Genomic DNA, 57671 nt, shown 5'->3' with positions numbered 1-57671 from the left:
ATGCGTGATTACCAGGATGCGGAGTGGCGGGCCAACGTGGGAAGAAGCCTCGGAATCGCCGCCATGACGGAGACCGGTCTTTCGTGGGGCACCATGGCAGCCACCGGCGTTCCGGACCGGCGGGTCACCGAGAACGTCATTGCCATGATGCAGTTGGCGGCGCCCCAGGTGCAGGCAGTGAACGAACATGCCCCCTTGATCCGGGATGCCTTGATGGCTTTGGTGGCAACCTTCATCCCGCGGCAGATCACGCTGCGGAAGCAGGAAACGGTCCAGGTGGACCTTGACACGTCACCTGCAGGCTTGCTGGCGCGGCTTCAGGAAGTGGAGGCCCGCGGCGCCGGAGCCATCGAGGTCCTGGAAGTGGATAACGGCGGCGAAAAGGCCTACGTGGTCATTGTTCCGGGGACCCAGGCTGCCGGAAAGGACGCCGGCGGTGACAACCCCTTTGATGAGGCGGGCATCGTGGAGTCCATGCTGTACAACTCCCGGGAAGTGAACGAGGCTGTCCGCGCGGCGCTCGACGAAGCTGGAGCGGAAAAGGGCGCTTCCGTGGTTGCTGTGGGTTACAGCCAGGGCGGCATCCATGCCATGAACATGGCAGCGGATCCCCGGGTGCTGAAGCAGTACGACGTGAAATATGTCCTCACCGCCGGGTCGCCCGTGGCGGGGATCCAGACCCGTGAGGACGTGGAGTCCCTCCACCTTGAGCACCAGGCGGACTGGGTTCCCGGCAGCGACGGTGCCGCCAACCCCGAAACCCGCAACCGGGTGACAGTATCGGTGGACACGCCGATTGAGTCCGGTGGGGACAAGGGCCTTGGTCCCGGCCACCGCCTGGGCGGGTACCAGGACGCCGCCCGGCTGGTGGCGGCGAGCGATGATCCGTCCCTCGTACACTCCACGGCGGTCCTGGGCGGTGTGCTTGGTGCCGGGGGAGCGGCCACGGCCACGCGCTATTCCCTGACGCGGGCCAAGGGCCCCTCCACTACCCTTGCGCCGCCGGATCCCCGCGCCCACGAGCGCCACCTTGGCGGGCGCTAGCCGGTGTTCAGGCTATCTGGGCGGCGGGTATATCGGCGTAGCGGTTGGAGCGGGTCCTTGCAGGCGTCGGGGCAGGCTCCGGGGCTGCCGGCGGAGCGAGCGCCGGCGGTGGAGCCACCTGCTGCGCCACAGGGCAACGGAAGTTGTAATCGAGGTTGCCGGCGGTGAACTGCGTGAGTGCGACGACGCCGCCGGAGGCGAGGGGAGCAGCCCCGCAAAGATCCGCCGCGCTGGACGTGGATTCAGCGCCTGCCAGCCAGCTCTTCAGGGAGTAGAGGTTGCTGTGCGGGCCCACCTCACCCACAATTTCGCCGAATTGGTAACCGGTGGAATATATGCCCACCTCCACCCCGACGCCCTGCAGGTAGGCGGTCATGCCCTCCAGCTCCGCGGTGTTGGCAGCCTTGTTGGACAGCCAGCTGTTACCGGTCTCCACATCCAGCCACCACATGCGGTGGGCCGCACCGCCTCCTGCCCCGGCGAGGCTTCCGGCGTCGTTGTACGCCATCACATAGCCGTGGACATACGCGCAGGCGGGGGACGCGGTGCCATCGCACATCCCGTAGGGGTTGCCGATGTCCGTGCCCATCACGCTGTTGTTTGCAGGCCACCACAAGGAGCCCACTGCCCCCGTCGCGGCGGTATTGACGTAGATGGCAGACGGAACTCCCGCCGCTGCCTCGGAACTGCCGTCCGCCCAGGCCAGCTGCTCCGCGAGGCAGGGGTTCGCCGTTGTTGGCCGGCCGCCGTTGACGCCCACCACGGCAAACGCCGGCGGCGCCGGGAGTTGGCCGCCGCATTGGGGCCAGGAAACATCGTTGCCAAGAACGGCGGACTCCTGGGGCGACGGCACCGCTCCGGAATCCGCGTGGGCCGGTCCCGCCTGCCACGCCAGCAGCAGGCAGGCCGCAGCCAGAATTGTTCGTGCCTTCATCCTTGCCCCCGTATCCGGAATTGACAGCTACGGGCCTGTCGCCGGCCCCGTTCGCAGCCTAGGAGGGGTGGCCCCGGGCGGTCATGGGTAGCGGGTACTGGAGTTTCGGCCGCCAGCCGGGGCGCGGCACCCGCCGGGTACCTGTTTCAGCCTCTTCCGGTACTTGGGCGGAAGACCACAGTGCGCCGCCCCCACCCACTTTCAGGAAGGCTGCCGGCGCGGGGCCATGGGAACGTCAGCGCCGGCTGCCGGGTACCAGCCCGGCCACCAGCGACACCAGGGAGATGATGATCGCGGCCAGGATGGCCGTCCAGAAGAAGGAATCGATGGTGAGATGCACGGGGGTGTAATTGCTGATCCAGGCGGTCAGGTAGAGCATGGCGGCGTTGATGACGATCGCGAACAGCCCAAGCGTCAGGATGGTGATCGGGAGCGCAAGCAGGCTCACCAGCGGCCGCACCAAGGCGTTGACCACGCCGAAAATGAGGCCGATGAAAAGGTAGGCCAGGACTATCCCGATGGTGTCGGTGTCCTGCGAGATGCCGGTCCGCGCCACGGCATCGGAGGCGGCAGTGCTGGTGATGTCCATGCCCGGCAGGACCCAGCTTGCAACCCACAAGGCGGCTGCGTTGAAGATGACCCGAAGAATGAAGGAACCCATGGCCCCATGCTTCCACAACAGCCTTCGGACATCCTGGCAAATTCTGCTCCGGCGCGCGCTGATGGCCTTCACTGAGGATTCTCCAATTCCGTCAACCCTATTGACAGATCAGAAAGCGGTTTCACAGACTAGAGAAACCGGTTTCTGATGTGCCGCACAGCGACGTCGGCAGCGGAGGCGGTTCATTCCAATGGAGGAAGACAGCACATGCGCATCAAACGTCCCTTGGCAATCGCAGCAACGGCGGCAGCGGCGGCGTTCTGCCTGCCGGTCCAGGCCACGGCCGCGCCACCCCCACCGCAGTCGTCCCCCATCGCGCAGACCGCGCGGCAGCCCCTGGAGCGCCAGGTGCTCGCTGAACGCGACGGCTGGGCGTCCTCCGGCGCCGGAACAACGGGCGGATCCGCAGCGGCACCGGAACGCATCTTCGACGTCCGCAGCAGGGCCGAGCTGGGTTCGGCGCTCGCGGCAACCGGCACTGAACCCCGCATCATCCGCGTCCATGGCGACATCCGGGCAAACACCGGCCCCGCCGGCGAACTGAGCTGCGTCGACTACGCGGCAGGCACGGGGTTCTCCCTCGAGCAGTACCTCTACGACTACGACCCCGCCCGGTACGGAACTGGCCAGGAACCGGCCGGGGAACAGGAAAATGCCCGGCGCAAGGCCGCCGCCAACCAGGCAGCAGTAATCCGGTGGGACATTCCCAGTAACACCACCATTGTTGGCGCCACTGCTGACAGCAGCATCACCGGCGCTGCCCTGCGCATCAACCGGGCCAACAATGTGATCTTCAGGAACCTCACCGTCCGGGACTCGGCTGACTGTTTCCCCGCCTGGGACCCCACCGATGGCGACCACGGCAACTGGAACAGCGAATACGACCTCCTCCAGGTCATCAACGGATCAACGAACGTCTGGGTTGACCACTCACACTTCACTGACGCCCCCAACCTGGACATCAACCAGCCCTCATACTTCGGACGCCCGTACCAGGTCCACGACGGAGCGGTGGACGTCACCAACGGCTCAGACCTGGTCACGCTCTCCTACAACCGCTTCTCCGACCATGACAAGCTCCTCCTGATCGGATCCACCGACTCGACCAGTCGCGGAGACGTCGGCAAGCTGCGCGTCACCATCCATCACAACTCCTTCGAGAACGTTGGCCAGCGCGCCCCGCGGGTCCGCTACGGCCAGGTGGACGTTTACAACAACCACTTCACGACGTCGGCCGCCTCGCCGACGCCCTACACGTACACCTTCGGCGCGGGCGTCGAGTCACACATTTATGCCGAGGCCAACGCCTTCACCCTGCCCGGGGACATTCCAGAGTCCTCGTTGATCAGGCACTTCAAGGGCCAGGCCATCACCACCGTGGACAACACGGTCAACGGAAAACGCGTGGACCTCCTGGCCGCGTACAACTCTGCCGCAACCACCGATAAGCAGCTGGTGGCGGACGGATCCTGGACTCCCGCATTGCGGACCAAGGTCCACCCGGCGCAGGCAGTGCCGGCCCTGCTCAGGAACAACGTGGGTCCCGTCTTTATGGCAGGCGGGGGCCACTGATGGCGGCATTTTCACCCAGCCGGCGCGCTGTCCTGGCAACAGCGGCAGCAGGCGCCGCAACGGTGGCCACTGTCCTGGCGGCCCCGGGGGCAAGCGCCGACACGGCAGGCCGCCCCGCCCGGGCGCAGTCCAGCAGGAAACCGGTGATCTTCGTGGTGGGGGATTCCACCTCGTCCGCCTACCAGCACTCGGAGCGTCCCCGGGCCGGCTGGGGCCAGGCCCTGCCCCTGCTGCTGGGGCCGCAGGCGACGGTGTTCGACTACGCCTGGTCCGGGGCCTCGTCCAAGAGCTATGCCGACGCCGGCTTGCTGGGGGAAGTGGCGGGGGCGCTGCAACCGGGTGACTACCTGCTCATCTCCTTCGGCCACAACGACGAAAAGGCCGAGGACCCTGCCAGGGGAACCGACCCGCAGACAACCTTCAAGGGCTACCTCAGGAAATACCTGGATGCAGCGGCAATCGCGGGCGCCACAGCCGTGCTGGTCACGCCGGTGGAGCGTAGGCGGTTCAGCCCCCTGGGAATCGCCCAGGACACCCACGGCGCTTACCCCCAGGCGGTCAGGGAATTGGCCGCGGCCGCCGGAATTCCCCTGGTGGACCTGACAAGCTCCTCCAAGGAACTGTGGCAGCGGCTCGGGCCGGACGGAACCACGTCCCACTTCCTCCATGCCTCCCCGGGCCGGTACCCCCAATACCCCGACGGAGTCACGGACAACACCCACTTCCAGGCTGCGGGAGCCCTGGCCGTCGCCAAGCTGGTGGCGGCAGCGCTTGCGGGACAACGTGTCATGCCGCCCGGCTGGTTCCAGCATCCCGGCACCCCGCTTGATCCGCTTGCAGGCATCTACTGGCCAAGCGAACGCCCGGTGGACAAGCCGCTGGTCCTCAACGTCGGCAGGGGGCAGGCCTTCGGGACCGTGCAGGCCGCCGTCGATGCTGTGCCGGTGAACAGTAACCGCCGCACCGAGATCCGCATTGATCCCGGCACTTACCGTGAGCTGATCCGGGTACCGGCCAACAAACCGAGGGTCTCGTTCATCGGACGCGGGCAGGCACCGGAGGACGTGGTGCTGGTCGACAACAATGCGTCCGGCACCCCGAAACCCGACGGCACGGGGCCCTATGGAACCGGCGGGAGCACCAGCGTGCGGATCGACGGCCCGGATTTCATGGCAGCGAACCTCACGTTCAGCAACGACTTCGACGAGGCTGCCAACCCCGACATGAAGAACCGGCAGGCCGTGGCACTGTTCCTGGCCGGGGACCGGGCTGTGCTCCGCAATGTCCGCTGCCTGGGCAACCAGGACACGCTGCTGGTGGATTCCCCCGCCCGCGATGTGCAGGCGCGCTCCTACTTCACGGACTCCTGCGTTGAAGGCGACGTGGACTTCATCTTCGGCCGGGGAACTGCCGTGTTCTCCGGCTGCCGGATCCGTTCCCTGGACCGCGGATCCAGCACCAACAACGGATACGTCTCCGCCGGCAGCGTCAATATCGGCATCAAGCACGGGTACCTGTTCACGCAGTGCCGGTTCGTCTCGGAGGCAGCGTCCGGATCCGTCCACCTGGGCCGGCCGTGGCATCCCGGCGGGGATCCGGAGGCCATTGCCCAGGTGCTGGTCCGCGACTCGTGGCTGGGAGCCCACATCGCCGGCGCGCCCTGGACTGACATGGGCGGCTTTTCGTGGCAGGAGGCCCGATTCCACGAGTTCAACAACAACGGCCCCGGATCAAGGACCACCCCGGACCGGCCGCAGCTTGACCCCCGCCTGGCAGGGGAGTTCACTGCCGGAGCGTACCTTCAGGGGGCAGATGCCTGGGCGCCCCAACTGGCTGGAAGCAAGGCCGACAGTGCCGCCCTGAACGTAGGCCCTCCGGCGTAAGGCGCGGTGGAGGGGTGCCGGACCGGGTCCCGTGGATCTCGCGGCCCGGCCGGCACCCCGGGTTCCAGCTCTGAATCCGTGAACCCCCGCAGCAGTAGGCTAGTTTTCATGACCTCCTCTGAAACCCTGGCCGGCGGCATCGCTCCGCGCCCGGTGGTGGGCCGGTTGCCCCGTTACGCCGCCGGAAAGCCGCCCGCCGCCGTCGACGGACTGGCCAGTTACAAACTGTCCTCGAATGAGAATCCCTTCCCGCCGCTGCCAGCGGTCCTGGAAGCCATCGCACGGCAAACAGACTTCAACCGTTACCCGGACCCGCTCAGCAGCAGGCTCCGGACGGCCCTCGCGGAATTCCTGCAGGTTCCCGCGGAGGACATCGTCACGGGGGCCGGCAGCCTGGGCGCCCTCAACCAGATCCTGGCTGCCTTTGCAGGCCAGAACGACGCCGGCAAGGCCGACGAAGTCATTTACGCCTGGCGTTCCTTCGAGGCCTACCCCATCAGCGTGGGCCTTGCCGGTGCCGAAAGCATCCGCGTCCCGGTCACCGTCGACGGGCGGCATGACCTCGACGCCATGGCGGCGGCGGTCAGCGCGCGGACCAAAGTAATCCTCCTGTGCACCCCCAACAACCCCACCGGGCCCGCCTTGACCACCGCCGAAACCGAAGCGTTCATCCGGACGGTGCCGGCCAACGTGGTGGTGGTCATTGACGAGGCCTACCAGGAGTTCGTCCGGGACGCCGACGCCGTAGACGGCATCGCCCTCTACCGCAAATACCCCAACGTGGTGGTCCTGCGGACTTTCTCCAAGGCGCACGGGCTGGCAGGCCTCCGGGTGGGTTACAGCATTGCCAACCCCGCACTGACGCAGCACCTCCGGGTGGCTGCCACCCCCTTTGCCGTGTCGCAAATAGCCGAATCAGCCGCGATTGTTTCACTGCAGAATTTCGACCAGGTTGTAGGAAGGGTACAAAGCCTGGTGGACGAGCGGGTCCGCGTGGTGAGTGGACTCCGGGACCTTGGCTGGGCTGTCCCCGATGCGCAGGGCAATTTTGTGTGGCTGGACCTGGGTGAGGCCAGCGCTGACTTTGCAGAGCAGGCAGGAGTCCGTGCCTTGTCGGTCCGGGCATTCCCCGGGGAGGGCGTCCGGGTCAGTATCGGCGAGCAGGAAGCCAACACCCGGTTCCTGGAGCTGTGTGCGAACTATACAAAGGTGCCCCGGGGTTCCTAGCACTTAACAAGTAGGCCTGCGCCAACCTACTGAAGATAAAGTTAGGATCAGTAAGTCATTGTATATGCCGTTTCGGGAATGTATTCCTTGTGAGGCATATATCCCAGCGACATTGCATTGCATCCGCATGCGGGAAGCAAGGAGACGGTATGGGCACACATCTGCCTTCCACCGAGTTCGACGGAACTGCGGTTGACGACCAGCGGGAAGCTGACGCGGAAGCCGTCATGGGCCAACCCCCGGCAGAGATGGTCCAGTTGCTGGGCCCGGACGGAAACCTCGGTGCCGACCCCGTGTACAGCAGCTACGCGGACAAGCTCACCCCCGAAGACCTGCGTGGACTGTACGCGGATATGGCCAGGATCCGGCGTTTCGACGTTGAGGCAACAGCCCTGCAGCGGCAGGGCCAGCTTGCGCTCTGGGTTCCGCTGACGGGCCAGGAGGCTGCCCAGATCGGTTCGGGCCGGGCCAGCCAGCCGCAGGACTATATCTTCCCCACCTACCGTGAGCACGGCGTGGCGCTGACCCGCGACGTGGACCTCGCCGAACTGCTCCGCCAGTTCCGGGGCGTCTCCAACGGAGGCTGGAACCCCAAGGACACGAACTTCCACCTCTACACGCTGGTCCTTGCCGCGCAGACGCTGCACGCCGTCGGCTATGCGATGGGCATCCAAAGGGACCAGAAGCTCGCTGCCGCCGCGGGCAAGGCCGGAAACGAACCGGACGCTGCTGTCATCGCTTACTTCGGCGACGGTGCCAGCTCGGAAGGCGACGTCCACGAGTCCATGGTCTTCGCCTCCTCGTACAACGCGCCCGTGGTGTTCTTCTGCCAGAACAACCACTGGGCCATCTCGGTCCCCACCAACGTGCAGACCCGGGTACCGCTGTCCAACCGTGCGAAGGGCTACGGCTTTCCTGGCATCCGGGTGGACGGCAACGATGTCATCGCCGTGCACGCCGTCACTGAGTGGGCTCTGGAACATGCCCGCCAAGGCAAGGGCCCGGTCCTCATTGAGGCGTTCACCTACCGGGTGGGGGCCCACACCACTGCTGACGATCCCACGAAGTACCGCGGATCCGAGGAGGAGGAAGCCTGGCGCGCCAAGGACCCGCTGGTGCGCCTGGAGAAGTACCTCCGCGCCGAGGGCCTGGCCGATGACGCCTATTTTGCTCAGGTCAAGGCCGACGGCGACGAGCTCGCCGCGTACGTACGCCGCACCGCCCATGACCTCGAGGACCCGGACATCCGGGCCGCATTCGCCAACGTCTACGCTGAAGCGCACCCCCTGGTGGCTGAGGAACTGGCCTGGTTCGAGGAATACAGCGCAGGATTCGCCGGCGGCGAGGAGCCGTCCGCCCAGCACGGCGCAGCAGCAAAGGCAGGCCACTGATGACCACCATGACCATTGCCAAGGCCATCAACGAAGGCCTTCGAGCCACGCTGGCAGCCAACCCCAAGTCGCTGCTGATGGGCGAGGACATCGGCCCCCTGGGCGGCGTCTACCGGGTCACCGACGGGCTCATCGGCGAATTTGGACCCGACCGCGTGGTGGACACCCCGCTGGCCGAGTCCGGCATCATCGGCACCGCCATCGGGCTGGCGCTGCGAGGGTACAGCCCGGTCTGCGAAATCCAGTTCGACGGCTTTGTGTTCCCCGGCTTCAACCAGATCACCACCCAGCTGGCCAAGATGCACGCCCGCAGCCACGGCAACCTCACCGTTCCGGTGGTCATCCGCATCCCTTACGGCGGCGGCATCGGCTCTGTGGAACACCACTCCGAATCACCCGAGGCCCTGTTTGCCCACACCGCCGGGCTGCGCATCATCACCCCGTCCAACCCCCACGACGCCTACTGGATGGTCCAGCAGGCCGTGCAGTGCCAGGATCCGGTGATCATCTTCGAACCCAAGCGCCGGTACTGGCTCAAGGGCGAAGTGGACACCGCAGCTCCCGGCCCCTCAGGCGACCCCTTCAAGGCCCACATCCTGCGCGAGGGCACCGATGCCACCATCGTGGCCTACGGTCCCCTGGTTCCCGTGGCCCTTGCGGCCGCCAACGCCGCCCGCGACGACGGCCACAGCGTGGAAGTCATCGACCTCCGCTCCATTTCACCGCTGGACTTCGACACTGTCACCGCATCCGTGGAAAAGACCGGCCGGCTGATCGTGGCCCACGAAGCCCCCACCTTTGGCGGCATTGGCGGCGAAATCGCGGCCCGCATCAGCGAGCGTGCCTTCCACTCCCTCGAAGCCCCCGTCATCCGGGTGGGCGGCTTCCACATGCCCTACCCCGTTGCCAAGGTGGAGGAAGACTATCTTCCGGACATCGACCGCATCCTGGAGGCGCTGGACCGCGCCCTCTCCTACTGAGGACACCATGACGCTGAATAAATTCAACCTGCCGGACGTCGGCGAAGGCCTCACGGAGGCGGAAGTCGTTTCCTGGAAGGTCAAGCCGGGGGACGCCGTCGCCATCAACGACGTCCTTTGCGAGATCGAAACCGCAAAGTCGATCGTCGAACTGCCGTCCCCCTTCGCCGGGACCGTCACCGAACTCCTCGTACCGGAAGGGGTGACCATCGACGTCGGGACGGCCATCATCAGCGTCAGCGACGACGTCGCCGGCGACCCCACGCCGGCTGACGTTCGGGCGCCCGAAGCCCCGGCGCAGGCCGAGGCGCCTGCGCAGCCGCTGTACGGCAAGCTTCCTGACGATGCCCAGGACAACGGCGTGAACGACGCCGGCGCGCAGGGCGGTGCCCCGGCGGGTGGCCCCCTGGTGGGTTCGGGACCGAAGGCGGACGCCGTCAAACGGCGTCCCCGCACCACGCGGACCGCGCCGGCTGCCAAGCCCGCCGACGCGCTGACGGTCAACGCTCCCGAAGTGGAGCCGGTCCAGCCGCATACCCTGGCAGAGGTCACCGGACGCCCGGCAGCCGCCGCAACCCAGGCTGGCCACGCCGCCGTCGTGGATACCCGGCCCACGCTGGGTGGCACCATCACCGGGCTGGTCAACCGCGTCCTCGCCAAACCGCCCGTCCGCAAGATCGCCCGGGACCTCGGGATCGACCTCGCCGACGTCGTGGCCACCGGCTCCCGCGGCGAGGTGACCCGTGAGGACCTGGTCAGCTACCAGGCGCAGCGCGACGCCGAACTGGACAAGGCGGACGGCTTCTGGGGCAAGGCCGGAAAACCGCAGGACCAGCGGATCGAGACTATCCCGGTCAAGGGCGTGCGCAAGGCAACCGCCAAAGCCATGGTGGAATCGGCCTTCGCCGCCCCGCACGTCAGCATCTTCGTGGATGTGGACGCCAGCCGGACCATGGAATTCGTCAAACGCCTCAAGGCCTCACGGGACTTCGAGGGCATCAGGGTCTCGCCGCTCCTCATCCTGGCGAAGGCCGTCATCTGGGCTGCCGCCCGGAACCCCAGCGTCAACGCCTCATGGGTTGAGAGCGGCGACGGCAGCGGGGCTGCCGAGATCCAGGTCAAGCACTTCATGAACCTGGGCATTGCCGCGGCAACGCCCAGGGGCCTAATGGTTCCCAACATCAAGGACGCGCAGGACCTGTCCCTGAAGGAGCTGGCGCTGGCCCTGAATAATCTGGCCACCACAGCGCGTGCGGGAAAGACTCAGCCGGCCGAGATGCAGGGCGGCACGCTGACCATCACCAACATCGGCGCCCTGGGCATCGATACCGGCACGCCCATCATCAACCCGGGCGAGGTGGCCATCGTCGCCTTCGGCACCATCAAGCAGAAGCCGTGGGTCCTGGACGGGGAGGTCATTCCGCGCTGGATCACCACCCTGGGCGGCTCCTTCGACCACCGCGTGGTGGACGGCGACCTGTCCGCCCGGTTCATGGCCGACGTCGCGGCCATCCTGGAAGAACCCGCGCTGCTCCTTGACTGAGGCGGGGGCAGGGACTGGCGTGGCCGCGTCGGACCGGGCCATCCGGGTGAGAAACAAAACCGCCCGGTGGCTGACAGAGGCGTTCCAGCCGCCGGTGGTGGTGACCATCCAGCTGCTGATCAGCCCGCTGGTCCAGGACGGTTTCCCCGCCACGATGGCTTATGGGGCGCTGGCGGCCCTGTTCGTCTGCGTGCTGCCGCTGCTCCTGCTGCTGGTCCTTGTCCGGCTGGGAAAGGTCACGGACCACCACGTCAGTGACCGCCGGCAACGTCTTCCCGTGCTGCTCATCGCTTTGGCGTCCATCCTTGCGGGATTGCTGGTCCTATCGGCAGCAGGTGCGCCGGCCAGCGTCATCGCCATGGTGCTGGCCGTGGTGGGGGGAGTGGTGGTGCTGGCAGCCGTCAGCCCGTTTTGGAAGATCAGCGGGCACGCCGCCGCCATCTCCTGTTCGGCCGTTGTCGCGGTCCTGATGCTCGGCCCCGCGTGGACACCGTTGCTGCTGCTCATCCCGGCGGTCGGCTGGTCGCGGGTGGTCCTGCGCGCCCACACGCTTGCACAGGTGGTGGCAGGCACGCTCTTCGGCGGTGTGGTGATGGCCGGGATCTGGTGGCTGCTGAGGCTCTGGCTGGTGCCGTAGGCGGCAGTGCCGCCGGAGCTGCTAGTAGGCCGGGTAGGCGTACATCATCTCCACGGCGGCAGGATCGCCCATGGAGGATGCGATGACGACGGCGGCGCCCACCATGAGTGCGGCCCAGGCCGTGGCGGCGCCGGTCATGATGGAGAGCAGCTTCCAGTCCTCGCGCATGACGCTGCGGACGGTGCGGGGGAGGTTGAGGTCCGGGGAGATCATGTTCGGCGCCGAGTCGGTGGTGCCGTCATCCAGCAGCGCAACCACCGTACCGTTGCCGCGGTCCACGCGCATGGAGCAGATGTGGTTTCCGTGGCGGGCCAGAAGGATGTCGTGGCCTACGAGCTGGCGGCGCTGAAGAGTGATCAAGGGGTCCCCTCTAGTGGTGGGTTGTTGTCGTCCGCACCGTTGGGGGCTCCCTCAATTTTATCGTTTCGCCCGTAGCTGAACGGGCGTTTTGGGCGTGAGAACGCCCACCCCCCGCGGCGATCTGTGCCACCACGGGGAGTGTCGGGCGTAACTCCTAGTCGGCGTCGTACGTGTTCGCGATGTACACGTCGCACGGGGCGTTGTGCGCGACGCTGTTGGCCACGCTGCCCAGAACCCTGCCGATGCCCTGCATGCGGCGGTTTCCCACCACGATGATCCTTGCGTCCATGCGGAGGGCTTCCTTGATCAGGGCGTCTGCCGGACGGCCGCGCGCCGCCGAGTAGGTCACCTTGATCTGCCCGCCCAGGGACTCGGCCACCGTCCGGGCCACGTGCTCGGCGCCGTCCGCGTCGGACACGATCCACTGGTCACTGCCACTGCCAAAGACTTCCGTGCGGTCGCTGTCAAAGGCCGAGACAACGTGGAGCGTGGCGCCCAGCGCTGCTGCCAGGTCCCGGGCCGACTCTGCGGCCTTCTTGGCTGTACCGCTCCCGTCGACGCCTACAACGATGGTTCCGCTCATGAAATGCTCCTTTGCTTGGTTCCTGACGGCACTAATGAGGCCAACGCTACCGCGCGGCCAGCGCTTCCTGCAGTACCGGCGCCAGGCGGCGCACCCCTTCACGGATGGCATCCGGCGGAACGGCGCTGAACGCGAGGCGCAGTTTGTTGGACGGCTCGTCCGACGGCGTGAAGGCGGCTCCCGGAATGAAGACCACTCCGGCGTCGATCGCCTTGTGCAGGAGGGGGTAGGTGTCCACGCCTTCAGGCAGCGTCACCCAGACGAAGAAACCACCGTCCGGGCTGGTCCAGGAGGCCCCCTCCGGCATGTACTCGGACAGCGCCGCCAGCATGGCACGGCAGCGTTCGGCGTACAGGCCGCGGTAGGTGGAGATCTGGCCCTTCCAGTCGTAGTCACGCAGGTAAGCCGAGACGAGCATTTGGTTCAGGGCCGGCGGGCAGAGGGTGACGGCCTCCGCGGCGAGGTAATACCGCCGCTGCAGGTGCTCCGGCACCAGCGCCCAGCCGATCCGCAGGCCGGGCGCGAAGATCTTCGAGAACGAGCCCATGTAGATGACGTCGTCCGGGTTGGCGGCGCGCAGCGGGGCCAGCGGTTCGCCGTCGAACCGCAGCAGGCCGTACGGGTTGTCCTCAATGATCAGAATATTTGCGTTGCGGCATATATCCACGATCTCCTGGCGCCGTTCCGCGGCAAGGGTGATGCCAGAGGGGTTGTTGAAGCTGGGAATGGTGTAGAGGAACTTGATGCTCTTTCCGGCCAGCTGGAGGGCTGCGATGCGGGCTTCAAGGAGCTCCGGGACCAGGCCGTCCTGGTCCATGGCCACGGTTTCCACCTGCACCTGGTACGCCTCAAACGTATTCAGGGCGCCGACGTAGGTGGGATCCTCCACCAGGACAACGTCCCCGGGGTTGCAGAACAGCTTGGTGGCGACGTCCTGGGCTGACTGGGAGCCGGCCGTGACCACCACGTTCTGTGGAAGCGCATCCATGATCCCTTCGGCCGCCATGACCTCGCAGATCTGCGTGCGGAGCTCCTCGGTGCCTTGGCCGGCGCCGTACTGAAGGGCGGTGAGCCCTTCCTCGGCGATGATCCGGGCAGCTGTTTCCGCCAGGCGGTCAAGGGGGAGCGACTGCAGGTAGGGGCTTCCGCCGGCCAGCGACACCAGGCCGGGGCGCAGCGAGATGTCGAAGACGTCACGCACCGCCGACTGCCTGATGTTCGCGGCACGCTCGGAAAACAGCTCGTCGTGGCGGTGGGCCGAGGTGGCCGCCCGCTCGATGGCGTCAATGGCTTCGGCTGGAAGGGACGCGGCTGCGGCGTCGAGTGTCTCGTGGCTCACACGCTCAGGATACAGCTGCGCGTTGCCTGAAAAGCAACACTTGTTGTTCCAGGAATTACTGGGCGCAGCCTCATTCCGTGCCGGTGCCTTCCAGCCGCAGCACCTCTGCCAGCGGCCGCCCGTTCAGATAGACCTGCGCCCTGACGGCACCTACGGCGGCCAGCGCCGTCTGGGTGAGCTGGGCTTCCAGCCGCGGAATGTCGCAGACGCCGCCCAGGCTCAGTGCCCCTGAAAGGTAGACGGTCACGGCGGTGCCGTCGAAGCTGCCGGACAGGAACTTGAGCCGCGATCCCGCCAGCGCGTTGTAGATTTCGCGCCCGGACGGGACATCCGATGCCGGAAGGCTGGCGCCACTGCCTGCCGCCAAAAGGGCATTCATGGCGGCCGGCAGCGGATCCTTGCCCGCCGGCCGTGTCCGGTCCACGCCAACCAGGCTGTCATTGCACCCGAACCGCACTCCGTTGTTGCCGCCGTCGTCCAGCAGGACGAAGTAGGCCGTGACGGTCCCCTGGGCTGCGGGCACGCTTTCCGGGGCAGCCGCGGGGGACGGCGACGTGGAGGGCTGCGGTTCAACTGACGGCGTTGGCCCCGGCTCCCCGCTGACCGTGGCGGCGGAACCGTCCCGGCCCGTCCCCGCCGGTCCCGGCGCGGTAACGGACTCCGGCCCGGCACCGGACGGCTGCTGCGGGGACGTCCCGCCTGATGGAGTGCTGGAACCGGAAGGGATGGCGGCCGTTCCGGCAGGCGGGGGCGCTTGCGGCTGCGGAGCCGGCACGGCGGCGCCAGGAGCCGCCGCGGGGCTGGCAGCGGTACCGTTCCGCGGTGACGCCGGGAGGCCGTCGCAGGCGGCGAGCCACAGCGGCAGCGCCAGGGCGGCCACGATTGCCACCCGCGCACTCCGCGGCCTCACAGTTCCCGCTTCTCTTGGCATGCTGCACCGCAATTCCATCCGGTTTTTCCAGTGGATTAACGTTACGGCGGGGCCAGCCGCCGGAGATGTCCGTGCGGTACCGGTTGGGACAAGAGTTGGTCACGGCGGACCGCGGCGGCGTGGTTGGGGTGGTAGCGGTTCGGGCCTGGCAGGTGCGCCCGCATATAGCTGCGCCCGGCACGCGAGGTGGCGTGCCGGGCGCGGCAGGAACTGCGCGAATGGTCCGCTCGGGAGGTTAGGCTGCCGGGGCGGTTGCGGCCAGTGCGTCGAAGACGCCCTTGATCTGCTCTACAACCTCGGCGTCGTCCTTGGGGTGGATCTCGGCGAAGCGCACCATGGAGCCGGGGACGGCGAGCTTGACACCCTCAATGACCTGGGCGCCGGCAATGCCGGCGGCCTTGCGGGCCTCGTCCTGGGCCCAGACCCCACCGAACTGGCCAAAGGCGGTGCCGACGACGGCGGTGGGCTTGCCGGCGAGGGCGCCGGCGCCGAAGGGGCGGGACAGCCAGTCGATGGCGTTCTTCAGGGGAGCGGGGACGGTGCCGTTGTACTCCGGGGTGACCAGCAGGATGGTGTCGGCTTCGTTGGCCGCGGCGCGCAGAGCGGCGGCGGCGGCGGGAACCTGGCCCTCGACGTCGATGTCTTCGTTGTAGAACGGGATGTTGCCCAGGCTCTCGTGGATGACAACGTCAACCTGCTCGGGGGCGTTGGCCTGGATGGCTTCGGCCAGCTGCTGGTTCGTGGACCCGGCGCGCAGGCTGCCAACAAGGGTAAGGATGGTGCTCTTCGTCATGGGAACTCCTTGGTAGGGGCCGCGGGAGGGCCGTCGGCCTTTTCAAAGCTGAGGCATGTGATGCCTTCACCAGACTAAACGGACTATGGTCCGTTTATTATTCCCGGGGTCTAAACTGGATTCTGTGACCTCCATCCCACTGCGCCCCGAGCCGACTCCGGCAGCGGCCGAACGCAGCGATGCCGCGCGGAACCGGGAGCGCCTCCTGCTCGCCGCGAGGGAGCTGATTGCGGACTGCGGCACCGAGGGCCTCACCATGGACCGTCTCGCCGAGCGTGCCGGGGTGGGCAAGGGGACGGTATTCCGCCGCTTCGGCAGCCGGGCCGGCCTGATGCTGACACTGCTCAACGACTCCGAGGCAGATTTCCAGGCTCGGTTCATGTTCGGCCCGCCGCCGCTTGGTCCCGGAGCTCCGGGTCTGGACCGGCTTATCGCCTTCGGGGCTGAACGCATTGCCTACGTGGTGGAGTTCGGCGACCTGGTCCTCGCCGCCGAAAATGCCTCGCGGGGGCGGTTTGAGGTGCCCGCCGCGGCGCTCTGGCTCCGGCATATCGAGGTGCTGCTGCGGGATGAAGGGTTCGACGCCGACCCCTGGCTCATGGCGGGGTCGCTCAGCGCGGCCCTGGACCCCGAGCGCTTGCTCGACCTGGTCCGCCGGCACGGCGTTCCGCCGGAGCGGCTGGTGGATTCCTGGCGGGATCTTGTCACACGCGTGGTGAGAGCCGCGTAGGTTAGCCCCATGGGCGGGATCAGTCCAGTCAAATCAACTCCACAGAGTTATTCATAACGATCTGATACGGGCGTGTGCTTTTCCGGGCATTGGCGGGCATCTTGCGTTTACGGCTGTGATAGTTTCCTCTGGAATGTGACCCGCAACATAGTCCATCAGGACCAGCCCGCAAGGGCTGCGGGAGCCAGCTATCCGCTGGCAACGAACTCCGGCGAAGCGGTACAACCCCCGCCCAGCCGGGGAAGACGGAAGGACCATCGCGTGATTGTTGTTTTGCCCCGCATTGCGGCACACCTGCGGGCCTGGCTGTGTCCGCCGCAGCAGCACGTGGCGGCGAAGCAAAAGTAGCCGTCCCATGCTCAAGTACCTTGCCAAGCGCGGCATCACGTATGTGGTGATGATCTTCCTGACCACCTCCGCCGGATATTTCCTGGCGGTCAGCTCCCTCAAACCGGCGCTGCTGGAGCAGGAACGCATTCCCCGGCCCACCCCCGAACAGGTGGCCAACTCGATGCGCCTGAAGGGCCTCGACCCGGACATGAGCGCCTGGGACCGCTACGTCCAGTGGCTCACCGGCGTCGTCACCCGCTGGGACTGGGGCAGGAGCCCCAACGGCGCCTTCATCAATGCCGAGTTCGGTGACCGCGTGTGGATCTCCACCCGGCTGTTCCTGGCCTCGATCATCCTCACCCTCATCATCGGCGTGGCCCTTGGCGTGTATTCGGCAGCCCGGCAGTACAAGTTCCAGGACCGGGTCATCACGTCCTACAGCTACCTGGCCTACATCGTCCCGGCGCCCATCGCCTACTTCCTGGTGCAGCTGGGAGCCATTAACATCAACGAGACGGTGGGCCAGCGCATCTTCTTCGTCACCGGCATCTCCACCCCGGGGATGGAAGCCGGCTGGCCCCAAATAGTGGACATGGCGGCGCACTACGCCGTGCCCACCGTCGCCATCACCCTGGTGGGCTGGGGCGCCTACCAGATCGCCCAGCGCCAATACCTGCTGGACAACGTCAACGCCGACTTTGTCCGGACCGCCCGCGCCAAAGGGCTCAGCAGGAACCAGGCCATTGCCCGGCACGCCCTCCGGGTGTCCTTCATCCCGGTGGCCCAGAGCATCGCCTTCACCATCCCGGCCATCTTCGCCGGCGGTTTCTTTGCCGAAAAGATCTTCGCCTGGCCCGGCGTCGGTTCCTGGAGCATCGACGCCATTTCCCTTCAGGACGTCAATGCCGCCACCGCCACCCTGGCGTACGGCTCGGTTATTTTCGCCCTGGGTGCCATCCTGGCTGACTTCGCAACCACCCTGGTTGACCCGAGAGTGCGGGTGCAGTAACCATGACCAACCTGAACGCAGTGGACCCCGCAGCCGTGGCGCAGGACGCGCACCTGGAAAGCGCCGACGTCGTCATCGGCAAGTCCACCATCATCTTCCGGCGCTTCATGCGGAACAAGACCGCCGTGGCCGGCCTGGTCATCTTCCTCGCGCTCACCGTTTTCTCCTTCGTGGGAGGCTTCCTCACCACCTGGGACAAGGAGACCATCGACCCCTTCAACATCGGCATGCCGCCATCGGCCGAGCACTACCTGGGCACCTCCCAGGCAGGAATCGATCTCTACGCGATGACCGTTGAAGGCACCCGCATCTCCATCCTGATCGGCCTGATCGTGGGACTGGTCTCGGTGCTGATCGCTGCGGTCTACGGCTGCACCATGGCCTACTTCGGGGGCAAGGTGGACAAGGTGATGCTCTTCGTCCTCGAAGCGCTCATTATGATGCCCGCGCTCCTGGTGGTGGCGGTGGCCACCAGCGGTGGCGGCGCCGGCCTCAAGCGCGACCTTCCGTCCTGGCTGCTGCTGATCATCGTCCTGCTCGTCTTCAGCTGGATGGGCACCGCCAGGCTGATCCGCTCCCTGTCCATGTCCCTGATGCAGCGCGACTTCGTGAAAGCGGCCCAGTACATGGGCGTCCCGCCGCGTCGGATCGTCTGGCGGCACCTGGTCCCGAACATCGGGTCCCTGCTGGTACTGGACATCACCCGCGGCGTCACCGGCGCCATCCTCGCCGAGGTGGCGTTCTCCTTCATCGGCATCGGCATCAAGGTTCCGGACGTCAGCTTGGGCGTCCTCATCGGCGGTGCCACCTCACAGGTACAGACCTTCCCGTGGATGTTCTGGGTGCCGCTGACGGTGATGTTCCTGCTCACCGGCTCCCTGGCCATGATGAACGACGGCCTGCGGGACGCGTTCGACCCCAGTTCCAGTTCCACGGGCAAGGCCCGAAAAGCCAGGAAAATCCGGGCGGAGAAGAGCAAATGAGCAGCGAAACCACTATCGGGTCCGGCACCACGGCGTCGGTCAATTCCACCGCCGACGCCGTTGAGCGGCTGCACATAGCGGGGCTCCACGCGCCCAATGACGCTGTGCTCTCCGTACGGGACCTCAACGTCCGGTTCAACTCGGAGAACGGGGTGGTCCACGCCGTGCGTGGCGTGGACTTCGACCTGCTGCCGGGCAAGACGCTGGGCATCGTGGGCGAATCAGGCTCCGGGAAGTCCGTGACCTCGCTGGCCATCATGGGCCTGCTTCCGGAAGCCGCCGAGGTCACCGGTTCGGTCCGGCTGAAGGGCCGCGAACTGCTGGGGCTCAGTGACAAGGCCATGTGCGAATACCGCGGCAATGAGCTGGCCATGGTTTTCCAGGACCCGCTGTCCTCCCTCACGCCCGTGTATACCGTGGGCACCCAGATCATCGAAGCGCTGACCATCCACAACCCCACCATGAGCAAGCAGGCCAAGGAAGCCCGCGCCGTCGAGCTCCTGGCCATGGTGGGAATCCCCAGCCCGAAGGACCGGCTGAGGGCCTTCCCGCACGAATTCTCCGGCGGCATGCGCCAGCGCGTGATGATCGCCATCGCCATCGCCAACAACCCCCGGGTGCTCATCGCCGATGAGCCGACGACGGCCCTGGACGTCACCATCCAGGCCCAGGTCCTCGAGGTGCTGCACACCGCGCAGGAGGAAACCGGCGCCGCCGTCGTCATGATCACGCACGACCTTGGCGTGGTGGCGGGCATGGCCGACGACATCATGGTGATGTACGCCGGAAAGCCCGTGGAAACCGGCGCGGTGGACGATATCTACTACAACCCCCGGATGCCGTACACGCTGGGCCTGCTCGGAGCCGTCCCCCGCGTGGACGTATCCGAAAAATCCTCGCTGGTACCCATCGACGGCATACCGCCAAACCTCCTGCACACCCCCACCGGATGCTCCTTCGCGCCGCGCTGTCCGCTGGCCACCGATGCCTGCCTCGATGGGGAACCTGCGCTGGCACCGGTCTCCGGCGGCGCCCTGCACCACGCCGCCTGCATCAAGTCGGCGGCCCTCGGCGGTGATGTGGACGTCCACGATATCTTCGCGGCCCCGCCGGTACCGGAGTCACGCTTCGACGCCATTCCGCGGGAAAACCGCTCCACTGTCCTCCAGCTCAAGGACGTGCGCAAGCACTTCCCGCTGACCAAGGGTGCGCTGCTTAAGAAGCGAATCGGTACGGTCAAGGCGGTGGACGGACTGAGCTTCGATGTCCGCGAGGGTGAATGCTTCTCCATCGTGGGCGAATCGGGTTCCGGAAAAACCACCACCCTGCTGGAAATCATGGAGTTCCACAAGGACCAGGACGGCGAGGTGGTGATTGGCGGCATCAGCAACAAGCAGGCCGCTGACGCCAAGGCCAAGAACGCCATGCGGCGCGAACTGCAGATGGTGTTCCAGGACCCCACCGGCGCCCTGGACCCGCGGTTCACCGTCTACGAGGTTCTCGCGGAACCGCTGCAGAACGCCGGCCTGGACCGCCCGGCCATCCGGAAACGGATCATGGAGCTGATGAAGCTCGTGGGCCTGCAGCCGGACCACGTGAACCGATTTCCCAACCAGTTCTCCGGCGGCCAGCGCCAGCGCATCGGCATCGCCCGCGCGCTGGCGGTGAACCCCAAGCTCGTGGTCCTGGACGAGCCCGTCTCGGCGCTGGACGTTTCGGTGCAGGCCGGGGTCATCAACCTTCTGGACAAGCTCCGCGCAGAGCTGGGCCTGAGCTACCTCCTGGTGGCCCACGACCTCTCCGTTGTCCGGCACATCTCCAACCGCGTGGCGGTGATGTATCTGGGCAAGATCGTGGAGATCGGCGAGGTGGACCGCGTATTCGACAACCCGCGCCACCCCTACACCCGCGCCCTGCTCTCCGCCATCCCGGTGCCGGACCCGCACGTGGAACGCACCCGGGAACGCATCATCCTCAAGGGCGACCTCCCGTCGCCGCTGGATGCCCCCAAGGGCTGCAACTTTGCCACCCGCTGCCCGGTGTTTGCCGCCCTGCCTGCCGCGAAACAGGAAAAGTGCCTCACCCTGGAACCGCCCCTGGAAGCCGTGGCTCCGTCGTCGGCGGCCCAGGCGCTGGAACCCGCGGCGCCCGCACTGGATCAGCGTTTCGCCTGCTTCTTCCCTGACGGGGAACTGGACGAAGACATGCTGGTGACCCACGACCAGGCGGAACACCATGCACCCTAGATTTAGCCGACCCACCCGCACCATTCGCATCAATGAAGGGAAAACCATGAGGAATCTGAACAGGATCGGCGGAGCTGCGGCCATTGCTGCGGCTCTGGCGCTGACCGCCTGCGGCAGTGGCGGCTCCACGGGGCCGGAGACAGCCAAGGGGCAGGAGGCAGGCAGCGACCTGTCCAAGCTGATCAGCGTCAACGAGAAGCCGGCAGCCGATCTTGAGCAGGGCGGCAAGGTCACCCTTCCGCTGGGCAACATCGGCCCGGACTTCAATGGCTTCTCCAACAACGGCAACAGCGCGGACAACACGGCCTTGCACCGTCCCATTGATCAGGCAGCAACGTGGGGCTGCTGGGACATAGCCTTCGATGGAAAGGTCACACCCAACAAGGACTTCTGCGAATCTGTCGAGAACGAGGTAAAGGACGGCAAGCAGACCATCACCATCAAGGTCAATGACAAGGCCACCTACAACGACGGCACCCCCATCGACGTGAAGGCCTTCCAGAACACCTGGAACATCCTCAAGAGCCCGGACAACGGCTACGACATCGTGAGCTCAGGAAACTACGGCTTCGTCGAGTCAGTTGAGGCAGGAAGCAGTGACAAAGAGGTCATCGTCAAGACGAGCCAGCCCGTCTACCCCTTGGACTCACTCTTTACCGGCCTGATCCACCCGGCCGTAAACAGCCCGGAGGTGTTCAACGACGGCTTCAATGGCGATCTCCACCCCGAGTGGATGGCCGGGCCGTTTAAGGTGAACCAGTACGACCCCGCGGCAAAGACTGTTTCTCTGGTCCCGAACGACAAGTGGTGGGGCAAGAAGCCGGTCCTGGAGAGTGTGGTCTTCCGTCAGCTCGAAACCAGTGCTCAGATCGCCGCTTTCAAGAACGGTGAGATTGATGGCGTCTCTGCCAACACAGTCTCGCTCTACAAGCAGCTGGACGGCACGAAAAACTCAGAAGTCCGCCGTGGCCAGCGACTCTTTGCCGGCGGCCTGAACCTCAATGCGCAGCGCATCACCGACGTTGCTGTCCGCGAAGCCATCTTCGCCGCAGTGGACCGTGAAGCCCTCCGCAAGGTCCGTTTCAATGGCCTGAACTGGGAGGAGCCGAGCTCCGGCTCCATGATGCTCCTGCCGTTCTCCGAGTACTACCAGGACAACTACCCCGTGGAGGAATCCGGTCCGGACGCTGCCAAGAAGGTGCTGACGGACGCCGGTTACACGGCCAATGCAGCTGGGGTCATGGAGAAGGACGGCAAGCCCGCCGCCTTCAAGATCAGCAACTTCGGAGATGATCAGACAACGCTCGCGGTGGCGCAGACGTTGCAGAAGCAGCTTCAGGCAGCGGGTATGGAAGTCGGCATCGACCAGCGCGCTTCCGCCGATTTCGGCAAGGTCATCGGCAGCCGCGAATTCGACCTGAGCATCTCCGGGTACACCGTGGGTGCGGATGCCACCGAAGCCGTGAAGCAGTACTACGACTCCAAGACCAACGAGAACCAGCTGGGTGACGCCGAGCTGGACAAGAAGATCGCGGACCTCGCCTCCATTGAGGACAACGCGGAGCGAAACAAGGCGGCTATGGAGGTCGAAAAGGAACACATGGCGAAGTACTTCTCCATGGGCGTGGTCTTTAACGGCCCGCAGATCTCCTTCGTCCGCACGGGACTCGCAAACTACGGGCCGTCCCTGTTCCGCAGCCTGTCACAGGTTCCGGACTGGACCACCCTCGGCTGGGAAAAGAAGTAAGCCCACCCGCCGCTTTAGCCGCAGCCGGGGCCGGCGCCTCCCGAAAGGGGACGCCGGCTCCGGCCGTTTAACTGATTGCCTGATTGCCGGTAAGCGGCGGTGTAGGACCGCGCAGCGGTGGCACACGCGCCGGAGTAGCGTTGGTTGCATGACCGGAACTGAAGCTGAGCCACGCACCATCCGTACCGCCGTCGTCGGCTTTGGACTCTCCGGCAGCGTCTTCCACGCGCCCTTGCTGGACGCGGACAGCAGGTATTCGCTGGACATCGTGGCCACCTCAAACCCAGACCGGCAGGCGGCGGCGACGGGCCGCTACCCGGGCGTGCGGACCGTGCCGGACGGGCGCGCCGTCCTCGAGCGGGCGGACAGCCTGGACCTCGTGGTATTGGGCACGCCGCCGGCAACCCACTATCCGCTGGCGAAGGCGGCCCTGGAGGCCGGGCTGGACGTGGTGGTGGACAAGCCGTTCGTCATCTCCAGCGAAGAAGGGGAGGAGCTGGTCTCGCTGGCCCGGGACCTCGGCCGGACCCTGACGGTGTTCCACAACCGGCGCTGGGACGGCGACTATCTCACCCTGCAAAAGCTGCTGGCCGCCGAGGCACTGGGCACGGTGCTGCGCTTCGAGTCCCGCTTCGAGCGCTGGACGCCGTCGATCGCCAAGGCCTGGAAGGCCAGGGCAACAGCGTCCGACGGCGGGGGCGCACTTTTCGACCTCGGCAGCCACCTGATCGACCAGGCACTGCAGCTCTTCGGCCCGGCCGACGTAGCCCACGCCGAGCTGCATGCCCGCCGCTCCGACGAGCGGGCCGACGACGACGTCTTCCTGGTGCTCCGCCACCACTCGGGGGTGCTTAGCCACCTCAGCATGAACATGCTGTGCGCGCAGCAGGCCCCGCGGTTCCGCGTCCTGGGCTCCGTGGGCGGCTTCACCAAGCACGGAGTGGACCCGCAGGAACCGTTCATCGTGGCTGGCGGCAGCCCCCTTGACCAGGAGTACGGCGTGGAGGCACCCGATTGGGCAGGCCTCCTGGGGCGCGACGGCCACCTGGACAGGCTTCCCACCGAACGGGGCAACTACCCCGGCTTTTACCGCCTCCTGGCAGACAAGATCCTCGACGGCGGAACAGCGTCACCCCTGCCCCTCCCGGTAGACCCCGAGGACGCGGTGGAGGTCCTCAAAATCATAGAAAAAGCGCGGGAACTCGCTTCGTAGGTGCCCGGAAGCCGAACGCCGAACGACCTGTGTAGGGACCTAAGCCGAAACGAGCTCGTGCCAGTCGGAAACCAGGGGCAGGTTGTGTGCCTCGGACACGGAGTGGTGTGCCACGTGGCCGGCGGCGATGTTGAGTCCGGCAGCGAGGGCAGGATCCCGGTCGAAAGCAGCCTTGACGCCCAGGTTCGCGAGGGACACGGCGTAGCGCAGGGTGACGTTGGTCAGGGCGTACGTGGAGGTGTTCGGTACCGCACCCGGCATGTTGGCCACGCAGTAGAAGATGGTGTTGTGCACCTTGTAGGTGGGCTCCTGGTGCGTGGTGGGGTGGGTGTCCTCGAAGCAGCCGCCCTGGTCCACGGCAATGTCCACCAGTACCGAACCGGGCTTCATGCGGGCCACCAGGTCATTGGTGACCAGCTTGGGGGCCTTGGCGCCGGGGATGAGGACCGAACCAATCACCAGGTCAGCGTCCACTACGGACTTTTCGATTTCGTAGGCGTTGGAGGCCACGGTCTTCAGCCGGCCCTGGTACTGGGCGTCCAGTTCGCGAAGGCGGTTGATGTTGATGTCCAGGATGGTGACATCGGCGCCCAGGCCCAGGGCCATGGCGGCGGCATTGGTGCCGGCTACGCCCGCGCCGAGGACAACAACCTTGGCGGGGCGGACGCCGGGAACGCCGCCCAGCAGGACGCCTTTGCCGCCGGCAGGGGCCATCAGGGAGGACGCGCCCACCTGGACGGACAGCCGGCCGGCGACCTCTGACATGGGGGCGAGCAGCGGGAGGGTGCGGCCCTCCTGCACGGTCTCGTAGGCAATGGCGGTGACGCCGGAGTTGATCAGTTCCTGGGTCAGTTCGGGCTCGGCGGCCAGGTGCAGGTACGTGAAGAGGATCAGGCCTTTGCGGAACCGGTGGTACTCGGCCTTGACGGGCTCCTTGACCTTCATGACCATGTCCGCGCGGGACCAGACGTCATCGGCTTCGGTAACGATCTCGGCGCCGGCAATGGCGTATTCCTCATCGGTGATGCCGGAGCCCAGGCCCGCTCCGCGCTCCACCAGCACCGAGTGGCCGTGGGTGCGGAATTCGTGCACGCCAGCGGCGGTGATGGCGACGCGGAACTCGTTGTTCTTGATTTCTTTCGGGACACCGATGATCATCGTGGGCTCCAGGTTCTCGGCGGGTAAGCCGGAAAGTGCGGAAGGATTTCGTGTTTCCACGATAAATCCGCTGTGAGCCAGCCGACATTGACCTCGGCAGTGACTGCCGGCGGAATCCCCGGAATTCCGGGAAATTTGTGCGCCTCGGGTAGACATTTGTCGAGGGTGGGGGCGTCAGGTGTCGCCTGTTGTCCGTTCGTGCCCACGGGCTGCCGGGCAGTAATGTTGGCGCATGCAGCAGCAGGGTGTGGAACAGCTCGTGGAGCAGGTGGCGCAGAAGCTGGGCCGCGGCCTTTCGCTGGAGGACCTGGACGGCCTGCTCCTTGCCTACAGCTCCAACCAGTCCCATGCGGACCGTGTGCGCGTGAACTTCCTGCTCAGCAAGAAGGTGCCGGCCGACGTGAGCGCGTGGCAGCTCTCGCAGGGCATCGCCACTGCCGTGCGGCCCGTGGTGGTGCCGGCCAATCCGGACCTGGGCATGCTGGGCCGGGTCTGTGTTCCGCTGATGGTGCGCGGCTTCCGCGTGGGCTACCTGTGGGTGCAGCAGGACTCGGCGGAGGAGAGCCCGACGGCGATCCTCACCCAGTTGCCGGCGGTGAACCATGAGCTGGAGCTGCTGTCCGGGCTGCTGCTGGATTCCAATACGGCCGAGTCCGAGTTCCGGCGCAGCCGTGAACGTGAGTTCCTGTCCGCCTGTGCCGGCGAGCCGAACGCCGTGGCCGCAGTTGCCGGCTGGAAGGAAGTCCAGGGCCGCGGCCCGTGGCAGATGGTCACCGTGCTGGATGCCGACGGCTGGGCCAGCGGTCCGGACCCCATCGCATCCACCCTGATCCACCGGTCCACCGCGCTGCAGGCCACCGTGGGCGTTGACGCGGCGCTGTTCAGTGCCGGTACGGAGACCCACTCGGTGGTGCTGTTCCGCGAGCTGTCCGGCCGGGCCAACCATGCGCAGGTCCTGGTGCACTACCAGCTGGAGCTGGCCAAGCGGTCCGGCCGGCCGGTGCACCGCATCATCCTCGGCATCAGCGAAGGGTTCACCCGCACCCGCCAGCTGGGCGAGGCGTACCGGCAGTCGAAACTCGCAGCCCAGGCGGCCGCCGTGGACTCCCAACTGGGTGAGCTGGTGGACTGCAGGTCCACCGGCATGTACCAGCTGCTGGCATCCGCCGGAGGGGGCGTGGGGGCCTGGGCCGATTCGGGGTCGGTGTACTTCCGGATGCTCGAAGACCATGACCGGAACGGCGAACTCATTCCGGTGCTGGAACTCCTCTACGACAATGACGGTTCCGTCCAGGACGTGGCCACGAAGCTCCATCTGCACCGGAGCAGCATCTACAACCGGCTGGGCAGGATCCGCCAGCTGCTGGGCGTGGACCCGCTAAAGGGGTTGCCCCGCCTGGAGCTGCACGCCGCCCTGAAGATGCGCCGGTGGGCTGGCCGGCCGAGGATCTAGCGGCGGGCCCGCCCGGATGTTGCCGCCACGAAGGACCTGATCGCCTCGGCCACCTGCTGCGGCCGGAGGTGCTGGGCCACATGTCCGGCGCCCGGGATTTCCGCAAAGTGCCCGTGCCGTGCCGTGGCAGCCAGGCGCCGGGACCACTCGGGGCCCGCAACCTGGTCCTGGCCACCGCGCAGCACCAGGACGGGCAGGTCGATTCCGGCCAGCTGTTCCTCGGTGCGGTAGTTCATCATGACGGGCAATTCGGTGAAGTACCAGCGCGGGCCGCAGCGGAAATAGTCGCTGAGGACGGCCCAGTTGGACGACGCACTCTCCCGCAGGAGGGCATCCAGGAACAGGGCGACACTTTGGCGGCGCACCGTCCGGTGCCGTTCGTCAACCACGGGGCCCATCAGCACCAGCTGCCGCACCCGGTCCGGCGCGTGATGGGCTGCCTCAATGGTGAACTGAACGCCCATCGAATGGCCCACCAAAATATAGGATTCGATGCCGCTGGACGCCAGGGCCTCACCGATGAAGGCGCCGTAGTCCTCCGCGGACACCTGCTGGCCGGGCCGGGGTGTTCCGCCGAACCCGGGCAGGTCCAGTGAATACGTGGGCGCGGTGGTGGCCAGCACCTGGTGCAGCCGCCGGAGGTAGCGGTGCGAGACGCCGATTCCGTGGATCAGGACATATGCCGGCCCCGCATCGCCCGGCACTGCGCCCGGCGAGGGCGGCGGGGTGCCGTCCGCCCAGAGGATTCGGCCGGACAGGCCGCGGGCTTCCACCGCCGAGGACCGCAGGGGGACCGTCATTGGGGCCCCGCGCCGCCGTCGGCAGCACCGGAACCGCCGGGGCTTTCCCTCACCGAGCCGTCTGAACCCACACTGTTCGTGCCGGCGGCATTTGTGCCGCCGTCCGCCGCAGCCTCGCGTTCCTTCCGCCGCTGGGTCTCCAGCCAGGCCAGGATGGCGCTCTGCCGGATCCGCCGGTGCGTGCCCCGGTATTCCACCGGGATTTCGCCGCGGTCCGTCATGTTGCGCAGGTACGTGTGGGAAATGCCGGCCAGTTCAGCGGCCCGGGAGGTGGTCAGCATTTCCTCGACGCTGCTCACGGTCACCGCCTCGCCGCGGCTGAGCCGGGCCAGGAGGTCCACGACGGCGTCCCTCGCCTGGGCGGGCAGCCGGTGGACAGTACCGTCCACGAAAACGGTGATGTCGTCGCTGTCCCGGAGGACGCGGGCGAGGCCGCCGGCATCATCGGCGGGCAGTCCGGCTGTCACGCGGGGGGCTATCAGTGCCATACAGGAAGCCTAACCCTCTGTTTCGACGGTTCCCTGCGGCCACGATGTCCGCGCACGTCTCCTGGGTGGGGAACCGTCGAAACGGGAAGTGTGGGGCAACCAAAAGAAGCCGTTGACAGGGAGTTAGTAACGCGCGTAACCTCAATCACACGATCCAAGTAACGCGCGTTACCCACAAGGCGGCCGCGGTACAGGAAAAACCTCACCACGCAGAAGCTGGCATGGCCCAGTCGACGAAGACCCGGAGCATTCAATGGCGAAAAGCACCACACCCCACCAGGCCGCTGTGCGACAGCGGGGCGTCACCATGAATGACGTCGCCAAGCACGCCGGCGTTTCCCGGACCGCAGTTTCGTTCGTCCTGAGCAATCGCGAAAACGCGAGCATCTCCGAGGAAACCCGCACCCGGATCAACGAGGCCGTCCAGGAGCTGGGCTACCGGCCCAACGCCGGCGCCCGTGCACTGGCATCCCAGCGCAGTGGCTGGTACGGCATTGTCACCGAGATCGTCACGGCCCCGTTCGCCGTCGACATCATCAAAGGTGCCCAGGACCAGGCCTGGCTTGACCGCCGGTTCCTGCTCATCGCGCCCTCCGACCAGGCCGATGCCGTGGGACCCAACCAAGGCCTTGAAGATGCTGCAACGGAGAAGCTGTTGGAACAACGCGTGGAAGGACTCCTGTACGCAGCCACCTTCCACCGGGGCGTCCACGTTCCGGAGAGCGCCAATGAAGTACCCACTGTCCTGATCAACTGCTTCGACGCTGACGGAAAGTTGCCCTCGATCGTCCCCGACGAGCGTGCGGGTGGCCGGGTTGCCGTCGAACGATTGCTCCAGGCCGGCCACACCCGGATAGGAGTCATCAACCTTGACCCGGTGATCCCTGCTGCAGTGGGGCGGTTGGAAGGTGCACGCGAAGCACTGGCCAACGCCGGACTGGACCTGGACCCGGAACTGGTGGTGTCCGGATACGCGACGGCCGACGGCGGCTACGAGGCCGCCGGCCGGATCCTGGACAGGTACGAGGGGGAGCGCAGGCCAACGGCACTGTTCTGCCTCAATGACCGCATGGCGATGGGTGCCTATGACGCCATCAAGGAACGGGGCCTGACCATCCCCGGAGACATCGCCGTGATCGGCTTCGACAACCAGGAACTGATTGCGGCCTACCTGCGGCCCAAACTGACCACCGTTGCATTGCCGTTCGAAAAAATGGGCGCCCTGGGAGTCCAGACGCTCGCCGCTCTTACAGCAGGACAGCCGATCAATGCCGACCAGCAACTGGTCGACTGTCCGCTGCTAGAACGCTCTTCGGTCTGACCGCGAAATCAAGTTCCGAAGAGCAAAACCCCTAACCCACCCTTCACCTCGCTGATGAAGACAGGAAAGAGATAACCATCATGACACAACCCCGATTCTTCAGGGCTGCCCGGATTACCGCCGCGGGCCTGGCCGTGGGAGCGATGCTGCTGACCGGCTGCGCGGCCAACGTCAACAAGGCAAACAGCAACGACGCCGACTCCAACGCGAGTGCGCTGCTCACCATCCCGCGGGAGGACATGGGCACGTTCGTGCAGAACTTCAACCCGTTCGCCCCCACCGTGAACCCCATGGTCCAGCAGGCCATTTACGAATCGCTGCTGATCTTCAACCCGGCCAAGGGGGACACGGTGCCGTGGCTCGCCACCGAGTGGAAGGCCGCCGACGACGGCAAGTCCGTCACGTTCACGCTGCGCGACGGCGTGAAGTGGTCCGACGGGCAGCCGCTGGTTGCCGACGACGTGGCCTACACCTTCGAGCTGCAGAAGAAGATCAAGGGCGGCTTCGAGTACCTCGACGGCGTCACCGCCGAAGGCAACAAGGTCACCTTCAATTTCAACAAGCCATGGTCCCCGGCGCTGTACGACGTCGGCCAGCTCACCATCCTGCCCAAGCACATCTGGTCCACGCTCGCCGACCCCGAAAAGGAAGCGAACGCCAAGCCCGTCGGAACCGGGCCCTACACCGAGGTGGACAGCTTCCAGGCGCAGTCCTTCGTGCTGAAGAAGAACCCCAACTACTGGCAGCCGGAGAAACAGAAGATCGCCGGCATCAAGATGCTCGCCTTCGCCGGCAACGACGGCGCCAACCTCGCGGCGGCCAACGGTGATGTGGACTGGGCGCCGCAGTACATCCCGAACATCGAAAAGACGTTCGTCTCCAAGGACAAGGACCACCGCCAGTACTGGTTCCCGCCCACGGGGGCCATGATCAACTGGCAGCTCAACACCACCAAGGCGCCGTTCAACGACGTTGACGTCCGCAAGGCACTGAGCATGGCCGTTGACCGGGACCAGGTCACCAAGATCGGCATGAGCGGCTACGCCCAGCCGGGTGACTGCACAGGCCTGTCCGGCAACTACGAAACCTGGAAGAACAGCGCCGTCAAGGACAGTTGCACCTGGACCAACCACGATGTGCAGAAGGCCAACGAGCTCCTGGACAAGGCCGGCTACGCCAAGGGTGCGGACGGCAAGCGCACCCTCAGGGACGGCTCCCCGTTCGAGTTCAAGATTTCCGTGGGAGCCTCTTCCTCCGACTGGCTGTCCGTAGCCAACGTGATCGCCCAGAACCTGGCCGAGGTGGGCGTGACCGCCAAGGTGGATTCGCCGGACTGGGCCGCCGTGGTGGCCGGCTACGAAACCGGCACCTTCGATTCCGGCATCGTCTGGAGCGCCAACGACCCCAGCCCGTACAAGTACTTCAACACCGCCATGGGCTCAGCAACGGTGAAGCCGGTGGGCACCAAGACGTTCGACAACTACCACCGCTTTGGCGACACGAAGGCCGACGCCCTGCTGGCCCAGTTCGCCGCGGAATCGGACCAGTCCAAGCAGAAGGAAATCGCCAACAAGCTCCAGGAGGAGTACAGCGATGCCGCGCCGCTGGTGCCGCTCTTCTCCGGCCCGGAATGGGGCGCCTTCAGTGACACCCGCTTCACCGGCTGGCCCACCCAGGACAACCCTTACGCCACCCTGTCGGTCCGCGCACCCACCACGGTGCTGGTGCTGACCTCCCTGGAACCGCGCAAGTAAATCCCTTAGCTGGCCGCCGGGATCCCCGGCGGCCAGCCCCACACTCTTCCACCACTCCCGAATTGGAGGGAACCCGTGCGCTTCATCCTGCGCCGGCTGGGTTTCTACCTGGTCGCCTTCTGGGCATCCATCACCCTGAATTTCCTGCTCCCGCGCTTCATGCCGGGGGACCCCGTTTCCCGCATGTTCGCCCGCTCCCAGGACAGGATGCAGCCCGAACAGATCGAGGCGCTGCGCAGGCTCCTGGGTGTGGATGACCGGCCCCTGTGGGAGCAGTACGCCGGCTACCTGCAGAACATCTTCACCGGCCAGATGGGAGTCTCCATCTCGCGCTTCCCGGCGCCGGTCACGGAGGTCATTTCGTCCCAGATCGGCTGGACCCTCCTGCTGGGCGGAACCGCCCTGGTGATTGCCGCCGTCGTGGGTAACCTGCTGGGCATCCTGGCGGCGTGGCGGCGCGGCGGCGCGATCGATTCCGCGCTGCCTCCCTTGCTGGTGTTCATCGGATCATTCCCCTACTTCTGGCTGGCCATGGGCGCCCTGTACCTGTTCGGCGTGGTGCTGGGCTGGTTCCCCATCCGGCACGCGTTCACTGACGGGCTGGAGCCCGCGTTCACCTGGGAGTTCATCGGCGACGTCGGCGCACACCTGGTGCTCCCGGCGCTGACCATTGTGCTGGTGTCCATCGGCGGCTGGATGCTGGGCATGCGGAACACCATGATCGCCACCAACTCGGAGGACTACATCACCATGGCCGAGGCCAAGGGCCTGCGCCCGGGCCGCATCATGCTCCGTTACGCGGCCCGCAACGCCATGCTGCCGTCCGTGACCAGCTTCGGCATGGGACTGGGCTTCGTGGTGGGAGGGGCGCTGCTGACCGAAGTGGTGTTCGCCTACCCCGGTGTGGGCTACCAGCTCCTCAACGCCGTCCAGGGCCTGGACTACCCGCTCATGCAGGGCCTGTTCCTGACCATCACCGCCGCCGTGCTGCTGGCGAACTTCCTGGTGGACATCCTGTACGTCCGCCTCGACCCGCGCGTGCGCAGCAACTAGGAGGACCCACCATGGCAACCGCAATCCTGCAGCAGCCCGCGAAGGCTGCCGCCAAACCCAAACCCAACCGGAGCTTCCTTCACGGGCTGGCCACCAACAAGAAAGCCCTCGTGGGCATGGCCGTGATGGCCGTCTTCATCGGGCTGGCGCTGCTGGCTCCCGTGCTGTTCCCCGGCGATCCCTCCCGGATCACCGCCATGGCGTCCCTGGAACCGGACGCCGAGCACTGGCTGGGCACCACGGCCAAAGGCCAGGACGTGCTGGCGCTGACCGTGCACGGCGCCCGGAGTTCGCTGCTGGTGGGCCTCACCGTCGGCTTCGCCTCCACACTGATCGGCATCATCGTAGGCTTGGCCTCGGCGTACTTCGGCAGGTTCATCGATGAGGCGCTGTCCCTGGTAACCAACGTCTTCCTCCTCCTTCCCGGGCTGCCGCTCCTGGTCATCCTCGCCGCGTTCCTTCCGCCGGGGCTGGGAACCGTCATCCTGGTGCTCGTGGTTACCGGCTGGGCCGGCTCCGCCCGTGTCCTGCGCTCGCAGGCCCTCTCCATCCGGTCCAAGGACTTCGTGGCCGCGGCGGTGGTGTCCGGCGAACGGGCGGGCCGGATCATGTTCCGGGAAATCCTGCCCAACATGGCCTCGATCGTGATGGGCACGCTGCTGGCCTGCGTGATCTACGGGATCGGCGCCCAGGCGGGCCTGGAGTTCCTGGGCCTGGGCGATGTCAGCACCGTCTCGTGGGGCAACAACCTCTTCTGGGCCGGCAACGAGGGCGCGCTTCTCACCGGAAGCTGGTGGGTCTTTGTGCCGTCGGGCGTGTGCATTGCCCTGGTGGCCTTCGCGCTGGCCCTCATCAACTACGCCGTGGACGAGGTCACCAACCCCCGCCTGCGGAAAATCAAGACCCCCCGGCCCACCACGGCCGACACCCCGGCACCCATCGAAAGGAGCGCCGCGAAATGACCGTCTCCCAGACCTCCTTCGGGTCCCACGAACCTGTCCTGGACGTGCAGGACCTCACCGTGAAGTACATCGGCGATACCCGCTCCACCACCGCCGTCGACCGTGTTTCCTTCAGCATCGGCACCGGCGAGGTCTTCGGCCTTGCAGGGGAGTCCGGCTGCGGCAAGTCCACCATCGCCAACTCGATCATGCGCCTGCTCAAGGACCCCGCGAAGATCGCCGGCGGCAGCATCTCCTTCGGCGGCAGGGATGTCCTGGCCATGAGCCCGGAGGAACTGCGGCGCTTCCGCTGGCAGGACGTGGCCATGGTGTTCCAGTCGGCCATGAACTCGCTCAACCCGGTGCTGACCATCGGCGAGCAGATTGTGGACATCTTCACCACCCACGCCGGGCTGTCCCGCAGGGAATCGCTGCGGCGGGCGGGGGAGCTGCTGGAGCTGGTCCGGATCGACCCCGCACGGCTGAAGTCCTACCCGCACCAGCTCTCCGGCGGGATGCGGCAACGCGCCGTCATCGCCATGGCCGTGGCGCTTAAGCCTTCCCTCCTGATCCTGGATGAGCCCACCACCGCCCTGGACGTGGTGGTGCAGCAGGAGATCATGGCCCAGATCAAGGAACTCCAGCGCGAGCTCGGCTTCTCCGTCCTGTTCATCACGCACGACATGTCCCTCATGGTGGAACTGTCCCACCGGATGGCAGTGATGTACGGCGGGCGCATCGTGGAAACCGCCAGGGCCCACGACGTCTACGCCGATCCCCGGCACCCCTATACGCAGGCGCTGATGGGCGCGTTTCCGCCGCTCACCGGTCCGCGGGTTCCGCTTTCGGGATTGCCCGACGGCGTGAAGTTCCGGAACATTCCGGATCTCGCCGAGGTGGCGCCCGGCCACCTCGTGGCGCCGTTCGGTGCCGACGACCTGTCCATCGCCCACGGATCCCACGCCACCGGGGACGCGGCCCATGCGCTGCAAGGAGCCATCCGATGAGCCATTCAACACTTTCCACCACCACCGGTTCGGGCCCCACCAGCTCAGGCCCTGCCCGGGTGGACACCCCTGCCCTCGAGGTCCGCGGCCTGGGCAAATCGTTCCCCATCGGCGGACTGTTCTCGAGGGACTCGGTGCGGGCCCTCCACGGTGTGGACCTGGCCATCGGCCGCGGCGAAATCGTTGCGCTGGTGGGCGAATCCGGTTCCGGCAAGAGCACCCTGGCCCGCTGTGTTGCCCGGCTCGAACGGCCCAGCGAAGGCTCCATCCTGCTGGATGGCACCGACGTCCTCAAACGGGACCGCTTCCAGGCCTCGCGGGCGTTCCGCTCCCAGCTGCAGATGGTGTTCCAGGACCCCTTCGGGTCGCTGAACCCGGCACACAGGATCGGCCATTTCCTGCGGCGTTCCCTGGCGATCCACGGGAAGGGCGGACGTTCGGAAACAGAAACCCAGGCCCGTCTCGAACAGCTCATGGACACCGTGGGTCTGCAGGCGGACATGCTGGATTCCTACCCGCATGAGCTCTCCGGCGGCCAGCGCCAGCGCGTCGCCATCGCCCGGGCGCTCGCCGTGGAACCGCAGGTCATCCTTGCCGACGAACCAACCTCCATGCTGGACGTCTCCGTCCGGATCGGCGTGCTCAACCTGATGCGCAGGCTCCGCGACGAGCAGGGCATCTCGATGCTCTACATCACCCACGACCTCGCCTCGGCCCGCTACCTCGCGGACCGCACGGCCGTGATGTTCGCCGGCGAACTCGTGGAGGAGGGCGAGTCCCTGGACCTGCTGGCCAATCCGGCCCACCCCTACACGCGGCTCCTGGTCTCCGCCGTTCCGGATCCGGCCCGCGCCGGTTCCTACGATCCCGTCCGGCGGGCCGAACTGCGGCAGGCCGTCATGGCCTCCACAAGCTGCGCGTTCGACGGCGACCCGGACCAGCCCTGCTCCGCCGAGCACCCCGTCCGGCACCAGGTGGGCGAGCCGGGCAACCGGCACTGGGTCCGCTGCCACCTCTACCGTCCTCGTGCCGGCGCCGGCGGCCACGCCCTCGCTGCGGACCCGGCAGCTGCCCAACCCGCACCAGCCGGCCCGCCGGCGTCGGCCCATCCCCGGAAGGCTTCGGCATGACTGAACTGACCCACCCGTTGGCCACCGTCCCGCGCGGCGAGCTGGTGGCCCGCGCCGAGGCCGATCCGCTGCGGCCCCGCTTCCATTTCGTCTCCCCCGCCGGCTGGCTCAACGATCCCAACGGCGTGGCCCAGTGGGACGGCATTTACCACCTTTTCTACCAGTACAACCCTGAGGGTGCCTTCCACCACCGCATCCAGTGGGGCCACGCCACCAGTACGGACCTCGTCAACTGGACGGACCGGCCGGTGGCCCTGGAACCCTCGGCAGGTCCGGACGCCGACGGGTGCTGGTCCGGCGTGTTGGTCAACGACGGCGGCACGCCCACCCTGGTCTACTCGGGCCGCCTCGGGGAGCGTGAACTTCCCTGCGTCGCCGTGGGCTCCCCGGACCTGTCCACCTGGACCAAAGCCCCGGAGAACCCCGTCATCGCAGCCCCGCCGGCCGGCGTCGACATCACCGCCTACCGTGACCACTGCGTGTGGCGCGAAGGCAACAGGTGGCGGCAGCTGGTGGGCTCGGGCGTGCGCGGCCGCGGCGGAACGGCGTTCCTGTACGAGTCGCCCGACCTGCGCTCCTGGGACTACGTGGGTCCGCTCTTCATTGGCGACGCCTCGCAGGGGGATCCCGGAGCTACGGACTGGACCGGCACCATGTGGGAATGCGTGGACCTGTTCCGCGCCGGCACCGGGTCCCTGGGTACCGAACCCGCGGACGGCTCGCCTGACGTGTTGGTCTTCTCCGCATGGAACGACGGCGACACGCGCCACCCGCTGTACTGGACCGGCCGGTACTCCGGGGACACCTTCGAACCGGCCGCGCTGCACCGCCTGGACTACGGCGGCCGGTACTTCTACGCGCCGCAGTCCTTCCTGGACGACGCCGGCCGGCGCATCATGTTCGGCTGGCTGCAGGAAGGCCGCACGGACGCCGCGATGGTGGAAGCCGGCTGGTCCGGCGTAATGAGCCTGCCGCGGGTCACCAGCCTGGCGGAGGACGGGACGCTGCGGTTCGCGCCGGTCCCCGAACTGGAAAAGCTTCGAGGCAATCACGTGAGCCTGCCGGGACGGGAGCTGGCGGCACCGGTGGATACCGGCGTCCGCGGCAACCAGCTGGATCTCGAACTGGACATCCACCTGGCGCCGGGTGCCATGCTGCGGCTGGGCGTGCTGGGATCAGGCGACGGCGTGGAGGACACCGTCATCGAAGTGTCCCGTCCTGCACGCACCGCCGGTGGCGCCGAAGGCACCCTCCGCCTCGACCGCACCCGCAGTTCCCTGGATTTGTCCGTGGATGTGGAGGACAGGTCCGGGCCCCTCCCGATGGCTGGCGGGCACGTGCACCTGCGCGTCCTGGTGGACCGGTCCGCCGTCGAGGTCTTCGCCAACGGCAAGCCGCTCACTGCCCGGGTGTACCCCACCCGCGGCGGCGGCCACGTCACCCTCTCCACGGCGGGAGCCGTGCACCTGAACGCCTTCGATGCCTGGACTATGGCGGACATCCGGGGAGGTGGCCGCACCCTCTTCCCGTAGCCCCAACCCAACCTTCCGAGATCAAAGGCGATCTGCATGCACAAGAGACTAGCCGCGGGCCTCACGGCAGCGGTCCTTGGTGCCGGCCTCGCGGGAACGGGGGCCGCTGCTCCGGCGGCGGCCCTCGGCACCGCACCCGTCACCCTCAACAGCACCACCAGCCCCATCCCGGACGTCGCCGGTACCAGCGGCACCTGGACCCGGACTGCCCAGGGCGGGTACACCGCCGTCGCGCTCCCAGGCCAGAACGCGGCTGCCACCAGCGAACAGGTCATTGCGGGAACTGCCCGCTACACGGCCAGCGTGACGGTCGATTCCGGAAGCCCCTACGGTGTGGGTGCCCTGGTGTTCCGGGCAACCCCGGACGCCGGCGCCGGCTACGCAGCCACCATCGATCCCAACCTGGACCGGGTGCGGCTGTTTGACCTCGCCACCGGCCAGGACGTGGTGGCCCCGGTGGCCCTCGCGTTGAACACGGGACAGCCCTACAACGTGGACGTCCACGTGGACGGGCCACGAATCTACGTCGCTGTGGACGGCGCCCCGCGGATCGACGCCACGGACTACCGGTATGAGTCCGGCCGCGTGGGGCTCCATGTGTTCAACGGAACCGTTGCCTTTGGAACCCCCGGGGTCCGGACCGTCGACGCGAATGTCTCCGGCTGGACTGCCGGCGGCGGCTGGTCCGCAACGGCCACCGGATTCCGCGGCACCGCCCCGGCAAACGCCAACATCCGCGCCATCGCCACCGGACAGTCACCCGCCGATGTCGACTTCTCCACCGACGTCCAGGTGGCGTCCCCTTACGGCGTGGGAACGGTCCTCTTCCGGACCAATGCCGCAGGGACCACCGGGTACGCCGCCGAAGTGGACCCCAACGCGGGCAGGCTGCGCCTCTACCGGGTCTCGGACAACGCCACGCTCGGCACCTTTCCCGCAGCCATCACGGTCAACCAGGTCTACCGCCTCCGGGTCACCGCCCTTGGCAGCGCGCTGGCGGTCTACTGGCAAACGGACTTCCTGGACCCCAACGGTGCCACGCCTGCCATGACGGCCACGGACTCCACGGCCGCCGCGGGCCACGTGGGCCTGGGGTCCTACAACGGCGCCGCGGTGTTCCAAAGCATGACCCTCCGCGGTCTGGAGAGTTCCCTCCAGGGCTGGCGCACGGTGTCCGGCTCCTGGGAACCCGACGCCGCCGGTCTCCGTGCCGCACCGGCCGGCGGCACCGCGGCGAGGTTCATCCCGGCGGTGGCGTCCGACGTCGTTGCCGCCCTGGACCTGACCGCCGCCTCCCCGGCAACAGCCTCGGTGGTGGTCCGCAGCGGTGCAGACGGTTCCGGCGGCCTCGAACTGCGGATCGATCCGGGCGCCGGCACGGCAAAGCTGTTCAACCGGGCAGGGTCAACGCTCCTGCACAGCGGCACCCTGCCCGCCACCAGCTTCAAGGCCGGGCAGCTCAACCGTGTCCAGTTCACGGCCCGGGGAACGGAAGCATCCGTCCTGATCAACGGCACCTCCGTCCTGAACGGTGCAGTTCCTGCCGCATCCGGATCCGGGTTTGCCCTCCTTGCCACCGGCACCGCCTGGTTCCAGAATGTCCGCGCGGATCCCGTGGACCAGTACATGAACGGGCTCTACCAGCCGGGCTACCACTACACGCAGAACTCCGGAAACAGCTCCGACCCCAACGGCCTGGTGTTCTTCGACGGCGAGTACCACCTCTTCCACCAGGACCGCGGCCGCTGGGCGCACGCGGTCAGTACGGACCTGCTGCACTGGAAGCAACTGCCCATCGCCCTGCCGCACATGGCCGCGGGGGAGTCATGGTCCGGCTCGGCGGTGGTGGATGCCACCGACGCCAGCGGTCTCTTTGACGGGGGTTCCGGGCTGATCGCGTACTACACGAGCTTCAACCATGACGCCCCGAACGGAAACCAGTCGGTCCGCGCCGCGTACAGCAAGGACAAGGGCCGCAGCTGGCAGACCGTCCAGGCCGCGCCGGTGGTGGAGAACCCGGGCGGCCCTGACGGCGGCTGGGACTTCCGCGACCCCAAAGTCACCCGCGATGAAGCGACCGGTAAATGGATCATGGTGGTGGCGGGCGGGGACCACCTCCGCTTCTATTCCTCCACAGACCTGCTCCACTGGACCTTCTCTAGCACCTTCGGCTACGGCAGCTGGGTCCGCGGCGGGGTGTGGGAATGCCCGGACTTCTTTGAACTGCCCGTGGAGGGGCAGCCCGGCACCAAGCGCTGGGTGCTGTGGTGGAGCACCGGGGCCGTCCGGGCAACCAACGGCTCGGCGGCGCAGTACGTGACAGGAACGTGGAACGGAACAACCTTCACCCCCGACACACCCGCCTCCACGGTGCTGCAGGCGGACCATGGTCGCGACTACTACGCGGCCATGAGCTTCTACGGCACCCCGGATGGCCGGCGGATCATGATCGGCTGGATGAGCAACTGGGATTACGCCTTCAGCCCGCCCACGGGCCGGTGGAACGGGCAGTTGTCAGTACCCCGCGAGGTCAGGCTGGTGGACGTGCCCGGCGCGGGACTCCGGCTGGCGCAGGCCCCGGTGGCGGAGGCGGTATCGCTGCGGACCTCCACGTGGCAGGCCTCGGACGTGGCGGTCCCGCCAACCTCCGGCAACCCGCTGGCCGCTGCCTCCGGGCGCTCTTTCGAGCTGGAAGCCGAGGTGGGGATCCCGTCGTCGGGCGGCGCCACCTCCTTCGCGTTCGGGGTCCGTAAAGGAAGCGGCTCCACCGGCGCGCAGCAGACACTGGTGACCTACGACGCCGGTGCTGCCGCCCTCACGGTGGACCGCGGCGCCGCCGGGCGCAGGGACTTCACCCGCTACTTCGCAGGTTCGGCCGCGGACAATGCCACGGCCCCGTGGAGTTCCACCGTGGTGGGCACGGAGCGTCGCGTGAATGTCCGGATCCTGGTGGACGCGTCCTCAGTAGAGGTCTTCGGCGGTGACGGCACGGCTGCCATCACCTCGTTGGTCTTTCCGGACCCGTCTTCCACAGGGCTGTCCTTCACGGCTGCCGGAGGCACCGCCCGGCTGGTGTCCGTCAAAGTACACCAGCTCGGCGACACCGCACGCCTCACCGGTGCTCCGCCGTCGGCCGTCCTTCGGCCAGGTGCAGGCAGCGCCCGGCACAACCTGGGCGCCTACGCGGTGGTTCCGGGCGGACGCTGGGAGGGCACGGGCGCAGGCCTGGCCGGCACGTTTGACAAGGACTCCACCGCCATGGGCCCAGCCACCTACGGCAACGTCCGGGTGCAGGCCACCGTGAGGTTCGGCGGCGAGCCCTTCACGGGTGAGCTCCTGAACCGGGACCTGGCGCCCGAAAAGGGGTATGGCGGTGCCGGCTCGGTGCTGCTGCGGTCCTCGGCCGACGGTTCCACCGCCTACTACGTGAACCTGGACCCGAACCTGCGCCTGGTGCGGGTGTTCAAGTTGTCCGGCGGCGTGTTCACCGTCCTGGCCAGTGTTCCCTCGAACCTGGGCCACGGAGTCAGCTACGCCCTGGACGCCGCCGTCAGCGGCAGCCGGATCACGGTGGCAGTGGACGGGACGCAACTGATCGACGCGGCAGACACCGCGCCCCTGCCCGCCGGGCGGGTGGGCGTCAACGTGTTCGACGGCAGGGCCGCGTACCAGGATGTGCTGGTGACGGCCCTGCCGTAGGGCAGGTTCGCCGGGCTGGCGGGGCTGGTTACAGGCCCAGTTCCGCCAGGACGGGCAGCTTCTCCCGCACCCGGTCGCGGGCCTCGGAGGCGCTCGGGGCAGAGAGCGCCAGCTTCGCCAGTTCCTGGGCTTCCTGGAGGGTCACGGTCTTCAGGACCGCGGCGACGGCGGCGAGGGAGCGGGCGGTCATGGACAGCGTGTTCACGCCCAGGCCGGTCAGGACGACGGCGAGGGCGGGGTCCGCCGCCGCCTCGCCGCAGACGCCCACGGGCTTGCTGTTGCCTTCGGCCCGTGAACCCTCCACCGTCAGGCCCACCAGGCGCAGGACGGCCGGCTGCCACGGGGTGTTCAGGTTCGCCAGGGGACCGAGCTGGCGGTCCGCCGCCATGGCGTACTGGGTGAGGTCGTTGGTGCCCAGGCTGGCAAAGCCCACCTCGCGGAGGATGGCCTCGGCGGTCAGGGCAGCCGAGGGCACCTCCACCATCACGCCGGGGGTCTGCAGGCCGGCGTCCGCGCACATCGAGGCGAAGCGGGCGGCCTCTTCGGCAGTGGAAATCATCGGTGCCATCACCCACACGTCCGCCTCGGACGCGTTGGCGGCCAGGGCGATGGCCTCCAGCTGCCGGTCCAGCACCCCCGGGGTGGTGAAGTCGGTGCGGTAGCCGCGGACGCCGAGGGCGGGGTTGGGCTCCGTGGAGTCAGTCAGGAACGGCAGCGGCTTGTCGGCGCCCGCGTCCAGCGTGCGCAGCACCACCTTCTTGCCGGGGAAAGCATCGAAGACGCTCTTGTACGCTGCAGCCTGTTCTTCCACGGAGGGCTCGGTGTCGCGCTCCAGGAAGCAGAACTCGGTGCGGAACAGCCCAACGCCCTGGGCGCCCAGCTTCGCGGCGGCCACCGCGTCCTTGCCGCCGCCCACGTTGGCGAGCAGCGGGACCTGGTGGCCGTCCGCCGTCGTGCCCGTGCCGGTGAACTCGGCCAGCAGCGACGCCGTTGCGGCCCAGCCTTCAGCGGCTTCGCGCAGGGACCCGTCCGGCTCGGACGTGACGGAGCCGGCGGCGCCATCCACGTAGACCTCGGTTCCGTCAGCGATGTGGTCCACCCCGACGGCAGCCACGACGGCGGGAAGGCCGAGCGAGCGGGCAATGATGGCGGTGTGCGACTGCGGGCCGCCGCCGGACGTCACCAGGGCGAGGACCTTGTTCGGGTCCAGCGTGGCGGTATCGGCAGGGGCGAGGTCGTCTGCCACCAGGACGAAGGGAGTCTCGGACGCGGGGATGCCGGGCGCTGCCACGCCCCGGAGCTCGGCCACGATGCGGGCCCGCACGTCCAGGACGTCGGTGGCGCGCTCAGCCATGTAGCCGCCCAGGTTGTGGAGCATCTCAGAAACGGAGGATCCCGATTCCCAGATGGCCCGCTCGGCGGATGTGCCCCGCGCCACCAGCTTGGCGGCGCCCTTAATCAGCATGGTGTCCTTGGCCATCAGCGCCGTCGCCTCCAGGACGGCCTTGCCGTCGCCGCTGGCATGAGCCGCGCGGGCCTTCAGTTCGTCATGCACGGCCTGCGATGCGGCCTTCAGTGCTGCGGTGGCTTCCTCGGCGGTGGTGCCTGGCGCCAGCTGGTCACCGGCAGGAGGCTCGCTGATCGGTTTGGGCATCTGCCGCACGGTGCCGATGACGCGGCCTGGACTGACGCCTACTCCTGGGAAGTTCTGCACTGAAGGTCCTCATTCTCTGCCGGTAGCCAGGCCCGCCAAGCAGTCCCGGCGCCATGCCGGAACACCTCCGCACCGCCGCAACGCGTCACGTCAGGAGATGGAAACGAGCCTGAAAAAATTGTATGTGATTCAGTTCATATAGCAACGCTATAGGTGCTAGGGTAGCGGTTATGAGTTTGGATGGCCAGCTTCCCCCCAAAATGCGGCTGCTCCGTGCAGCGGCGGAGCTGCTGGCAAAATCCGCGGGAGCGCCGGTCTCCACCCGCCAGATCACGCAGCTGGCAGGGGTATCTGCACCCACCCTGTACCACCACTTCGGCGACAAGGAAGGCCTTTTCGACGCCGTGGTGGCTGCAGGGTTTGAGGAATATGTCGCAGGCGAAAGGGATTTCGCCCCCTCCGGGCAGCCTCTCGAGGACATCCGGAGAATGTGGGACAACCACGTTCAGTTCGGCCTTAACCAGCCCGAGCTCTATCTGGTGATGTTCGGCAACATCCGTCCGGAAAGCCGCCCCGCCATCGTTGCCGATGCCGAGGCACTGATGGAGGAGATGCTGAACAAGGCCGCGGTGGCGGGCCAGCTCAACGTCCAGCCCCGGGAAGCGGCCAGGTCCATCCTGGCAGCCAACGTGGGCGTGACGCTGATGCTGATTGCGGAGCCCGCCCCGGACCGGAACCTTGAACTGTCCACCATGACCCGGGATGCCATGATCTTTGCGGTATCCGCCGAGCCCGCCAGTGGTGCGGCCCCGGGCAACGCCGGAAAGTCCTCGGTGGTGGTGGCAGCGATTGCCCTGAACGCCGCACTTCAGGCCTCGCACTCAGACCAGCTCTCGAGCTCAGAGCTCAAGCTCTTCCTCGAGTGGCTGCACCGGATCTCCACCACTCCCGCCGGATAGGCCGGCACCAACCCGCCCCACCCGGTTCCACCAGCAGTACGTCGTCGTCAGTATCGGACCATCCTGCGGAGCAGCAGGACGAACGGTTAGGAAATCACATGGCAACAGAAACAGTTGCAAAGCCCCGTACCAGCGCTCGGGTACACGTCCAGAAATTCGGGACGTTCCTGTCCGGAATGATCATGCCCAACATCGGCGCCTTCATCGCCTGGGGCATCATCACGGCCCTCTTCATCGAAAAGGGCTGGCTGCCGGTTCCCCAGCTTGGCGGCTTCGGTGAAACCGACGGGAAACCGAACATCGGCCTCGTGGGGCCGATGATCACCTACCTGCTGCCGTTGCTGATCGGTTACACCGGCGGCAAGATGGTCTACGACGTCCGCGGCGGCGTGGTGGGTGCCATCGGCACCATGGGCGTGATTGTTGGCGCCGGCATCCCGATGTTCATCGGCGCCATGATCATGGGCCCCCTGGGGGGCTGGACCATGAAGAAGATCGATTCGCTCTGGGACGGAAAAATCCGCCCGGGCTTTGAGATGCTGGTCAACAATTTCTCCGCGGGTATTTGGGGCGCCCTGCTTGCCATGCTGGGCTTCTACGCGGTCGCTCCGGTGGTTTCAGCGTTCAGCGCCGGTGCCGGAAATGTGGTGCAGTTCCTGGTCAACAATGGCCTGCTGCCGCTCACCAGCATCTTCATTGAGCCCGCCAAGATCCTCTTCCTGAACAACGCCATCAACCACGGGGTGCTCACCCCGCTGGGCGTCCAGCAGTCACTGGAGCAGGGCAAGTCAATCCTCTTCCTGCTCGAGGCCAACCCCGGCCCGGGCCTGGGCATCCTGCTGGCGTACATGTTCTTCGGCAAGGGTGCGGCGAAGGCCTCCGCCCCGGGCGCGGCAATCATCCACTTCCTCGGCGGCATCCACGAGATCTACTTCCCGTACGTCCTGATGCGCCCGCTGCTGGTCCTGGCCGCCATCGCCGGCGGCATGACCGGCATCGCCACCCTGGCGGTCACCGGTGCCGGCCTGGTGGCACCGGCAGCTCCGGGTTCCATCTTCGCCGTACTCGCCCAGACCTCCCGTGACAGCTACCTAGGGGTGATCCTCGCGGTCCTGCTTGCCACGGCCGCGTCCTTCCTGGTGGCCTCGGTGATCATGAAGACCACCAAGCACAGCGACGAAGGCGACCTCAACGCCGCAACCTCACGCATGGAGGAGATGAAGGGCAAGAAGAGCTCTGTCTCCTCCCACCTGACCGGAGCGGGCGCCGGCGTGGGCACCGCCGTCCTGGCCGGTCCCATCCGGAACATCGTGTTCGCGTGCGACGCCGGAATGGGCTCCAGCGCCATGGGCGCGTCAGTGCTCCGCAACAAGATCAAGGCCGCCGGTTTCCCGGATGTCAAGGTCACCAACTCGGCAATCGCCAACCTCAGTGACACGTACGACGTTGTGGTCACGCACCAGGACCTCACCGAGCGTGCCAAGCCCGCTACATCCAGCGCAGCGCACTTCTCGGTGGACAACTTCATGAACAGCCCACGCTACGACGAGATCGTTGACCTGGTCAGGGAGAGCAACACCGACGGCGGAACGTCCGACGCCGGCGCCACGGCCGAACCCGGTGCCGGAACCTCCGCTGCTGCCACTGGAGCAGGCGCAGCAGGAGTTGGCGCCGCGGCTGGCGCAGCCGCAGGCCAGGGTGCGCACGCCGCAGACGCCCCGGCCGCGGGACAGGCGGAGATCCTGGCCCGCGAAAGCGTCATCCTTACCGGCACGGCCACCACCCGCGACGCCGCCATCGACGAAGCCGGCAGGCTCCTGCTGGCCCGCGGCGCCGTGGACCAGGGCTACATCGACGCCATGCACGAGCGCGAGGAATCCGTGTCCACCTACATGGGCAGCTTCCTGGCCATCCCGCACGGCACCAACGCCGCAAAGGACCACATCCGCAAGTCGGCAGTCTCGGTGATCCGCTACCCGCAGGGCATCGACTGGAACGGCAAGGAGGTCAAGTTCGTGGTGGGCGTCGCCGGCGTCAACAACGAACACCTGCACATCCTGTCCTCCATCGCCAAGGTCTTTACCAACAAGGAGCAGGTGGCCCGCCTCGAGGCGGCCAGCTCCGTGGATGAAGTCCTGGAGCTCTTCGGGAAGGTCAACGCATAGTGAAGGCTGTACATTTTGGTGCCGGCAACATCGGCCGCGGCTTCGTCGGGCTGCTCCTGCACAACGCAGGCTACGAGGTGGTCTTCGCCGACGTCGCCGACGCGTTGATCGCCCAGCTGGCGGCCGCGGACAGCTACGCCGTCCATGAAGTGGGGGAGAACCCCGCCGTGCAGACTGTTGACAACTTCCGCGCCCTGAATTCGAACACCCAGGAAGCGGAACTCATCACGGAAATCGCGACGGCGGACATCGTCACCACGGCGGTGGGGCCGCACATCCTGAAGTTCGTGGCACCGGTGATCGCGCGGGGCATTGCCGCACGCGGGGCCGGGATGGCGCCGTTGCAGGTCATGGCCTGCGAGAACGCCATCAACGCCACGGACATCCTGGCCCGGGAGGTGGCCTCCCGTCCGGAGGCCGCAGGCGGGGCGCTGGACGGCCAGGCGGTGTTCGCCAACACCGCCGTGGACCGGATCGTGCCCAACCAGGAGGCCGGGCAGGGCCTGGACGTCACCGTGGAATCCTTCTACGAGTGGGTCATCGACCGGACGGCCTTCGCCGGATCGGAGCCGGAGATCCCCGGTGCCACCTTCGTGGATGAGCTCGCGCCCTACATCGAGCGCAAGCTGTTCACGGTGAATACCGGCCACGCCTCGGCCGCCTACTTCGGGTTCGAGGCGGGACTGGAGAAGATCTCCGACGCCATGGCGGACCAGGACGTGGCGGAAGACGTGCGGGCAGTGCTGGAGGAAACCAAGGAGCTCCTGGTGTCCAAGCACGGGTTCAGCAACGAGGCGCAGGAAGCCTACGTGCAGAAGATCCTGGTCCGGTTCACCAACCCGCACCTGCCGGACACCGTGAACCGGGTGGGGCGCGCCCCGCTGCGCAAGCTCAGCCGGCACGAGCGGTTCATCGGTCCCGCGGCCGAGCTGGCCGAACGCGGCGTTGTGCCGGAGGCTCTGCTTGGAGCCATCTCAGCGGCGCTGCGGTTTACTGATCCCGCCGACTCCGAGGCCACCGAACTGGCCGGCATCCTCGCGTCGGGCAGTGCGGCGGACGCAACCGCCAGGATCACCGGCCTGGACCCGGACCACCCGCTCTTCAGCGCGGTGTCCACCCTTGTGGAGGAGCGGCAGGCAGAGGTGGCCGCCACCTCCGCCTGATGTCCGCAGGCGACCGCGCGCTGCCTTCCGCACCATCCGACGTATGACTGCGACGACGTAATACACAAGGGCGACGCCGGCACTGAACCCCCAGTGCCGGCGTCGTTCTATATGCTCTGTCCGGCATATATAGCACCGACGCGCGCTTACTTCCGGTGGCTATTCCTGCAACGCGCGCTCACCCGTGCAAGGCTGGGCAGGTGAGTGAAACCGCTTGTGCCCCGGAACCTTTGCTGACCGCCGACGTCGAGCGCGGGACTTTCCGCCTCCGCCACGCCACGCGGGCGGACCTGCCCGCCGTCGTGCAGCTCCTCGCTGACGACGCCCTGGGCGCGGGCCGCGAGGCGGGCCAGGATATGGCGCCCTACGAACGCGCCTTTGACGCGATCGACGGCGACCCCCGCCACATGCTCCTTGTGGGCGAGTTGGTGCCGCCCGGGGAAGCCGCTGGGCCGGTGGTTGCCACGTTCCAGTTGAGCTTCCTCCCCGGCATCTCGCGGCAGGGGTCGTGGCGCTCGCAGATCGAGGGCGTGCGGGTGGCTAGCACTCTCCGGGGGCAGGGCATCGGCAACCTGATGATCCAATGGGCCATCGGCGAGTCCAGGCGCCAGGGCTCTTCGCTGGTGCAGCTGACCACGCACAAGACACGGACGGCTGCCCAGCGCTTCTACCAGCGGCTCGGGTTTGAAGGCTCGCACGAGGGCATGAAGCTCACGCTCTGACCACATTTCTTTGACTGTTAGGTACCCTAAATGTTAGGCTACCTAATGATGAACGAGGACAAGCTCCAGGAACTCGCCGCAGGCTTCCGCGAAGCCCTGCGCCACAGCGTCTACCTGGTCCGCCGCCTCGACGCGGACGGAGACCTCAGTGCCGCCCAGCTCAGCACCCTGAAGATGCTGCTGGACGACGGCGTCCGGGTAGGTGAGATCGCCCGCAACCTCGGCGTCAGGGTACCCAGCGCCACCGAGCAGATCATCAAGCTCGAACGCGCCGGGCTGGCCCGCCGCGAACCCGACCCCGCCGACTCCCGCGCCGTCCGCGTCATCCTGACCGCCGAAGGCCGCGCCGCCGTCGAGTCCGCAAACCAGCGGCGCAACGCCGTCATGGCCGAACTCCTCGGCGAGCTCACCGTGCAGGACCGTGAAGCGCTGGCCGCGGCGCTGCCCGTCATCGACAAAATCAACGCGTCCCTCCAGAACTGACGCACCGCACCCCCTTTAGGAGCACCCTCCATGAACCGCCAAGCAGACACCCTGCCGGCACCCGGGAACACCCTGCAGGCCGAAAAGGCCTCCTTCCTTAAACAGCCAAAAGCTGTGTGGGCCACCGCCCTGGCCGCGGTCTTCGCATTCATGGGCATCGGCCTGGTGGACCCCATCCTCCCCGCGATCGCCACCAACCTGGACGCCAGCCCCAGCGAGGTCTCGCTGCTGTTCACCAGCTACTTCCTGGTTACCGCCCTGGCGATGCTGATCACCGGCTTCGTCTCGTCCCGGATCGGCGGCAAGAAAACCCTGCTGATCGGGCTGGCCATCATCGTGGTGTTCTCTTCGCTCTCCGGCCTGTCCGGCAGCGTGGATGAGCTGGTGGGCTTCCGCGCCGGCTGGGGCCTGGGCAACGCCCTCTTCGTCGCCACCGCCCTCGCTGTCATCGTGGGTGTGGCCAGCGGTGGCGCCGGAATCGCCATCATCCTCTACGAGGCCGCACTGGGCCTGGGCATCTCCCTCGGCCCGCTCCTGGGCGCCCTGCTGGGCGGCTGGCAGTGGCGCGCCCCGTTCTTCGGCACGGCTGTCCTGATGGCCGCCGCATTCATCGCCCTGCTGGCGCTGCTTCCCAAGACGCCGCTGCCCGGGCGCAAGGTCCGCCTCCGCGACCCGCTGCTGGCGCTGGGCCACAAGGGATTGCGCACGACGGCGGCGAGCGGCTTGTTCTACAACTACGGCTTCTTCACCATCCTGGCTTTCACCCCCTTCATCCTGGGCATGGACGCGTACGGAATCGGCGCCGTTTTCTTCGGCTGGGGCGTGGCGGTTGCCGTGTTCTCCGTGTTCGTCGCACCGGTCCTGCAGCGCCGCTTCGGTGCCGTCAAGGTGCTGACCGGCACCCTGTTCGTCCTGCTGCTGGACCTGGCCGGGCTGGGACTGGCGGCCGGGCACTCGGTGCCTGCCGTCGTCGTACTGGTCATTGTGGCGGGCGCCCTGCTGGGCATCAACAACACCGTCTACACCGAACTGGCCATGGGCGTCTCCGATTCCCCGCGGCCGGTGGCTTCCTCCGGCTACAACTTCGTCCGCTGGATGGGTGGCGCACTGGCTCCGTTCCTGGCCGCGCAACTGGGTGAGCACTTCGGTCCCCAGGTGCCGTTCTACGCCGGTGCCGTGGCCATGGGAATTGCCATCCTGGTGGCGTTCAGCGGCCGCAAGTACCTCACCGCGCACGAACCGCACCTGGTCTAGGAGCGGCTACTGCCTCCGGACGCAGGGTTGGTGCCGGAAAGCAGGACCACCAGCACCGCAGCCAGGCTCACCGCGGCCTGCACCATGACAAGCACCGGAAGGGCCTGCCCCACGAAGAGGGCGATCCCTGCCGGAAGCATAGACAGGACGGTGACGTCGAGTCCCCGCAGCAGCGAGGACAACTGGGCCCGGGGAACCGGGCCCATTGGCGTATCCACCGGCGGCAGCGTCCAGTCCGCGGGCGGCCGGGTAGCTCCGCGGAGGCAGCCGGCGCCCATGCCGATGCCAGCCAGTGCGCCTATTGCAGGCAACAGCGGCCCGCCTGCCCCCAGCAGGGCCAGTGCGCCCGTGAGCAGTGTCATCCAGGCGGCCAGGGCCAGTGCGGGCATCAACAGCCGGCTCGCCCGGACGGCGGCACGGGGGAGCGGCAGCAGGGCGTCCAGCTCGGGCAACAACGCTGTCCGCCGTGCCACGGTGCCCATCCCGCTGGCCACTCCACAACCAGCCACCAGCAGGAAGATCAGCTGCAGCCAGGCGGGAAGCCCGGCATCGGCCACCACCACGGCCAGGCACGCCGCCAGCCACAGCAGCGGCACAGCCAGGAGGGGCTGCAGGCGAAGGAACGCCGTGACGTCCGCCCTGACGAGGCCGGCAAACGGACCCGGCGTCATGCGGGCATAGAAACGCCGGGCCCGGGAACCGGCTGCGGGACGCGGCGTCCCCGCTATCGAGCGGAGCAGCTCGTTGGTGTCCAGGAAGAACACCGCCGACGCTGCGTGCCCGGACACGTTGCCGCCGCGGACCAGTTCCGTGGCGGTGACCTGGCCCGCGCGGCGCAGGAGCGGAACAAGGACCACGACGCCGGCCAGCACCGCGGCGGCCAGTGGCCACCCGGCGGCGGCCATCCCCGGCAGCAGCGCAAGCGGGGCGAGGGCCAGCAGTGCGGCGGCCCGGCCAGGACGCGGAGCCACCAGGCCGAGCTGGAGCAGGCCCGCAATCCCCAGGACCGCCACGCTCGCGGCCCCGAACGTCGCCGCGGCCAGCGCATGGTCCGCGACGTCCACCGCCAGGTCCGTGACGATGCTGAACGGGACATAGCCGAGAATGGCGCCGAGGCCTACAGAGACCATGCGGCGCCGGAAGGTGGGCAACACCATGGGGCGGCGGTCAAGGGGCAGCGGCAGCCACCACGCACCCTGCGCGCCCGTGACCGCGATGGGACCCAGCCGCCTTGCCACCGTCAGGATGGCCGCCAATCCGCCGTAGGTCAGCAGGGTCCACAGGAGCGGGGCCGGCAGCACCAGCGGGCTCCCCGCCACCAGGCTTGCCGCCATGGCGTTGTCCCGGATCATCTCATCGCGCAGCCCGCCCACGAAGGAAACGGCAATGGCAGCGGCGCAGCACAGGGCCACCAGGGAGGTATAGATATCCGCGAAGGCATCTCCAACGGATGTCTGGGTGCGGTTGTACGCCCGGGAGTGCCGCCTGGTGAAAGTCACCAACTCGCCGGCAAGGGCGGTGCCGGCAGGGGCTCCTGCCACGGGATCAGAGGCCAGCAATGAAGCCTGCCCCTTCCTCGGCGGACACCAGTTCCACATCGTCCTTGATGACCAGTGCAGAGGTTGCCGTGCGGACCAGCAGCCGCGGGTCGTGTGTCACCAGCAGCACGGCGCCACCGCCGTCCGCGTAGGTGGCGATCCGGCCTGCCAAGGCGTCCCGCATGCCGGGGTCCAGGCGCTGCTCCGGCTCGTCCAGGATCAGCAGGGCCGATGGCCGGATGAATCCTGCGGCCAACAGCAGGCGGCGCCGCTGCCCCGAAGACAAGGCATCCGGTATGGCGTCCGCGCGCGTGGACAGGCCAAAGAACTCCAGCTCTGCAGCCACCCGCTCCCCGGGATCCGCCAGCGAGTGGCCGCGGGCCACCAGGAGCAGGTGCTCGGTGACGCTGAGCGACGGAAAGAAGAGGTCGTCGTCGAACACGGCGGCAACTTCACGGCGGAAATGGACGGAATCCGGGTCCACGGGCAGTCCGAGGATCCGGGCGTCGCCGCTGATGGCGGGCTGCCGGCCGGCGATGGTTTGAACCACCGTGGATTTCCCGGCCCCGTTGACGCCCACCACGCCCAGCACCTGGCCGGCGCGCACTTCAGCCGTCACTTCGCCGCAGACGGGCGCGCCGCCATACCCCACTACCAGCTGTCCGGCCTCGAGGACCGCCCCCAGATCAGTCACCCGTCCAATCTAGCGGGTGGTTCCCTGGCGGAGTTCAGCCGGACCTGCGTTCACTCTGAACCGGCGGTCAGCCCTTCGCCGACCCCTTCGCCACGAACAGGGTCTCGGCCTGCTCGAGGGACATGCCGTTGGTCTCCGGCACCTTGAACATCACGAAGAAGAAGGAAGCCGCGGCGAACAGCGCGTACATGGCGTAGGTCAGCGGCAGGGACACGGCGGACATCACCGGGAAGCTGAGGGTGATGGCGAAGTTGGCCACCCATTGTGCCGCCGCTGCGAGTCCCAGGGCGCGGGCACGGATGCGGGACGGGAAAATCTCGCCAAGCAGAACCCACACCAGTGGGCCCCAGGAAGCGCCGAAGCTGACCACGAACACGTTGGCCGCAACCAGGGCCACTGGCCCCCAGGCGCCAGGGAGGGTGATGTCTTCGCCGGATCCGGTTGCTGAGGAGAAGGCCAACGCCATGGCGCCCAGGGATACGGCCATGCCCACGGAGCCAACCAGCAGGATGGGGCGGCGGCCAATCCGGTCCACCAGGGCGATGGCCACCAGGGTGACCAGGATGTTGGTGACGGATGTGGCCACCGAGATGGCCAGGGAATCCTCTTCCCGGAAACCGACGGCCTTCCACAGGGTGGTGGAGTAGTAGAAGATCACGTTGATGCCCACGAACTGCTGCAGCATGGAGAGGATGATGCCCACCCACACCACCGCCTGCAGGCCGAAGGTCTTGCCGCGCAGCGAGCCCTTCTGCCCGGCGATCTTGTCTTCCTCGATGGCGTCCCGGATTTCCCGGATGTGGCGCTCGGTGTCATCGGCCGGGGCGATGCTGTCGAAGATCTTGCGTGCTTCTTCTTCCTTGCCCTGGAACACCAGGAACCGCGGCGACTCCGGGAGCGTGAAGGCAATCCAGCCGTAAACCAGGGCGGGAACGGCGGCGGCCAGGAACATCCAGCGCCACGCCTCGATGCCCAGCCAGAACGACTGGTCCGCGCCGCCGGCGCTGGTGGCCAGGAGGGCGTCCGACAGCAGGGCCGCGAAAATGCCTGTGGTGATGGCCAGCTGCTGCAGGGAGGCGAGCCGCCCGCGGACCTGCCGCGGCGAGATCTCGGAGATATAGGCGGGGGCAATCACGGAGGCCAGGCCAATGCCGAGCCCGCCCACCAGCCGCCAGAAGATGAGGTCCCACACGCTGAACGCGAAGCCGGTGCCGATGGCGCTGACCAGGAAGAGCAGCGCGCCGATCTTCATGGCGGGGATGCGGCCGTATTTGTCGGCCACCTTTCCAGCCAGGTAGGCGCCGGCTGCGCAGCCCAGCAGCGCAACGGCGACGGCGAACCCGGTCACCGCTTCGGAGAGCGCGAACTCGCCCTTCATGGCGTCCACGGCACCGTTCACCACGGACGAGTCGAAGCCGAAGAGGAATCCGCCCACCGCTCCCGCAAGGGCCAGCCAGATCACCCGCTGCGGTATGCGGGTCTTGGTCTGCTCCTGTGCAGTGGGCATGGTTCTCCCTGGGTTTGGGGTGTGGTGGAGTTCGCGCGGACGTCGTCGGCTGCGTACCGGCTAAATGGCCAGTGTACTTACGGTAGTGTTCCATGCCACGGCGAACCGTTCCAGTTAAAGCAGGCCCGCGCCGGCTCCCCTCCCGCGGCGGAAGCGAACGACGACGGTGCGCGCCGCCGTCGTACACCTCCCCCGGGCGCGCAGCACTTAGGGGAGAAACGCCGGAACCCTCCCGCACGATGTGCGAAAGGGTTCCGGGTAATGCCGCCACAAGTGAGCGCGCGTTTAGTGGGCGGGGACCTGCAGGGTGTCGTTGTCCTGCGGGGGAGTGGCGTTGGGGTCCGTCAGCTTCTTCTTCGGCAGCGCGAGGCTGATGAGGAACGCGATTCCGGTCAGCACCGCAGCGGTCAGCATCACGGCGTCGATCGAGCCGGCGAAGCCTTCGGTGATGGGCCGGGTCAGGGTGCTGTTGGCGGTGTGCAGCCAGCTGGTGTCGTTGAGCGAATCGTTGGATGCGCCGTTCTTGAAGAAGTCGTACAGCTTGGCGTTGGCCGGGTCCGCCGCCACCGCCGGGTCCTTCAGGACGGCAAGGTATGCGGCATCGGTGGTGGCTGCCTTCATGCCGTCGGCGATCTTGTCGGCGGCCAGGCTGAACAGCATGGAGATGAAAACAGCGGTTCCCACGGCGCCGCCCATGGAACGGAAGAAGGCGGCCGAGGACGTTCCCACACCCATGTCGCGCGGCGGGACGGAGGTCTGCATGGCCAGGGTGAGCGGCTGCATGCAGAAGCCCAGTCCCACGCCGAAGAACACTGCGATCAATCCGGGAACCCACAGGGCCGTGTCCACACGAAGCGACAACCCCATGACCAGTGCTGCGGCCGTGAGGATTGCTGTGCCCATGATGGGGAAGATCCGGAAGGTGCCGGAGGCCGAGATGGTCCGCCCGGCGGTGATGGACCCGAACAGGATGCCCACGGTGAAGGTGATCATCATCAGTCCGGCCTCGGTGGGAGTCAGGCCTTTCACGAGCTGGAGGTACATGGGAAGCATGGCAATGGCGCCGAACATTCCGATGCCGATGATGAAGTTCAGCAGCGAGGACAACCCGAAGGTGATGTTGCTGAAGAGCCGCAGCGGGATCAGGGCATAGTCCCCGGCGCGTTTCTCGGCCAGCAGGAACCAGGCGATGCCCACCACGCCCAGGCCGTAGCAGAGGAAGGAGCTGGTGGACGCCCAGCCCCAGGAACGGCCCTGCTCAGCCACCAGGAGCAGCGGGACGATGGCCACGGTGATGGCTGCGGCACCCCAGTAGTCGATCTTCTGCTTCAGGTGCTTGGCCGGCAGGTGCAGGAACAGGAACACCACTACCAGGGCGGCGAGGCCGATGGGCACGTTGATGAAGAACACCCAGCGCCAGCCGTCAAAGCCCAGGATGTTGGAGGTTCCGGCGAAGGCACCGCCCACCACGGGCCCCAGCACCGAGGAGATGCCGAACACGGACATGAAGTAGCCCTGGTACTTGGCCCTGTCCTTGAGCGAGACAATGTCGCCGATGATGGTCAGCGCCAGGGCCAGCAGGCCGCCGGCGCCGAGGCCCTGGACACCGCGGGCCAGGGCAAGTTCCGTCATGGAATGGACGGAACCGGCATAGACCGAGCCCGCCAGGAAGATCACGATGGCGCTCAGGTACAGGGGCCGGCGGCCGAAGATATCGCTCAGCTTGCCGTACAGCGGGGTGCTGACAGTGGACGTAATCAGGTACGCCGTGGTGGCCCACGCCTGGAGCGAGAGGCCGTCCAGGTCGTTGGCGATGGTGTAGATGGACGTGGACACGATGGTCTGGTCCAGCGAGGCCAGGAACATGCCCAGCATCAGGCCCACCATCACGGTGACGATCTGGCGCTGCGTCAGGGTATCTCCGGCGCCGGGCGCGGCAGTGGCTTTGGACATAGGTGCTCCAGGGGAAGAAAAGGGAAGTAAGCATTTGATAGTTGCTTTCAGTAACTATCTTACCTGCAGTTCCATTCCCCGTCGTGGGAAACTTTTTAGGCCGCCGGGTTACTGCTCCACGAGGATGCCGTCCGGGTCGCACCAGATCCGGGCGCCCGTGCGGATAGTGACGCCGTCGATCACCACGTCAACGTCCACTTCGCCCGCCCCGGCCTTGGCACTCTTCCGGGGGTTGCTGCCCAGCGCCTTCACGCCGAGGTCGAGCTTGGCGATGGCTTCGCGGTCCCGGATGGCCCCATTGATCACGACGCCGGCCCAGCCGTTCGCCACGGCGCTTTCGGCGATCATGTCCCCCATCAGGGCGGTCCCCAGCGATCCGCCGCCGTCCACCACCAGCACGTTGCCGTTGCCGGGGGTTGCCAGCGTGGACTTCACCAGGGCGTTGTCCTGGAAGCAGCGGATGGTCCGGGCCTGCCCGGAGAAGTGCGTGCGGCCGCCCAGGGACTGGAACTGCAGCGCCACGGACGCCAGCTCATCGCCGCGCTCGTCATAGAGGTCCGCCGTGTTGATGGCAGGGGTGGTAGCAGCGTTCATGTGGTTCTCCTTCGAGCCTCGGGGTGCCGCGCGCTCGCAACTGCCCCGGCGTGCGGCACAGACGCCGGGCAAGGCCCACGATAGTCTGATTTCCAGCATCAGCACCTGCCCCGGGGGGAACCAGCAATGAGCATGTCCAGCACACCGGTCCCACCGGACGTTCCGCGGACCACGGCCGCGGCGCTCGCCGAGCCGACGCAGAAGGTCACCGCGCGCTGGGTCACCGGGCTGGTGCTGGTCAACGTTGGCATCAACGCCGCGTTCTTCGGACCCATCAACGTCTTTATCGCCCAGCAGGCCACTGGCATCGACGAAGCCAACAAGGAAGCCATCGCCTCCCTCGTGCTTGGGTGCGGGGCCGCCGTGTCCTTGGTGGCCAATCCCCTCTTCGGCGCGCTGTCCGACCGGACGGTCTCAGGTTTCGGCCGGCGTTCCCCCTGGGTGCTTGCAGGTGCCATCCTGGCCACGGCAGCGTTGCTGGCAATGTCCGGGGCCACGGCTGTCGCCCTGCTGGTCCTGTTCTGGTGCCTGGTCCAGCTGGGCGCCAACGCGGCCTACGCGGCCATCACCGCCGCCATCCCCGACCGCGTGCCGGTGTTGCAGCGGGGCGGCGTGGGGGGACTGGCCGCCCTGGGCCAAACGGCGGGGATCCTTCTCGGCGCAGTCTTCGGGGCGGTGGTTTCCGGCAACTTCATGGTGGGTTACTGGCTGTGCGCGGCCGCCCTGCTGCTCGCCGTGCTGCCGTATCTGTTCCACAGGAATGACCCGACGCTGCCCAGGGAGCTCCGCCCGCCGTTCTCGTGGGGCAATTTCCTCCGCGGCTTCTGGATCAGCCCGGCGCGCCACCCGGACTTCGCGTGGGCGTGGCTCACCCGCTTCCTGGTCAACGTCTGCAACCAGCTCACCATCGTCTATCTGATCTTTTTCCTCACGGACGTCATCAAACATGAGAACCCGGCACTGGGGGTCCTGACCCTTACCGGCATCTATGCGGTGCTGGTGATGATTACTGCGGTGATCGCGGGGCCGTGGAGCGACAGGGTGGGCAAGCGCAAGCCATTCGTGATCGCCTCCTCGGTCATGATCGCTTTGGCTGGCCTCACCATGGCGTTCTTCCCGGTGTGGACCGGTGCCCTGATTGGTGCCGCCATCCTGGGCATCGGCTTCGGTGCTTACCAGGCCGTTGACTTCGCCCTGCTGACGCAGGTGCTCCCGCAGGCCGCGGACCGTGGCAAGGATATGGGGGTCATTAACGTGGCCGCCTCGCTGCCGCAAGTATTCGCGACGGGCCTCGCTTACCTCGCAGTGACGCAGTTCGGCGGGTATGGCACCCTCTTCACCACGGCGGCCGTTATCGGGCTGCTGGGCGCCGTTTTCGTCGTCAAGATCAAGGGCGTGGACTGACCCTTCCAGCGGCCGTTGGTAAGGCCACTGACGAGTAGCAGCGCCGGTTGGTGCCGTATAGTTGAGCCGGCTGCGGGGCTGTATGGATGGGGGAGCTCCGGCGGCAGTAACCCCAGAACACAACCCCGGAAATGCTGATGACCGAGACTGTTTCAGACCATCCGCCCATGGCCCCCCGGCCCACTGCACCCCGCCAGCGCCTTCGCTACGCACGCATGCTCGAAGCCGCTGCTTCCTTTGCCCGGAAGGGCCTGGACTCCGTGGACCTGTCCGAGATCGCCGAGAAGGCAGACGTTCCGCTGGGCACGGTGTACCGCTATTTTCCGTCGCCGACGCACCTGGTCCTGGCCCTGTACCGCCACCAGCTGGAAGAGCTGGAGGCTGCTTCACGGCGCGAGTCTGACCGGTTCCGCGGCCGCGCCCTCCCCGGTGTGGTGATGGAAATCTTCCACATGCGGGTCATGCAGCCTGCCGTGGAACAGTGCCTGGGCCGCGGCGTCTACCTTCCCGGCCGGGACACCACGTCCCTGCTGCGCGACATTGACGCCCTGGGCGAGAAGGCTGTGGAGGCCGCTACCGGGGATGCCGTGACCGCCAGGGTCCTGCTGCTGTCCGTCACTGGTCTGGTCCAGTCTGTCCGGAACCGCCGCTTGTCCCTCTTCGAGGCCGAAGAAGACCTCAAAAAGGCCTGCGCCCGGCTCTCTCCGGCCGCGGATGCCCGGTTCACACTCCATCAGTCGGCGTAACCGGTCTAGACCAATTTGCCATTAAATACGCCTTTATGGCGTGGCGTGAGTCACAAAAGACTCTGAATAAACGATTTGTCACCCGCTTTCGCTGTCAAGACTGCCGTCGCGGGCTACGGCGCTTGCCTACGATGGATCCAGCGGAGCAGCAGGGAGTGAACATCCCCGGGGGCTCCTATGGACCCGCCACCCCTGGGTTTCCTGTCGCACCATTTTCCCTGCCGGCCCGCACGGGTCCGGCCCCATGTGCCGTGCGTGCACGGCGAGCACCAGGAGACAACGACGTGTCCATTGACGCAGCTACAGCCACTGACAATTCTGCAGCCACAGCACTGACCGAAGCCGAGATCTTCGACGCCCACC

Annotated in this window: 47 protein-coding genes and 1 pseudogene (2 of these 48 running past the window's edge); 32 read left to right on the top strand and 16 right to left on the bottom strand. The window is 67.0% G+C overall.

Annotation, left to right across the window (positions count from 1 at the left end):
• Nucleotides 1–1044, top strand: partial view of a hypothetical protein gene (locus ACP3TD_RS00505; protein WP_426764821.1) — the 3' portion only. Its footprint begins 327 nt before the window's first position; 1044 of the gene's 1371 nt are visible here — the last part of the coding sequence; the start codon falls outside the window, past its left edge; its stop codon occupies nucleotides 1042–1044.
• Between the two features lie 7 nt (nucleotides 1045–1051).
• Here the strand turns inward: ACP3TD_RS00505 and ACP3TD_RS00500 are convergent, their stop codons facing one another.
• Both ACP3TD_RS00500 and ACP3TD_RS00495 read right to left on the bottom strand, forming a co-directional pair.
• Nucleotides 1052–1978, bottom strand: coding sequence for a hypothetical protein (locus ACP3TD_RS00500; RefSeq protein ID WP_426764819.1), 927 nt, complete (start codon nucleotides 1976–1978; stop codon nucleotides 1052–1054).
• Nucleotides 1979–2213: 235 nt separating this feature from the next.
• The gene (locus ACP3TD_RS00495; protein ID WP_091716767.1) at nucleotides 2214–2639 is read right to left on the bottom strand and encodes a phage holin family protein; all 426 of its coding nucleotides are present in this window, start codon (nucleotides 2637–2639) and stop codon (nucleotides 2214–2216) included.
• 207 nt (nucleotides 2640–2846) lie between these two features.
• On the opposite strand from ACP3TD_RS00495, the gene ACP3TD_RS00490 reads away from it, so the two are divergent.
• The 7 genes from ACP3TD_RS00490 to ACP3TD_RS00460 all read left to right on the top strand — a co-directional run bounded on the left by ACP3TD_RS00490 (nucleotide 2847) and on the right by ACP3TD_RS00460 (nucleotide 11872).
• Entirely contained in the window at nucleotides 2847–4211 is a 1365-nt protein-coding gene (locus ACP3TD_RS00490) for a pectate lyase family protein (RefSeq protein WP_426764818.1), read from the top strand.
• Complete coding sequence (locus ACP3TD_RS00485) at nucleotides 4211–6094, top strand: pectinesterase family protein (RefSeq protein WP_426764817.1); 1884 nt, start codon at nucleotides 4211–4213, stop codon at nucleotides 6092–6094. The genes ACP3TD_RS00490 and ACP3TD_RS00485 overlap by 1 nt, the downstream gene beginning before the upstream one ends.
• Nucleotides 6095–6202: 108 nt before the next feature.
• Entirely contained in the window at nucleotides 6203–7321 is a 1119-nt protein-coding gene (locus ACP3TD_RS00480) for a histidinol-phosphate transaminase (RefSeq protein WP_426764816.1), read from the top strand.
• Between the two features lie 149 nt (nucleotides 7322–7470).
• Nucleotides 7471–8712, top strand: a complete 1242-nt coding sequence (gene pdhA, locus ACP3TD_RS00475) for a pyruvate dehydrogenase (acetyl-transferring) E1 component subunit alpha (protein ID WP_426764815.1) — start codon at nucleotides 7471–7473, stop codon at nucleotides 8710–8712.
• Nucleotides 8712–9692 (top strand): alpha-ketoacid dehydrogenase subunit beta, encoded by a 981-nt coding sequence (locus ACP3TD_RS00470; protein WP_426764814.1) that lies wholly within the window; start codon nucleotides 8712–8714, stop codon nucleotides 9690–9692. The genes pdhA and ACP3TD_RS00470 overlap by 1 nt, the downstream gene beginning before the upstream one ends.
• Before the next feature lie 7 nt (nucleotides 9693–9699).
• The gene (locus ACP3TD_RS00465) at nucleotides 9700–11235 is read left to right on the top strand and encodes a dihydrolipoamide acetyltransferase family protein (protein WP_426764813.1); all 1536 of its coding nucleotides are present in this window, start codon (nucleotides 9700–9702) and stop codon (nucleotides 11233–11235) included.
• A 40-nt stretch (nucleotides 11236–11275) separates the two neighbouring features.
• Nucleotides 11276–11872 (top strand): phosphatase PAP2 family protein, encoded by a 597-nt coding sequence (locus tag ACP3TD_RS00460; RefSeq protein WP_426767095.1) that lies wholly within the window; start codon nucleotides 11276–11278, stop codon nucleotides 11870–11872.
• Between the two features lie 21 nt (nucleotides 11873–11893).
• Here ACP3TD_RS00460 and ACP3TD_RS00455 read toward each other — a convergent pair whose 3' ends face one another.
• From ACP3TD_RS00455 to ACP3TD_RS00435, 5 genes are all read right to left on the bottom strand, one after another.
• Nucleotides 11894–12232 carry a hypothetical protein gene (locus ACP3TD_RS00455; protein ID WP_426764812.1) on the bottom strand — a complete coding sequence of 113 codons (339 nt, stop codon included), beginning with the start codon at nucleotides 12230–12232 and terminating at the stop codon, nucleotides 11894–11896.
• Nucleotides 12233–12386: 154 nt separating this feature from the next.
• Complete coding sequence (locus tag ACP3TD_RS00450) at nucleotides 12387–12815, bottom strand: universal stress protein (RefSeq protein ID WP_426764810.1); 429 nt, start codon at nucleotides 12813–12815, stop codon at nucleotides 12387–12389.
• A gap of 46 nt (nucleotides 12816–12861) precedes the next feature.
• Nucleotides 12862–14154 (bottom strand): PLP-dependent aminotransferase family protein, encoded by a 1293-nt coding sequence (locus tag ACP3TD_RS00445; protein ID WP_426764809.1) that lies wholly within the window; start codon nucleotides 14152–14154, stop codon nucleotides 12862–12864.
• Between the two features lie 70 nt (nucleotides 14155–14224).
• Complete coding sequence (locus ACP3TD_RS00440; RefSeq protein ID WP_426764808.1) at nucleotides 14225–15043, bottom strand: GerMN domain-containing protein; 819 nt, start codon at nucleotides 15041–15043, stop codon at nucleotides 14225–14227.
• A 277-nt stretch (nucleotides 15044–15320) separates the two neighbouring features.
• The gene (locus ACP3TD_RS00435) at nucleotides 15321–15878 is read right to left on the bottom strand and encodes an NAD(P)H-dependent oxidoreductase (protein ID WP_426764807.1); all 558 of its coding nucleotides are present in this window, start codon (nucleotides 15876–15878) and stop codon (nucleotides 15321–15323) included.
• 124 nt (nucleotides 15879–16002) lie between these two features.
• Here ACP3TD_RS00435 and ACP3TD_RS00430 point away from each other — a divergent pair, with 124 nt between their 5' ends.
• The 6 genes from ACP3TD_RS00430 to ACP3TD_RS00405 all read left to right on the top strand — a co-directional run bounded on the left by ACP3TD_RS00430 (nucleotide 16003) and on the right by ACP3TD_RS00405 (nucleotide 24136).
• The gene (locus ACP3TD_RS00430) at nucleotides 16003–16608 is read left to right on the top strand and encodes a TetR/AcrR family transcriptional regulator (RefSeq protein ID WP_426764805.1); all 606 of its coding nucleotides are present in this window, start codon (nucleotides 16003–16005) and stop codon (nucleotides 16606–16608) included.
• Nucleotides 16609–16963: 355 nt separating this feature from the next.
• Nucleotides 16964–17947 (top strand): ABC transporter permease, encoded by a 984-nt coding sequence (locus ACP3TD_RS00425; RefSeq protein ID WP_426764804.1) that lies wholly within the window; start codon nucleotides 16964–16966, stop codon nucleotides 17945–17947.
• Between the two features lie 2 nt (nucleotides 17948–17949).
• Entirely contained in the window at nucleotides 17950–18930 is a 981-nt protein-coding gene (locus ACP3TD_RS00420; RefSeq protein ID WP_426764803.1) for an ABC transporter permease, read from the top strand.
• On the top strand, nucleotides 18927–21176 hold the full coding sequence (locus tag ACP3TD_RS00415) for a dipeptide ABC transporter ATP-binding protein (protein ID WP_426764802.1): 2250 nt from the start codon (nucleotides 18927–18929) through the stop codon (nucleotides 21174–21176). The genes ACP3TD_RS00420 and ACP3TD_RS00415 overlap by 4 nt, the downstream gene beginning before the upstream one ends.
• 46 nt (nucleotides 21177–21222) lie before the next feature.
• Entirely contained in the window at nucleotides 21223–22923 is a 1701-nt protein-coding gene (locus ACP3TD_RS00410; protein WP_426764801.1) for an ABC transporter family substrate-binding protein, read from the top strand.
• Nucleotides 22924–23071: 148 nt separating this feature from the next.
• On the top strand, nucleotides 23072–24136 hold the full coding sequence (locus ACP3TD_RS00405) for a Gfo/Idh/MocA family protein (RefSeq protein ID WP_426764800.1): 1065 nt from the start codon (nucleotides 23072–23074) through the stop codon (nucleotides 24134–24136).
• A 39-nt stretch (nucleotides 24137–24175) separates the two neighbouring features.
• Here ACP3TD_RS00405 and ald read toward each other — a convergent pair whose 3' ends face one another.
• Nucleotides 24176–25294, bottom strand: coding sequence for an alanine dehydrogenase (gene ald, locus ACP3TD_RS00400; RefSeq protein ID WP_015938949.1), 1119 nt, complete (start codon nucleotides 25292–25294; stop codon nucleotides 24176–24178).
• A 232-nt stretch (nucleotides 25295–25526) separates the two neighbouring features.
• On the opposite strand from ald, the gene ACP3TD_RS00395 reads away from it, so the two are divergent.
• A complete protein-coding gene (locus ACP3TD_RS00395; protein WP_426764799.1) occupies nucleotides 25527–26747 on the top strand; it encodes a PucR family transcriptional regulator in 1221 nt (406 codons plus the stop codon).
• On the opposite strand, the gene ACP3TD_RS00390 is transcribed toward ACP3TD_RS00395, so the two are convergent.
• Entirely contained in the window at nucleotides 26744–27547 is an 804-nt protein-coding gene (locus tag ACP3TD_RS00390; RefSeq protein ID WP_426764797.1) for an alpha/beta fold hydrolase, read from the bottom strand. The two genes, ACP3TD_RS00395 and ACP3TD_RS00390, sit on opposite strands and share 4 nt — an antisense overlap.
• Before the next feature lie 95 nt (nucleotides 27548–27642).
• Nucleotides 27643–28035 (bottom strand): annotated as a pseudogene (locus ACP3TD_RS00385) (helix-turn-helix domain-containing protein); the annotation flags it as partial.
• A 253-nt stretch (nucleotides 28036–28288) separates the two neighbouring features.
• On the opposite strand from ACP3TD_RS00385, the gene ACP3TD_RS00380 reads away from it, so the two are divergent.
• The 8 genes from ACP3TD_RS00380 to ACP3TD_RS00345 all read left to right on the top strand — a co-directional run bounded on the left by ACP3TD_RS00380 (nucleotide 28289) and on the right by ACP3TD_RS00345 (nucleotide 40472).
• A complete protein-coding gene (locus ACP3TD_RS00380) occupies nucleotides 28289–29356 on the top strand; it encodes a LacI family DNA-binding transcriptional regulator (RefSeq protein ID WP_426764795.1) in 1068 nt (355 codons plus the stop codon).
• Between the two features lie 80 nt (nucleotides 29357–29436).
• Complete coding sequence (locus ACP3TD_RS00375; RefSeq protein ID WP_426764794.1) at nucleotides 29437–31110, top strand: ABC transporter substrate-binding protein; 1674 nt, start codon at nucleotides 29437–29439, stop codon at nucleotides 31108–31110.
• A 75-nt stretch (nucleotides 31111–31185) separates the two neighbouring features.
• Nucleotides 31186–32163: an ABC transporter permease gene (locus ACP3TD_RS00370; protein WP_426764793.1), complete on the top strand. Its 978-nt coding sequence runs from the start codon at nucleotides 31186–31188 to the stop codon at nucleotides 32161–32163.
• Nucleotides 32164–32174: 11 nt separating this feature from the next.
• Nucleotides 32175–33125 carry an ABC transporter permease gene (locus ACP3TD_RS00365; RefSeq protein ID WP_426764792.1) on the top strand — a complete coding sequence of 317 codons (951 nt, stop codon included), beginning with the start codon at nucleotides 32175–32177 and terminating at the stop codon, nucleotides 33123–33125.
• Nucleotides 33122–34111 carry an ABC transporter ATP-binding protein gene (locus ACP3TD_RS00360; protein ID WP_426764791.1) on the top strand — a complete coding sequence of 330 codons (990 nt, stop codon included), beginning with the start codon at nucleotides 33122–33124 and terminating at the stop codon, nucleotides 34109–34111. Before ACP3TD_RS00365 ends, ACP3TD_RS00360 begins: the two co-directional genes overlap by 4 nt.
• Nucleotides 34108–35241 (top strand): ABC transporter ATP-binding protein, encoded by a 1134-nt coding sequence (locus ACP3TD_RS00355; protein WP_426764790.1) that lies wholly within the window; start codon nucleotides 34108–34110, stop codon nucleotides 35239–35241. Before ACP3TD_RS00360 ends, ACP3TD_RS00355 begins: the two co-directional genes overlap by 4 nt.
• The gene (locus ACP3TD_RS00350; protein ID WP_426764789.1) at nucleotides 35238–36773 is read left to right on the top strand and encodes a glycoside hydrolase family 32 protein; all 1536 of its coding nucleotides are present in this window, start codon (nucleotides 35238–35240) and stop codon (nucleotides 36771–36773) included. The genes ACP3TD_RS00355 and ACP3TD_RS00350 overlap by 4 nt, the downstream gene beginning before the upstream one ends.
• A gap of 36 nt (nucleotides 36774–36809) precedes the next feature.
• Nucleotides 36810–40472 carry a GH32 C-terminal domain-containing protein gene (locus ACP3TD_RS00345; RefSeq protein WP_426764788.1) on the top strand — a complete coding sequence of 1221 codons (3663 nt, stop codon included), beginning with the start codon at nucleotides 36810–36812 and terminating at the stop codon, nucleotides 40470–40472.
• A gap of 28 nt (nucleotides 40473–40500) precedes the next feature.
• Here the strand turns inward: ACP3TD_RS00345 and ptsP are convergent, their stop codons facing one another.
• Nucleotides 40501–42186 (bottom strand): phosphoenolpyruvate--protein phosphotransferase, encoded by a 1686-nt coding sequence (gene ptsP, locus ACP3TD_RS00340; protein ID WP_426764786.1) that lies wholly within the window; start codon nucleotides 42184–42186, stop codon nucleotides 40501–40503.
• Nucleotides 42187–42356: 170 nt separating this feature from the next.
• On the opposite strand from ptsP, the gene ACP3TD_RS00335 reads away from it, so the two are divergent.
• From ACP3TD_RS00335 to ACP3TD_RS00310, 6 genes are all read left to right on the top strand, one after another.
• Nucleotides 42357–43085 carry a TetR/AcrR family transcriptional regulator gene (locus ACP3TD_RS00335; RefSeq protein ID WP_314212917.1) on the top strand — a complete coding sequence of 243 codons (729 nt, stop codon included), beginning with the start codon at nucleotides 42357–42359 and terminating at the stop codon, nucleotides 43083–43085.
• Between the two features lie 98 nt (nucleotides 43086–43183).
• The gene (locus tag ACP3TD_RS00330; RefSeq protein WP_426764784.1) at nucleotides 43184–45250 is read left to right on the top strand and encodes a PTS mannitol transporter subunit IICBA; all 2067 of its coding nucleotides are present in this window, start codon (nucleotides 43184–43186) and stop codon (nucleotides 45248–45250) included.
• Nucleotides 45250–46413: a mannitol-1-phosphate 5-dehydrogenase gene (locus tag ACP3TD_RS00325; RefSeq protein WP_426764783.1), complete on the top strand. Its 1164-nt coding sequence runs from the start codon at nucleotides 45250–45252 to the stop codon at nucleotides 46411–46413. The genes ACP3TD_RS00330 and ACP3TD_RS00325 overlap by 1 nt, the downstream gene beginning before the upstream one ends.
• 230 nt (nucleotides 46414–46643) lie before the next feature.
• Nucleotides 46644–47135, top strand: a complete 492-nt coding sequence (locus ACP3TD_RS00320) for an N-acetyltransferase family protein (RefSeq protein ID WP_426767094.1) — start codon at nucleotides 46644–46646, stop codon at nucleotides 47133–47135.
• A gap of 48 nt (nucleotides 47136–47183) precedes the next feature.
• Entirely contained in the window at nucleotides 47184–47618 is a 435-nt protein-coding gene (locus ACP3TD_RS00315) for a MarR family winged helix-turn-helix transcriptional regulator (protein WP_426767093.1), read from the top strand.
• A gap of 30 nt (nucleotides 47619–47648) precedes the next feature.
• A complete protein-coding gene (locus ACP3TD_RS00310) occupies nucleotides 47649–48872 on the top strand; it encodes an MFS transporter (protein WP_426764782.1) in 1224 nt (407 codons plus the stop codon).
• Here the strand turns inward: ACP3TD_RS00310 and ACP3TD_RS00305 are convergent.
• The 5 genes from ACP3TD_RS00305 to rraA all read right to left on the bottom strand — a co-directional run bounded on the left by ACP3TD_RS00305 (nucleotide 48869) and on the right by rraA (nucleotide 55158).
• Nucleotides 48869–50413, bottom strand: a complete 1545-nt coding sequence (locus tag ACP3TD_RS00305) for a DUF6297 family protein (protein WP_426764780.1) — start codon at nucleotides 50411–50413, stop codon at nucleotides 48869–48871. The two genes, ACP3TD_RS00310 and ACP3TD_RS00305, sit on opposite strands and share 4 nt — an antisense overlap.
• A gap of 4 nt (nucleotides 50414–50417) precedes the next feature.
• On the bottom strand, nucleotides 50418–51095 hold the full coding sequence (locus tag ACP3TD_RS00300; protein ID WP_426767092.1) for an ABC transporter ATP-binding protein: 678 nt from the start codon (nucleotides 51093–51095) through the stop codon (nucleotides 50418–50420).
• Between the two features lie 76 nt (nucleotides 51096–51171).
• Nucleotides 51172–52611: a sugar porter family MFS transporter gene (locus ACP3TD_RS00295; RefSeq protein WP_426764779.1), complete on the bottom strand. Its 1440-nt coding sequence runs from the start codon at nucleotides 52609–52611 to the stop codon at nucleotides 51172–51174.
• A 285-nt stretch (nucleotides 52612–52896) separates the two neighbouring features.
• Complete coding sequence (locus ACP3TD_RS00290; protein WP_426764778.1) at nucleotides 52897–54564, bottom strand: MDR family MFS transporter; 1668 nt, start codon at nucleotides 54562–54564, stop codon at nucleotides 52897–52899.
• A 108-nt stretch (nucleotides 54565–54672) separates the two neighbouring features.
• Entirely contained in the window at nucleotides 54673–55158 is a 486-nt protein-coding gene (rraA, locus tag ACP3TD_RS00285) for a ribonuclease E activity regulator RraA (RefSeq protein ID WP_426764777.1), read from the bottom strand.
• A gap of 126 nt (nucleotides 55159–55284) precedes the next feature.
• On the opposite strand from rraA, the gene ACP3TD_RS00280 reads away from it, so the two are divergent.
• From ACP3TD_RS00280 to ACP3TD_RS00270, 3 genes are all read left to right on the top strand, one after another.
• Complete coding sequence (locus ACP3TD_RS00280) at nucleotides 55285–56562, top strand: MFS transporter (RefSeq protein WP_426764776.1); 1278 nt, start codon at nucleotides 55285–55287, stop codon at nucleotides 56560–56562.
• 137 nt (nucleotides 56563–56699) lie between these two features.
• Nucleotides 56700–57308, top strand: a complete 609-nt coding sequence (locus ACP3TD_RS00275) for a TetR/AcrR family transcriptional regulator (protein ID WP_426764775.1) — start codon at nucleotides 56700–56702, stop codon at nucleotides 57306–57308.
• 284 nt (nucleotides 57309–57592) lie between these two features.
• A protein-coding gene (locus ACP3TD_RS00270; protein WP_426764774.1) for an NAD(P)-dependent malic enzyme crosses the window boundary here: on the top strand, nucleotides 57593–57671 show its beginning. 1121 nt of this gene lie beyond the right edge of the window; the window shows 79 of its 1200 coding nt (coding positions 1–79); it begins with the start codon at nucleotides 57593–57595; the stop codon falls past the right edge of the window.

The sequence above is a fragment of the Pseudarthrobacter sp. 1G09 genome (assembly GCF_050038305.1).
Classification (GTDB): Bacteria; Actinomycetota; Actinomycetes; order Actinomycetales; family Micrococcaceae; genus Arthrobacter; species Arthrobacter equi.
Note: the sequence above shows the minus strand (reverse complement) of the source record. Positions and strands in the feature narration are given on the sequence as shown.

What these genes read in the sequence shown, in the direction of transcription:
- ACP3TD_RS00500 (WP_426764819.1), bottom strand. Translation starts at nt 1,978, where the DNA reads ATGAAGGCACGAACAATTCTGGCTGCGGCCTGCCTGCTGCTGGCGTGG.
- ACP3TD_RS00495 (WP_091716767.1), bottom strand. Translation starts at nt 2,639, where the DNA reads ATGGGTTCCTTCATTCTTCGGGTCATCTTCAACGCAGCCGCCTTGTGG.
- ACP3TD_RS00490 (WP_426764818.1), top strand. Translation starts at nt 2,847, where the DNA reads ATGCGCATCAAACGTCCCTTGGCAATCGCAGCAACGGCGGCAGCGGCG.
- ACP3TD_RS00485 (WP_426764817.1), top strand. Translation starts at nt 4,211, where the DNA reads ATGGCGGCATTTTCACCCAGCCGGCGCGCTGTCCTGGCAACAGCGGCA.
- ACP3TD_RS00480 (WP_426764816.1), top strand. Translation starts at nt 6,203, where the DNA reads ATGACCTCCTCTGAAACCCTGGCCGGCGGCATCGCTCCGCGCCCGGTG.
- pdhA (WP_426764815.1), top strand. Translation starts at nt 7,471, where the DNA reads ATGGGCACACATCTGCCTTCCACCGAGTTCGACGGAACTGCGGTTGAC.
- ACP3TD_RS00470 (WP_426764814.1), top strand. Translation starts at nt 8,712, where the DNA reads ATGACCACCATGACCATTGCCAAGGCCATCAACGAAGGCCTTCGAGCC.
- ACP3TD_RS00465 (WP_426764813.1), top strand. Translation starts at nt 9,700, where the DNA reads ATGACGCTGAATAAATTCAACCTGCCGGACGTCGGCGAAGGCCTCACG.
- ACP3TD_RS00450 (WP_426764810.1), bottom strand. Translation starts at nt 12,815, where the DNA reads ATGAGCGGAACCATCGTTGTAGGCGTCGACGGGAGCGGTACAGCCAAG.
- ACP3TD_RS00435 (WP_426764807.1), bottom strand. Translation starts at nt 15,878, where the DNA reads ATGACGAAGAGCACCATCCTTACCCTTGTTGGCAGCCTGCGCGCCGGG.
- ACP3TD_RS00425 (WP_426764804.1), top strand. Translation starts at nt 16,964, where the DNA reads ATGCTCAAGTACCTTGCCAAGCGCGGCATCACGTATGTGGTGATGATC.
- ACP3TD_RS00420 (WP_426764803.1), top strand. Translation starts at nt 17,950, where the DNA reads ATGACCAACCTGAACGCAGTGGACCCCGCAGCCGTGGCGCAGGACGCG.
- ACP3TD_RS00415 (WP_426764802.1), top strand. Translation starts at nt 18,927, where the DNA reads ATGAGCAGCGAAACCACTATCGGGTCCGGCACCACGGCGTCGGTCAAT.
- ACP3TD_RS00410 (WP_426764801.1), top strand. Translation starts at nt 21,223, where the DNA reads ATGAGGAATCTGAACAGGATCGGCGGAGCTGCGGCCATTGCTGCGGCT.
- ACP3TD_RS00405 (WP_426764800.1), top strand. Translation starts at nt 23,072, where the DNA reads ATGACCGGAACTGAAGCTGAGCCACGCACCATCCGTACCGCCGTCGTC.
- ald (WP_015938949.1), bottom strand. Translation starts at nt 25,294, where the DNA reads ATGATCATCGGTGTCCCGAAAGAAATCAAGAACAACGAGTTCCGCGTC.
- ACP3TD_RS00395 (WP_426764799.1), top strand. Translation starts at nt 25,527, where the DNA reads ATGCAGCAGCAGGGTGTGGAACAGCTCGTGGAGCAGGTGGCGCAGAAG.
- ACP3TD_RS00390 (WP_426764797.1), bottom strand. Translation starts at nt 27,547, where the DNA reads ATGACGGTCCCCCTGCGGTCCTCGGCGGTGGAAGCCCGCGGCCTGTCC.
- ACP3TD_RS00380 (WP_426764795.1), top strand. Translation starts at nt 28,289, where the DNA reads ATGGCGAAAAGCACCACACCCCACCAGGCCGCTGTGCGACAGCGGGGC.
- ACP3TD_RS00375 (WP_426764794.1), top strand. Translation starts at nt 29,437, where the DNA reads ATGACACAACCCCGATTCTTCAGGGCTGCCCGGATTACCGCCGCGGGC.
- ACP3TD_RS00365 (WP_426764792.1), top strand. Translation starts at nt 32,175, where the DNA reads ATGGCAACCGCAATCCTGCAGCAGCCCGCGAAGGCTGCCGCCAAACCC.
- ACP3TD_RS00360 (WP_426764791.1), top strand. Translation starts at nt 33,122, where the DNA reads ATGACCGTCTCCCAGACCTCCTTCGGGTCCCACGAACCTGTCCTGGAC.
- ACP3TD_RS00355 (WP_426764790.1), top strand. Translation starts at nt 34,108, where the DNA reads ATGAGCCATTCAACACTTTCCACCACCACCGGTTCGGGCCCCACCAGC.
- ACP3TD_RS00350 (WP_426764789.1), top strand. Translation starts at nt 35,238, where the DNA reads ATGACTGAACTGACCCACCCGTTGGCCACCGTCCCGCGCGGCGAGCTG.
- ACP3TD_RS00345 (WP_426764788.1), top strand. Translation starts at nt 36,810, where the DNA reads ATGCACAAGAGACTAGCCGCGGGCCTCACGGCAGCGGTCCTTGGTGCC.
- ACP3TD_RS00335 (WP_314212917.1), top strand. Translation starts at nt 42,357, where the DNA reads ATGAGTTTGGATGGCCAGCTTCCCCCCAAAATGCGGCTGCTCCGTGCA.
- ACP3TD_RS00330 (WP_426764784.1), top strand. Translation starts at nt 43,184, where the DNA reads ATGGCAACAGAAACAGTTGCAAAGCCCCGTACCAGCGCTCGGGTACAC.
- ACP3TD_RS00315 (WP_426767093.1), top strand. Translation starts at nt 47,184, where the DNA reads ATGAACGAGGACAAGCTCCAGGAACTCGCCGCAGGCTTCCGCGAAGCC.
- ACP3TD_RS00310 (WP_426764782.1), top strand. Translation starts at nt 47,649, where the DNA reads ATGAACCGCCAAGCAGACACCCTGCCGGCACCCGGGAACACCCTGCAG.
- ACP3TD_RS00295 (WP_426764779.1), bottom strand. Translation starts at nt 52,611, where the DNA reads ATGCCCACTGCACAGGAGCAGACCAAGACCCGCATACCGCAGCGGGTG.
- ACP3TD_RS00290 (WP_426764778.1), bottom strand. Translation starts at nt 54,564, where the DNA reads ATGTCCAAAGCCACTGCCGCGCCCGGCGCCGGAGATACCCTGACGCAG.
- rraA (WP_426764777.1), bottom strand. Translation starts at nt 55,158, where the DNA reads ATGAACGCTGCTACCACCCCTGCCATCAACACGGCGGACCTCTATGAC.
- ACP3TD_RS00280 (WP_426764776.1), top strand. Translation starts at nt 55,285, where the DNA reads ATGAGCATGTCCAGCACACCGGTCCCACCGGACGTTCCGCGGACCACG.
- ACP3TD_RS00275 (WP_426764775.1), top strand. Translation starts at nt 56,700, where the DNA reads ATGACCGAGACTGTTTCAGACCATCCGCCCATGGCCCCCCGGCCCACT.